This window comes from Carboxydocella sp. ULO1 (assembly GCF_002049255.1).
Lineage (GTDB): Bacteria > Bacillota.
Window position 1 is genome coordinate 1 of sequence record NZ_BDLQ01000008.1, and the last position, 41,027, is coordinate 41,027.

The window sequence follows — 41,027 nt, forward strand, 5'->3', positions numbered from 1 at the left end:
GCTCCCTCACGGCTCCGCTCGACTTGCATGTGTTAGGCACGCCGCCAGCGTTCATCCTGAGCCAGGATCAAACTCTCCGAATATATCTCGAAAAGTTTTCATCCGAAATTAATAGAAACTCGAAACTGACGAGTCCGTTTTACGGTGTAGAACATCCTGTTCAGTTTTCAAGGATCTGTTCTTTTCGGTTGATTATAGGCTTCGCATTACTGCGTCATCTGCTCCTTCGCCATCCTCGACGTACCTCCAGTACGCCTCCGGTGGCTCCGTCGCAGCTTCCTTGTACTACTAGCCTCTAATCAACCTCAGTATTGTCGCTTTCCTGTTCGAACTTCGTACCTCGAACTTCGAACTTCGCATCAGCGACGTTAGTTATAATATCACATCGGCAGCGTTTTTGTCAACAACCAGTTTTTATTTTTCTCGCGCCCTGCAGTGCTGTCTGCCGGGCGCTTGCTTATATTAACACATCTTAAATTCATCTGTCAACACCTTTTTATGATTTTTTTTAGCCTTGTTTCTCCCTCACCATTTAGCAGTATATCCAATAACTCGTGTTCCTTTATCCAGTAACAGCAGCTGTCTTCTTCATCAATTACACACACCAGATTGTATCCGCCTGCCCGCAATTTTTCCACCAGTTCTAGTACCGTTAACTGCGAACCTGCTACCAGCACCTGGCCTTCTGCCAGCATGAGATTTTGCTCGATTCGGTGTCTTTCCAGAAGCGTTCTCCAGATTAAATAGGGTGTAGAGGCTTTTTCCTTCCGAGCTGTATATAGAAGAAAAAAGGCCACCAAAAAGAAATCCAGACCGGTTATGCCCAGATAAAGGCCAACCAGGCCCAGTAGCATAAGGCTCAAAGCCAGTCCACTGCTGAGATATAACGTCAGTTCAGTTGCCCGTTTCAATCCTAATTTTGTGGCCAGTAGTGCCCGGTGGATTCTCCCCCCATCCAGGGGTAAAGCAGGCAAAAGATTAAATACCAGCAACAATACATTAATTCGCCAGAAGTATTGCAGGCCAGGCCAATCATAGTCCACCCCCTGGGGTAAACCCAGCTTTTGGCCTGCGAAGAACAGAATCAGCAAGTTAAAATTAAAGGCTGGCCCGGCAGCAGCTATTATAATATCAGTAAATGGCTTAAGCTCCAGAGGGCCTTCCAGGCGTGCCACTCCACCTACCGGCAACAGCTCTATCTCTCTGACTCGAATCCCCAGCAGCCTTGCTACGAGAGCATGGGCCAGCTCATGGCCTGTTACCAGCAAAAAAACCAGCAAAGCCTTGTACAACAGCCCGGTAAAAAAATAGAAGGCCAGGAGGGCCAGAAACCAGGGATTGATCCTGAAGCGCATCTGTATCCCTCCCGGCTAGATGTTGTCTTTCCCCAGTTTCTCCAGGGGGTCAATTACCTGCCCTTTCTCAGAAAGCTCAAAATGCAAATGGGGCGTATCGGCCACCCCGCTTTGACCCACTGTGCCGATGACCTGGCCTGCCTCTACCCTGTCTCCCATTTTTACCTTGATTTCATCCAGATGGGCATAATAACTGCTCCAGATCTCATCGTGTTTGATCATTACATATTTGCCATAAACCCTGTCCTCGCCGGTTTTAGTGACAGTACCGGCCAGAACAGACTTCACTTCCGTCCCTGTCGGAGCCAGAATATCTATCCCCTGGTGGAATCTGGGATAATCACTGTTGGGCTCCATCACCCAGCCAAATTTTTTGCTGATCTGACCGGAAAGGGGAAGCACAAAGGTTTGGTTGCTTACGGCCGGTTTAGTCTCCTCAGGTTTGGTAGTTAGGGCAGTTAATGCCGGCCATTCGTTAAATTCACCGCTTAGCACCACCTTGACGATGCGCCCCAGTACTGGTTCCAGTTCAGTATCAGTGTTAAGCAGATACCTGATAGCTGCACTAGCACTCTGACTGAGGGGATCCTGCCGGTCATTAACTCCGATGGCTACAGCAAAAATCAGGAGGGCCAGTATCGATTGAATTAAAAGCCTGTTGGCCAGCAAACGCTGGTACCAGGGACGCTGCGGACCAAAACCGCCGCTCCAGGTGAAAATACCAGAGCTTCTGCGCCCTGGCGGTTGCCGGTAATAGCGTTCCTCCGGGCGGGCCCAGTAGAACTTTTCCCTTTCCTCTATTTCTTCCTGCCAGCCCTGTTCATTGCGTTTATAGCGCATAAACAAGCACCCCCATCTTCATTTCACAATAATGAATATGGGGGCCAGTCCTGTTTTATTACAATTTTTGCAGGTCACGGGCAATTTGCAGTAAAGTCTGCCAGCCCAGGGTCGTTGTAGTCCCATCAGCCTGTGCCGCTTGTTCCGCCAAATAGCGAAGATCTATTGACTTGAGACCGGGGCGCTGGTTTACGGCAATGGCCCTGGCAGCCTGTCTGAGTTCTTCTCCGACTGCCCTGAGAATAACTTGCCCTTCCGGCCACAGGCCAATCCGTTGCAAAATGAGCAAATTATGATAGATGCTTTCCACGGTATCAAACCAGAGCTGCCAGTGGTCATCTCCCAGCAGTTTTTGTTCCATTTCCCGCCGATTTTCCTGCCAGAAACGCCAGGTGCTGCTGATTTTCTCCCCCAGCTGGCGCCATTGTTTCCACCCGGCTTCTTCTCCTTGCCCTGTTGTAGTTGCCAGCTGCTGCACAAGTTCTGCCATCTCCAGTAATACTTCACTCAACCGGGTGCGTACCACTTTCTCCAGGCGTGGTGGCCATAACAGGGCATTGACCAGCCAGGCTACAAAAATACCCATCATAGTATCGAGAAATCTTCCCCAGGCAAAAAGCCAGGGGTGAGTAGCCTGTTCCAGCACTACTGCTGTTAGAACTATCCCGGCTATGCTGATGGATTCCACCAGCCCCAGGAGATTACAGAGATAAATGGTCACCAGCAGCCCCAGGCCCAGGGCCCAGGGAGTGCTGCCCAGGCTGATGGCAGCCAGCGCCCCCGTAATGGCACCTACCACTGTTCCCAGCAGGCGGTTGATGCCCGCATCCAGGGAACTGCCCAGAGTTGATTGCATGACGACAATAACAGCGATTACCGCATAAAAAGGATAATCCAGATGAAAAATTCGGGCTACAACCATCGTCAGCGCTGCAGCTATTGCTGTTTTAATAATCCGTTTACCGATCACTGTTTCGCCTCCAGGTACTTGATCATTTCTGCCATTTCCTTTTCCGTTAACGGGATGACAGGCATCATCCCCTGAGACTGCCCGCTCCCGGAAAGTTTGGCTTTCAGCCCGGCAGCACCATTGCGCTGATAGGCTTCTCGCAAATCAGGGCCAATTTCCCCTCCTGTCCCGTCCAAACGATGGCAGAGTAAACATTGCTTATCGCGAAAAATAGCAGGTATTTGCTGGTTTTCCGTCTCAGCCGTCCTATCTTTGCCCTGCAGCAACCCTTGCTCCAGGAAGTACTCCATCAGCCTCTGGGCCTCTTCTTCCCCCAGGGGTACACTCACCATCAGCTGGTTGGCTGGCCTTTTCAACAATTGCTTGAGCCGCTGCGGTGTGTAATCCCGCAAAAGCTGGGAAAGATCGGGAGCTATCTCTCCCCCCTGACCCTGCCAGCGATGACAGTTCAGGCAAAAGTGTTCCAGCACCTCTCTGCCATCCTTGAAGGAAGGAGTTTGGGGCCGGACCATGGCTTTCAGTTCCAATCCCTGGTACAGCTGCCAGCCAATAGCCCCCAGGGGCAAGAGGGACAGAATCAGCATGGCCAGACCGAAGATCTGTTTTCTATCTTTCCCGAACAAAGCAAATCCAAGAAAAACCAGGCTGTTTAATAGTACAATGGCCAGGGAAAGCAGGGCCAGTTGCAGAAAAAGGGTATTACTCATGTTCCCACCTCCCGGCCAGGCGTATTACAGTCCCCTGTCCTGGTTCACTTTCAATGGTAAATTCCAGTCCGGCTTCTGCTGCCCGCTCTGCCATAATGGAAAGCCCGTAGGAGTTGGCTCCGGTCTGCTCCAGGTCAAAGCCCTGGCCATTATCAGCCAGCATCAACCACCAGCGCTGTTCCGCACAGCCCAGGCTGATATCCACCCGGCTGGCCCGGGCATGTTTGGCCACGTTATGCAGGGCTTCCTGCACAATCCGTACCACCTGTTGATAGGCTTTCGCCGGCAGCCGGGGTTCTTGGCCGGAATGATGGAGCTCCACTTGCAGGCCGTGACGGCGGCCAAATTCCTGCCCATAGGAACGGAGAAAGGTCAAAAGTCCCTGGGTTGCATTAGTTGCTTTTAAGCTCCAGATAAAACTGCGCACTTCCTGCCAGAGGTCTTCTACTACCCCTACCAGTTCCGCAATCTCTGCCGCCGCCTCCTGGTGCCCCTCTAGAGGCAGGCATCGTCCCAGCTGATTCAACCTGATTTTGATATAAGCCAGTCCCTGCGCAATGCCATCGTGCATCTCCCTGGCTATTCGCAATCTTTCCCCGGCCAGGGCATTTGCTTCCTCATCCTGCCGCAGGCGCAGGTTATCCAGCAACAGGGCCAGGTTTCCTGACAGGGCCTGGATCACATAGGAACTTTCCCGTCCCGGCATCTGCTGCCAGCGGGCCACCAGCACCCCCTGTACTTTACCCCGGCTGAACAGGGGAAACAGTTCATATGTTGCTTCCTCAGCCGGCCACTGCCGGACCTGATTGGTTTCCGCTGCCCGCCAGACCTGAGGCCAGAGGCTGTCCCAGCTCTGCCAGCTATCCTGTTCAGGCAGCACCAGCCAGTTCCAGTTATCATCTTCCATTTTACCAGCTACCGCCAGCCCGGAGCAACCGGCCAGGGCCGCAAAATCCGCCAGCAGGCCGGCCAGCTGCTGATTTAGCTGACTATAGGTCAAGAGCTGCTGGCTTAAGGAGGCCAGCTGTGCTGTCAGTCGGTTTTTTTCCTCCAGCCGCTTTAAAAACCAGGCAATCAAGGCCAGCACCATCAGAGAGGAAACTAATCCCAGAACAGCTAGAACCAGGAGGCGTTCCCGGCGGTTTTTACTTGCCTGGCTGGCATCCAGCTGGATTTTGAGAGCAGCAATGGGAAAATGCCCCACATGCAGAGGGGCAATCAGCTCCTGCTGTCTCCAGGTGCTGCTGCCAGATTTCAAATCCATCAGTTCCAAAGTTGATACCGGCCGGCCGATCTGAGTGCGGTCCGTCGCCGCCACCACAAAATATTTTCCGTGAATGGGTGCCAGGAGCTGGATCTCCCTCAGTTCCGGATTCAGCTCCTGCAGGGAACGGAACAGCTGGTTATAACGGACTGTTTCCCGTAAATCCGCTTCCGTATTAACCTCAGCATCAATGGCCCGTACCAGGCCCAGCAGCTGGCTTTCCCGCTGCTTGCTTTCCCCTTCACCCCAGAGAATATTGATGAGGGCAAGAATAGTCCCCTGTATAATCAGAATACCAGCAGCTGTCAATAGTAATATGCGTTTCTTAGTAGTCATAAAAAACCCCCCTCAGGCAGTAATTCCTGCCCAGGGGGAAAAATCCTTTTGCCAGATTGAGAATAGTCCAAAAATAGTCCAATCGGACCGGTTAGAAGGTCAGCAGATAAATGAGGCGCAGGGCATGTTCAATTTCATCATTCATAATCCGGAAGAAAATATCCCGCAAATAATAGTTATGAGTTGCGAGATACAGTTCCCGATAAAATTCCACTGCGTCCGTTTCCGCTTTCAGGCGCGGCCGCAGGGCTTCCGTATATTCCCCTACCTGGGGCGGCTGGGGTTCAGGGGGTGGATTCATTCCCGTCAGTTCTTTGTAAACCATTTCCAGAGTGTGAGCGTGACAGTGCTCATCCCTGGCCATGTTTTTAATAATCTGTCTGGCCTCATCGGTAGGAGCTTTTTCTGCCAGCTGGTCATAGTACATGCCATCGGTGTGTTCCATTTTTATGGCTTCATAAATTTTTGTTGCCAGTTCATGGTATTCATGACAACCCATTGCAGGATACATAGGATAAGCCTCCTCTCAAAATCTTCGGCTAATCCAGTGTATCCCTTTTGGTTTTCTTGCGTGTCACCCTTTTAAAAAATAGGCAAAAGCCCAGGTATCATGTTATAATTTCCTTACTGGTAGCTGCATTAAATCCTGGCGCCGCACATCCCAGGGCCTGACACTGCCCTGCTGGCGACTGGCCCGAATTTGAGCTAGAGGCAGTTCCGCGATCAGGATCTGTTCCAGGCCAGGCTGACCTTCAGCCTGGATGCCCCGGGGTGGAAAACCGAGATCACAGGGGGTAAGCAGAGCCGCCCGGCCATGATGCTGTTCCAAACCCGGCACTTCCGGTAAAAAACCAATGGTAGGGCTGGCCACCACCCCTAGCTGCAATTCCACTGCCCTGGCCTGCAGACAGTAGCGCACGCGCCAGAAACCGGCCTCATCTTCCGTACAGTAGGGGCAACAGAGCAAGTCGGCCCCAGCCTCAGCCAGCGCTGCTGCAACTGTGGGAAACTCACTGTCATAACAAATCATCACTCCCACGGTGGCGTCTGGCAGGCTGGCCAGTACCAGCTCCTCTCCCGCAGTCAATTGCCAGTATTCCTGCTCCCAGGGAGTCAGGTGCAGTTTGGCCTGGGTCAATAGCCCTTTACCGGGTACAGCCAAATGGCAGACATTATAAAAGGCCTGTCCCTGGCGTTCTATCTGGCTGCCGGAAATGATCGCAATCTGATAAGCCTCGGCCAGGGTTTGCACCAGCTGGCGAAAGGGTTGGCTGTATTCTGCCCAGTGAAAGGGCAGGTCCCGTTCCTGTTTCAGGTTATGCCGGGCCAGTAAGCCCCCGGTTACATATTCCGGAAACACCACCAGCCGGGCCCCGCTCTGGGCAGCAAAAGCTATCGTCTGACTATACTTTTTCTCAAACTCAGCCCAGGTTAATGGCTGCATCAACCACTGTACTGCTGCGATTTTCACCGTTCTTTCCCCTTTACTTTAAAACTAAGGAGGCAGGTAGCATGAAACTAACCCGTCTGGTCCCTACTGACCAGGGCTTTCGCCCGCTCGTGATTCGCAATTACACCCTGGCTGATATTCCCCAGCTGATCGACATCCAGCGGGAGTGTTTCCCGCCCCCTTTTCCCTCGGAACTGTGGTGGAATGAAGAGCAATTGACCAATCATGTCACTATCTTTCCCGCAGGCGCCCTCTGTGCGGAAATCGATGGCCAGCTGGTAGGGTCCATGACCGCCGTTCGCACCATGTTTGACCCCGACCAGCCGGAAAACTGGGCCACTGCTACTGACCAGGGCTATATCAAAGGCGCCTTTCATCCCCAGGGTAACGCCCTGTATGTAGTGGATATCAGTGTCCGCCCCGGCTGGCGCAAAGCGGGAATTGGCCGGGCCCTGATGGAAGCCATGTATGCCACCGTGGTTCACCTTGGGGTAGAGAGGCTGGTGGGAGGTGGCCGCCTGCCTGGTTATCATCACTACCAGGACCAGCTTAGTGCCCGGGAGTATATCGACCAGGTGCTGGCAGGAAAAATTGCCGACCCGGTCATCACTTTTCTCCTTAAATGTGGCCGTACTCCCCTGGCCCTGGTCCCCGACTATCTAGAAGATGATGAATCAGGCAATTACGGCCTGTTAATGGAATGGCGTAACCCCTTCCTCCAGACCTAAAACAGGATTTTTTGCCGGCGCATATAAATACTCTGCAAAATTCCTATACCCAGCATATTGGCCAGGAGATTGCTGCCCCCATAGCTGAAAAAGGGCAGCGGTATACCGGTGATGGGCATGATGGAAATAGTCATGCCCACATTTTCCAAAATATGAAAGAGGTACATGGATACGACCCCGGCTGCCATGGTCACTCCGTAAATATCCCGGGCCTGGGCAGCAATGCGCAGGCCCCGGAATACCAGTAAAAAGAGAAGGATCAACAACCCTGCTGCCCCGACAAAGCCCAGCTCTTCCCCCACCACAGAAAAAATGAAATCGGTGTGCTGTTCCGGCAGAAAATTGAGCTGGTTCTGGGTGCCCTGATAAAGCCCCTTGCCCCATAAACCGCCGGAGCCAATAGCGATCTGGCTCTGCCGTACATGGTAACCAGCTCCCACCGGATCCAGGTCAGGATTGATGAATATAATCAAACGCTTGAGCTGGTAGTCTTTCAGCGGCAGGTGGATATAACCCTGCAGATGGGCCCACACTCCCCCGATAGCCAGAGTCAGACCGGTGATGATGATAATAACCAGCAGCAGCGGTCTGGTGCCGGCTGCATACAACATGCCCAGGGTAATGGCAATAAACACCAGGGCTGTTCCCAGGTCAGGCTGGGCCAGGATCAGCAACATGGGAATCCCGACATGGATAGCCACCGGCAACAGGTCCCGGAAGCTGTTGAGCTGCCCCTGTTTGCGCGCCAGCAAATTGGACAGAGTTATAATAATAAAGATTTTGGCAAATTCAGAAGGCTGAACGGCCACTGAACCAAACCCCAGCCAGGACTGGGCCCCGCCTCCCACTTTCCCGGCTATCTCCACCAGTAAAAGGAGAAGCAGGTTAAGACCATAAAGGTACTTGCTCATCCGCAGCAAATCCTCATAATGAATGGTCATCATCACCAGCAGGGCTACTGTACTGATAATCGCCCAGATCGCCTGTCTTTCCACATACAGATAGGGGTTATTACCCCCGCCCTGGGTGACATGGGTGGCGCTGGAAATAATAACCAGACCATAAATGATAATAGCATAAACTACTGCCAGCAGCACAAAATCGACATTTTTCCACAACCGTCTATCCAAAGTTTTTTACCTCCAGCTTCACTACTATCCTGTATATTTATTCCCTGAATCCCAGTTTATCATTTTTTTTAGCCAAAAAAAAGAGAAAGAGCGCTTATTCAGCGCCCACTACAGCTCCCCGTTTCATTCTCTTGACCGGAATATTGGCCACCAGAGCCACTGTGTTGTCCGGAGTGTTTTCAAAAGCCACTTCCAGGGCCTGTTCATCGATATCCACATACTTGGTGATCACCTGAATCAGGTCGGTTTTGAGGGCTTCCAGCATCTGAGGGGAAATGCTGGCCCGGTCATGTACCAGCACCAGTTGCAGGCGCTGCTTGGCAACATCCTTGCTGGCAGCGGTTTCCCTTCCAAACAGTTTATTGATAAAGTCAAACACTCTCTTTCCCCCTCTCCGCCTGGCCTATTTCATCCCGATTAATTTCTTCAGTCTGCTCATCAAGCCTTCATTTTCTTCCAAATTCATCAATGGCACATCTTCACCCAGAATCCGCCTGACGATATTGCGATAGGCCTGTCCGGCCCTGGAATTGGGATCAGTTACGGCCGGTTCGCCCCGGTTGGTGGAAACAATGATGCTTTCATCATCAGGCACCACGCCCAGCAGCTTAATGGCCAGGATATCCAGCATATCTTCGATGGAAATCATGTCCCCGGCCTTGACCATTTTGGGCCGCATCCGGTTAATAATCAATTCCGGTTCCCGCAAATTATGAGCTTCCAGCATGCCAATAATGCGATCTGCATCCCGGACTGCCGAAACTTCAGGGTTTGTGACTACAATCGCTTTCTCAGCTCCGGCAATAGCGTTCTTGAAGCCTTGTTCAATTCCAGCCGGGCAGTCGATAATAACATAATCGAATTCCTCTTTCAGTTCTGCGGTCAGGGCCCGCATCTGCTGTTCATTAACAGCGGTCTTATCCTTGGTTTGAGCGGCAGGCAACAGATAGAGGTTCTCGAAGCGCTTGTCCTTGATCAGGGCCTGCTTTAACTTGCATTGGCCTGTTACCACATCGACAATATCATAAACGATGCGGTTTTCCAGGCCCATCACAACATCCAGGTTACGCAAACCGATATCGGTATCCACCAGTACCACCTTTTTGCCAACAGCTGCCAGTCCAGTACCGATGTTGGCCGTTGTCGTAGTTTTCCCTACTCCGCCCTTACCGGAGGTGATGACTATTACTTCGCCCATCCCTGTTCCTCCTCACTGGTATTTTAGCGTTTGAATTCCCGATTTGGCTGGTACTGTTCAATCACAACCCGCCCATCCCTGATATAGGCCATTTCCGGGACTGTCGGTTCCGGATAGTTTTCATCAGGAGCACGGGTAATCTGATCAGCAATGCGCAACTGGGTAGGCATCAGTCGAAAGGCAGTAACCACTGCCGATTGATCCCCCCGGGACCCGGCATGGACCACTCCCCGCAGGGTGCCCATGACCGCTATATCACCAGTAGCGATGATTTCTGCTCCCGGGTTGACATCGCCGATTACCACCACATTGCCATCATAATTGATTTTCTGACCGGAACGCAAGGTGCGATGAATCAACATTGTCGGCCTGCTGGCTTCCGAACCCAGATTAATATTGGAATCAAGCCTGTTGTTCCGGAAATTGAATTCCCGCATGTGAACCGTCCTTCCCCAAGATGTTCCCTCCTGGACATAACTTAAATTCTCCAAATAGCTAATAATTCCTGCCAGTGGAAGCCAAAAAAATTTCTTACTCTTCCGCACTGGTTCCGCCTTTTTTCAACATTTCCTGCGGGACCTTGAAATAGGCTGCCAGTACATCCCGGGCCACCACCCCGGCAGAAGTACCGCCATGGCCGCCATGTTCAATTATAGCGGCAACAGCGATTTCCGGCTTGTCGTAAGGGGCAAAGCCAACAAAGAGGCCATGATTGTCCTTGCCGAAAACCTGGGCGGTTCCGGTCTTACCAGCTACCTTCACCGGGAAACCGGCGAAGCGGCCAGCTGCCGTACCGCCAGGCTGGGTTACAGCCAGCATGCCCTGGCGCAACAGGGAAAGGGTTTTATCCGAGACATTGACTTTGCGAATCAGTTCCGGTTTAAATTCCTTGAGAGTGCGGCCGGAATGGTCAACTATTTTTTTGACCAGCTGCGGACGATAGAGATAACCGCCATTGGCAATGGCTGCTACATAATTGGCCAGCTGCAGGGGAGTATACTGGTTCGACCCCTGCCCGATAGCCATATTCAGAGTATCATAGGCATGCCAGGCGGTATTGTACTCCAACTCTGCCTGGTAAGAGCGATCCAGCCGCTTTTTATCCTTTTCCTTCTGTTTCAGGATTTTGTCCTTTTCTTCCTCGGTTTTAGCCTGAGCCAGTTTGTTTTTGTACTTTTCCTCCAGTTCGGCATAGAGAGCATCATAACGCCATTTCAGCAAGCGAGTATTCAGAGCCTTTTTCCATTCCTCAGTAGGTACAGTCCCGCTGGATTCCCCCGGCAGAGTAATGCCTGTTTTTTCTCCCAGTCCGAATTCTTTGGCATAGCGGGCGATCTGGTCATTGCCCGCCGCCAGCCCCGCCGTAAAAAAGAAGGTATTGCAGGAAACCTGGATGGCCTTTTTCAAATCCACCCGGCCATGGCCGGAAATTTGCCAGCATTTGAATTTGCGATTGCCCAGCTGGTAATAGCCGGGGTCATAAACAGAAAAGCCGGGACCAATGCTGCCGGTTTCCAGGGCTGCAGCTGCAGTCACCATTTTAAAGGTAGAACCAGGAGCAAAAGGGGAAATGGCCCGGTTAAGCAAAGGCGGAAAAGGCAGTTTGTCGGAAAAGGTTGTTTCCCATTCCTCTTTGGAAATCGGCCGGTTAAAGCGATTGGGGTCAAAGGAAGGTTTGCTGGCCATAGCCAGCACTTCCCCGGTGCGAACATTCAGCACCACTACCGCCCCGCCTTTGGCATCAGGAAATTCCCGCTGAACCTGGGCCATGGTGCGGATCAGGGATTCTTCCGCTACCTTCTGCAACTGGCTGTCAATGGTGAGGATAAGGTTATTCCCTGGCACCGGCTCCACTACGCCCAGATCGCGGACGGGCCGCATACGGGCATCCACTTCCACCTGGCGGGCGCCATCTTTGCCATGTAATTCCGTTTCAAACCAGCGTTCAATACCGGTAATACCCAGTTTATCATTTAATTTGTAGTCTTCTTCCGGATACTGTTCAATCATTTTTTGCAAAAATTCCTGACTGGGCTGGCGTACATAGCCCAGAACATGGGAAAGGAAATCCCCGTAAACATATTCCCGCTGGGGTTTGACCTCCACAATTACTCCCGGCAGCTCCATGCGCCTTTCTTCAATTTTGGTGACTACCTCCAGGGGCACATCTTCTGCAATCGGAACCGGAACATATTTTTTCGGTTGTTGCTTGACCAGATTTTCTATATCTTCTGCTTTCCTGCCCAGCAATGAAGCCAGCCGGCGAAAAACCTCTTCCTGGTCCTCTTTTTTCAAATCCACCAGGGCAACAGAAATATTAAAAGAAGGCCGGCTTCTGGCCAGAACTTTGCCATTACGGTCCATGATTTCCCCTCTGGCCGCCGTGACAGTGGCCAGCTGGATACGGTTGGACTGGGCCATCAAGGTGTATTTTTCCTGCTCGATCAATTGCATGTAGGCCAGCCGGGAAAGCAAAACCACAAAAATGATCCCGGCTATGGCCTGCATGACCCCCATCCGTTTCTCAATCCCTTTCATAGTCATGGCACCGTTCCTCCATCATCAATACTCCCTGGGCTTTAACCATCCCGTACGGGCTGAACGGGCAAAGGGCCGATAAAAAAGCCAGGCAAAAAAGGCCGTATAGCTGGCCCTTAATAAACTATCAATGAGTGTACCTGTTCCCCAGGCATCCGCTGGATAAAAAGGGGAAACTCCGATTAACAGAATCAGGTCATTGAAAAGGGCACCAAAAAAAACAAAAGCAGCCGGAATAAAGGAAATCTCTTTGTAAATTATCTGATCCAGTTCACCGACAAAATAGGCAGTCAGCCACTTGGCCAGAGCCGACAGACCGATAAAATAGCCAAAAAGCATATCCTGTAATAACCCGGCCAGCAGGCCAAACCAGGCCCCCCGCCGGCGGCCATGGTATAAGGCAACAAAAACCGTCAAAATCAGGACAAAATCAGGCCCGCTTCCATAAAAACCCAGAAAAGGCCAGAGGGATTTTTCCGCCAGCAATCCGGCCAGCAAGGACAAGAGCAGCACTAACCAGCCTGCCAACGCCATCAGCGCCGCCCCCTTACCACAAAGACCTCTTCCAGACGCAAAAAATCAGCATGGGGCTTGATCAGGGCATACTTGAAAAGCCCATCCCCGGCAGGTTTTACCTCGGTAATGGTACCAATAGGCAGCCCGGGGGGCAAATCACTGCCCAGGCCGGAAGTAATAACTTCCTGGCGGGGGAAAACAGGGGCATCTTTGGGCAGGTAAATCATGCGCAGCCAGTCAGAGCGTTCCCCTGCACCTTCTACGACACCAGGCACCCGGTTGCCCTGAATCAGGGCTCCGATAGCGCTGCGCCGGTCCAGCAGCAGCGTAACGGTAGCGGTATGTTCGGTAACCTCAGTGATTCTGCCTACCAGGCCATAGGTGCTGACTACGGCCATGCCCGGCTTGATACCATCTGCACTGCCCCGGTTGAGCATGGCCCAGCTGAACCAGCGATTGGGTTCGCGGGCAATGATATTGGCAGCCAGCAGGTCCAGGCTTTTTCCCTGCTGCCGGGCAAAACCCAGAGCTTCCCGCAAACGAACATTTTGATACTCCATTTCTCTCAGTTCCAGTACCTTTTTCTTCAATTCCGCATTTTCCTGTTTCAAACGGCGATTTTCCTCTACCAGCAGTTCCCAATCGGTAAACCGCTCACCAACAGAGACAGCCCCCCTGGTCAGGGAGGCAATGCCTGCTTGCAAAGGAGCCACCGCATCGCGCCACCAGCGTTCTAATGCCGTCAACTGGGTTCGATCGGTTGCCGTCCATTTATTCAGGAACAACAATGCCAGCACAAGCAACAGGGCCAGGAATCCCCATCCCCTGCGTCTATTCTGCCTCAAACTATTCACCTGCCTTGCCCAGCTTTAGCCACGATCCAGCACCCGGCGCCAGGTATCCAGATTTTCCAGGCACTTACCTGTACCCATGGCAATAGCAGCCAGGGGCTCTTCGGCAATATGCACCGGCATGCCGGTCTGTTCGCTGACCAGCCGATCCAGCCCTTTGAGCAGCGCCCCGCCACCTGCCATCATAATACCCCGGTCCATGATATCCGCTGCCAGTTCGGGGGGAGTTTTTTCCAGGGTAAATTTAATAGCTTCCAGGATAGCTGTTACCGGCTCCGCCAGGGCCCGGGCTATTTCTTCAGAAGTAACCAGGACATTTTTGGGCAAACCGGTAACCAGGTCCCGGCCTCGCACTTCATAGGTCTCCGTCTTGCCTGTGGGATAGCAATTGCCGATATTGATCTTGATTTCTTCCGCTGTGCGTTCACCAATAGCCAGATTATAGGTGCGTTTGATGTGAGCCATGATAGCCTCATCCATCTCATCACCGCCAATGCGGATGGAGCGGCTGGTGACAATCCCTCCTAAGGAGATCACCGCCACATCAGTTGTCCCACCCCCGATATCCACCACCATATTGCCGGTAGGTTCTTCCACCGGCAAACCGGCCCCAATGGCCGCTGCCATGGGTTCTTCAATCAGGTAGGCCTCCCTGGCCCCGGCCTGCAGAGCCGCTTCTTTGACCGCCCTTCTCTCCACCGGTGTCACCCCGGAAGGGATACTGACCACAACCCGGGGGCGCACCAGGCTGGCTTTGCGCTTCAGCGCCTTGTTCATAAAATGGCGCAGCATCTCCCGGGTAATGTCATAATCGGCAATGACTCCGTCTTTCATGGGGCGAATAGCAACAATATTCCCCGGCGTCCGGCCAATCATCTGCTTGGCCTCTAAGCCCACAGCCAGAACTTTGCCTGTCTCCTTCTGGATGGCTACCACCGAAGGTTCCCGCAGCACGATCCCTTTGCCGCGCACATGCACCAGTGAGTTGGCAGTCCCCAAATCTATACCCATATCTCTGGAAAATAAGCCGAATACCATTTTTCCGTCTCCTTTCTAACTGCCTAGCAACCCTTCTTCTTTCAGGCTACAGTATTTATTATCCCCGATGATGATATGATCTAATATGACTATGTCCAGAAGCCGTCCCGCCTGCATCAATTGCCTGGTTAAATGGATGTCCTCTGTACTGGGCCGTGGGTCACCACTGGGGTGATTATGGACCAGGATTAAGGCCACGGCATTTTTGCGCAAAGCCTGTTTGAACAAGGCTCGCGGGTCTGCCAGGGCCCTGGTCATGCCACCAATGGACAATTCATCAATCCCCAGCACCCGGTTTCTCACATCCAGCAGGATCACCCGAAAATGTTCCTTTTCCAGGGCTGCCATCTCAGCCATAACCAGATCAGCGGCATCCTCAGGTCCGCTGATTACAGGTAAACGGCTGGAGGGAGCAGTAGCTACCCGGCGTCCCAGCTCAAAAGCAGCGCAAATCAGCGCCCCTTTGGCCGGGCCAATACCAGGTAAATGCAGAATGTCCTCCACCGTTTTTTTGGCCAGATTTTTTATCCCTCCGGCCTCAGCCAGCAGCCGGTGGGCCAGCTGCAAGGCCGACTCCCCTTCAACTCCGGTGCGTAAGAGAATAGCCAGCAGTTCCGCATCACTGAGGACCCGCGGACCTTGCTGGAGCAAACGCTCCCGCGGCCTTTGCTCCGGGGGTAAATGACGCATGGAAAGATTTTTCATGGCGGTCACCTCTTTTGTTTTTGTCCCGGCAAACCGGGCGGTGCCCGCTCAGCTCAAAATCCGCCAGCCTGCCTGCCGCAATAACTGCATGGTTTTGACCAGCGGCAAGCCGACTACATTGTAATAGCAACCATTGATTCTATCCACCAGTAAGCTGCCCAGACCCTGGATACCATAAGCACCGGCCTTGTCCAGCGGCTCGCCAGTGGCCACATAGGCCCTGATTTCGGCAGCCGTCAGTGGTCGAAAAGCCACTTCTGTTACTGCATAATCGCTATAACAGCAATCTCCATCAGCCCGCAACAACACCACTCCCGTCATGACCTGATGAGTGCGCCCGGATAAAAACTGTAACATCACCTCAGCCTCCCTGGCGCTTGCGGGTTTGCCCAGAACCTGTCCCTCTAAAACTACCACTGTATCTGCCGCCAGTATGTACAGATCAGCAGGCCGCTCGGGCAATTGCTCTTGCACCGCCTGCGCCTTTCTCCTGGCCAGGTCCTGAATGGCACTGGCCAGAGGCTGAGTGGAATCCAGAGTTTCATCAATATCGGCAGTAAGGACCTGAAAATCCAGGCCCAATAGCTTTAGCAGCTGCTGTCTTCTGGGTGAAGCTGATGCCAGAACCAGTTTCACTGTATCCCTCCTACAGCTTGCGATAAGCCATATAGGCCAGAAGGGCTCCTAACAGGGTAGCGATGGAAATGCGCAATTGCAGGCCCAGGGTAATTCTGGCAAAGGATAAATCCAGGGTAGTGGTGGGAAAACCGATGGATTGACTGATATTCAGGAAAGAGAGATATTCCCCCAGAATGGCACCTAAAGCGGTGCCCAGCAGGGACCCGACGATTATCAATAAAAACAGCAGCCAGGGGCTGCCCGGGCCATTTCCCTTGTATCCCACTTGATCCCGCCTCCTCTGAACAAAAGTTTATCATTAAGTAAAAAAAAGAGCAAGGGACAGCCCCTTGCCTTTCTCACTTTTTATCCCAGCAGGTGTTTGGCCGGAATCCCGGGCCTGGTCATCTCATAGGGATTCAGAATTGCTTCCAGTTCTGCCTCCGTCAGCAATCCCTGTTCTAAAATCAGCTCCCTGACCGGCCGTCCGCTGTTAATGGCCTCCCGGGCCAGACGGCTGGCTACCTCATAGCCCAGGTGAGGATTGATAGCAGTAATAATGCCCACACTGTTTTCCACCAGCTGCCGGCAGCGCTCTTCATTGGCGGTAATGCCTGCTATACACTTGTCCCGGAACACCTGCATGCCATTGCGGAGAATATCCAGGCTTTGCAGAAGATTGAAAATCAGCACTGGCATCATTACATTCAGTTCCAGCTGACCCGCCTCCGCCGCCCGGGCAATGGTGACATCATTGCCATTGACCTGAAAAGCAATCTGGTTAATTACTTCGGCCATAACCGGATTGACTTTGCCTGGCATGATAGACGAACCCGGTTGCCGGGGAGGAAGATTGATTTCACCCAGACCCGCCCGGGGACCTGAGGCCATCAGCCGCAGGTCATTGGCAATCTTGGAAAGATTGCCGGCCAGAGTCTTTAAGTCCCCGGACAGCTCTACATAAGCATCGGTGTTCTGGGTAGCATCCACCAGGTCTTCGGCATTGCGCAAGGGCAGGCCGGTGATTTCAGCCAGGATCTCCACTGAGCGCCGAATGTACTCCGGATCAGCATTTAGCCCGGTGCCCACAGCAGTCGCACCCAGATTCACTTCCAGCAGGTTCTCCAGGGCCCGTTCGATCCGGATTTGGTCCCGGCGCAACATACGGGCCCAGGCCCCAAACTCCTGCCCCAGCCGGATGGGCACCGCATCCTGTAAATGGGTACGACCCATTTTCAGCACATGGTCAAACTCCCGGGCCTTGGCTGCGATGGCTTCTATCAGTTGCTCCAGGGCCTCCAGTGTCCCCTGGGCCAGCCGGTAGGCCGCAATGCGGAAGGCCGTAGGCACCACATCATTGGTGCTCTGGGCCATGTTAACATGGATATTGGGGTGAACCAGACTATACTGCCCCTTGTTACCGCCCAGGATTTCAATGGCCCGGTTGGCAATAACTTCATTGGCATTCATATTCAGAGATGTACCGGCTCCACCCTGAATCACATCCACCACGAACCATTCCTGCCACTGTCCGGCCCTGATTTCCCTGCAGGCCTGGCAGATGGCATCTGCTACCCTGCCAGGCAGGGCACCGATTTCGGCATTGGCTCTGGCGGCTGCCTCTTTTACCGCAGCCAGAGCCACGATCAGTTCCCGGTGAGGCCGATAGCCGGTAATAGGGAAGTTCTCCAGAGCCCGGGCTGTTTGCACTCCATAGTAAGCTTCAGCCGGGATTGCCATTTCTCCTAAAAAATCTTTTTCCATTCTGTATTGCATAATCACGCCTCCGCCCTGTCTATGTATTTTGTATACATATACAGGCATTCGACAAATTTAGGCTTTTTCCTGCTTACTGGTCTAATAATTTCCTTATTACTCAGTGATGGGTACCTTCCACAACCCTGACGCCCTGGCCCAGAATGCCTTCCTTGATAATCTGCTTGAAAGGGCATTTGGGATAATCGCCATCCATCAGCATACAGGAACTGAGGTGAACCACATCCAGGCCATAATCCTTGAGTTTCTTGACCAGACGATAAACCCGGCGGCCGGAACAACCGCCACAGGTAAAGACGCCAATCAATTCGGCCTCAGGCCCATATTGCTCAAAATGCACTTTCCGCTTATTCCAGGCATTCATGCAACCTACACCGGGACAGGTTTCGGAAACAATATCACAGCGTACGATCGCAACTTTAGTCGGTTTCGGCTCCCCGGGTTTGGGCTCTTCATCCACTCCCGCCAGGAACTTTTCCCGGGCCGCCTTAACTTCTGCTTCGGTAATAGTACCAATACCATGTTTCTTGCAATATTCCTCGACCGCCTTTCGGGCCATGGGGCGTACGAAAAAGGGCACTTTCTCCAGGGCTGCTTCTGCTTCTTTAGTCCAGTTCATTTTGTCATCTCCTCTCCATCTACCTTGTAAGCTACAATAATCAAGTCTTTTGCTTTCAGCTCCTGATATGGTTTGCCCTGATAATCTCCATACAGCTCAATCCGGGTAAAACCCTGAGAACGAAAAACCGGTAGCAGTTCCCGGGCCAACCAGCCCCGCAAGCGGGTAGTCTCTACCTGTTGCTGCCAGCTCCCCCCCTGTTGCCTTAAGACCACCAGATTAAAATCCAGGTAGTTTTCCGGCAGGAAATCATAGAAGCGCAAAAAAAGCCTCTCTCCCTCCTGGGTTTTGCGGCTGACTGGAGCCAGGAAGCGCTCAGCCTCACTGAATATCCGCTGGTAGTTGAGCAGCTGGACCACCGCTACTCCTCCGGATTTTAATACCAGAGCGAAATCCCCGATAGTCTGTTCCAGCTGGGGGCGCTCCAGCACATGCGGCAGGCTGTTTCCCAGGCATAAAAGAGCGTCAAACTTCTCTTCCCCGAACTGGCATGCCAGCTCACCAAGGCGCAGCTGATAAAACTTCAGGTTGGGCCAGCGTTCAGCCCTGGTACTGGCAATGGCCACCATTTCCGGACTGGCATCAGTACCAGTAACCTCCCAGCCCAGTTCCGCCAGGGCCAGACCATGGTTACCTGTGCCACAGGCAGCATCGATGACCTTTTTGCCAGCCTGTTTTTGTAAAACGCCAGTAAGAAAAGGCAATTCCCGGGACAGCCGGGAAGGCCAGTCCACCATCAGATCATATTCCTCACTCAGGTTACGGTAGAAATCCTGCCGCTCTTGCATGGGCTTTCACTCCTATCCGGTTACTAAGTTCATTATACCGCTGTAGCTGTCATTAGTATGTGACCGCTCTCACAGTAAAAAAAACCGGCTGAAGCCGGTTTCTATAACAAGCCATTTTCCCGCATACAGAGATTGAAGGTCAGAATCTCCAGGGTAACGGCCAGATCAATATTGCGAATTTCCACTGCATCCGGAACCATCAGCGCTTTCGGGGCGAAATTCATAATCGCCTTAATCCCTGCTTTTACCAGCAAGTCAGCCACATCCTGGGCGATGGTGGCCGGAACAGCAATAACACCAATGGCAGCATTTTTCTTAGCGATTGTCTCTGGCAATTCCTCCATGGACTGCACCACCATGTCGCCAATGGTTTTACCGATTTTGTTAGGGTCATTATCGAAGATACCGACAATTTTAAAGCCCCGTTCCCGAAAACCCCTGTAACTGACCAGAGCCGTCCCCAGATTACCTGCCCCTACTACCACTACTGGCCATTCCCGGGACAAACCCAGGATTTTCAGGGTATGATGCAGGAGATCCTTGACATTATAGCCTACACCCCTGGTACCAAATTCCCCGAAATAGGCCAGGTCTTTCCGGACCTGGGCCGGGCTCACTCCTACCCCTTCTGCTATCTCCCCGGAAGAAATGGTGACAATCCCCTTTTTGTCCGCCTGTTCCAGAAAACGAGAATAAACCGACAAACGAATAATAGTAGCCTCTGGTATCTTAAATACTTTCAACCCCGGCGCCCCCCTTTGACAATTTTTTTAACAAATAGGAGCGAGCATCAGCTATCATATACAGAGAACCAGTGATTAGTAAAGCCTGTTGTGCATCAGTGATGGCCAACCCTCGCTCTATCGCCTTTTCCACCTGTTCATATAATTCCACTCGCTTGTCCGGCAGATACTGTCTGGCCACAGCAGCCAGTGCCTGCCAGTCCCCGGCCCGGTAGCTATTGGGCCGGGTGATGATGAGATGCTGGATACAGGGTGCCAGTAAAGCCAGCACTTTTTCCCTTTCCTTGTCAGCCAGCATCCCCAGAACCAGATTAAGCCTCCGCCCGGCAGTAACCAGCGGCAAGGCTTCCGCCAGCGCCTGAGCCCCGGCCAGGTTGTGGGCTCCGTCCAGAATCACCAGCGGTTGCTGGCTGATGATTTCCAGGCGGCCCGGCCAGCGGGTTTCCGCCAGGCCCGAGCGCAAATGTTCCCCCCGCCATTCTGCCCCCCGCTCCCGCAGGTGCAAGAGGGCCGCTACCGCCAGGGCAGCATTAGCAGCCTGATGGGCGCCCAGTAAAGGTACCTGGATGAAATATTCCCCCCGGGGTGTCTGTACCCGACAGGCTGTGCCGGTAGCACTCAGGTCAATGTCCCTGACCTGGATTTCCTGTCCCAGAGACCAGAGCGGAGCTGATAACTCCCGGGCCCTGGTCTGGATGATCTCCAGAGCCGTACCGCTGGCCCCTGTTACTACCGGGCACCCGGGCTTGATGATACCCGCCTTGGCCCGGGCTATATCGGCAATGGTGGGCCCCAGATAATCCATGTGATCCATGCCCACATTGGTGATGACCACTACTTCCGGCCTCACCACATTGGTGGAGTCGATTTCTCCTCCCAGGCCTACTTCCAGTACCAGCCAGTCCACCTGCTGCCGGGCAAACCAGAGGAAGGCCAGCGCAGTGCTGACTTCAAACTCCGTGGGTGCTTCCATCCCATCTGCCACCATCTGCTCCAGCACAGGTCGTAGCCCGGTAATCAGCCGGGCTACCTCTTCTTCAGCAATAGCCTGGCCATTAATACGATAGCGCTCCGTATAGCTATGCAGGTGGGGACTGGTAAATAAGCCGGTTCTGTAACCTGCGGCCCGCAATACCGAGGCTATCATGGCTGCCGTTGAACCCTTCCCATTGGTACCACCGATATGGACTACCTTCAGGCCATCCTGGGGATTACCCAAACGGCGTAAAAGTTCCTGAATGCGCTCCAGCCCCAGATTGATGCCAAATTTTGTCTGTTGAGCCAGATAGTCCAAAGCCTCCTGATAGTTCATGCTTCTGCTCCTTGTATTTGAAATTCACATTCACTTACTTTAACATTAACTGAAAATTTTTAAAATGGCAAGAGGGGAAATATATGAATGTTATTTTTTTTCAAACTCAGCCGCTGCTGCCGCCGGGTAGCCAGTTCCAGGCGGTTATAAACATGGCGGGGTAAATCAATAAGCATCCTCTCTGTGGCCTGATTTGGACAACCAATTTCCACCCAGAGCAAATAGGTGGTACCCCGGGCCATCTCCTCCACAATGGTCCCTTCCACTATATTTTCCCCCAGATTGGCAGATAGCTGGCGTTCCGGCCGTACCAGCATCACATTTTCCGGCCTGATGCCGAATTTCACCATTTGACCTGCCGTCACCGGCCAATTTCCTGTCACCCGCAGTTGCCAGCCCTGCCAGTTAAGAACGGTCTCCGTTTCACTGTGGGCTTCAACCAGTGCCGGGAAGAGGTTGCTCATACCAACGAAGCGGGCAATCTCCTCTGTAACGGGATGCTGAAAGACTTCCTCCTTGCTGCCGACCTGAACCAGTTTGCCCTGGTTGATAATACCAATCCGCTCAGCCAGCACATAAGCCTCGGTGAAATCATGACAAACATGAATGACGGTCAGGTGCTGTTCCCGTTGCAACCTTTTCAGTAATAGCCAGAACTCGGCCCGGGTCTGGGGATCCAGTGCCGCCAGCGGTTCATCCAGCAGTAAAATCCGGCTACCCGCCGCCAGGGCACGGGCCAGGGCTACCCGCTGTCTTTCCCCTCCACTCAAGCGCAGGGGATAGCGGTCCAGCAAAGAGGTTATTCCCAGCCTTTCTGCCCAGTAATAGGCCTCCTCCCGGGATGCGGCAAAAGCGATATTTTCCCGACAGGTTAAATGGGGAAAAAGGGCATAATCCTGGGGTACATAGGCAATCTGTCGCTTCTCCGGTGGCAGGCCGCTGACATCCCGCTCCTGCAATAAAACGCGCCCTGTATCCGGCAACTGCAACCCGGCTATGGTTTCCAGCAAGACGGTTTTACCCTGTCCCGAGGGACCCAGCAAAACAAAATACTCACCCCTGTGAACATGAAGTCCAGGCACTTCCAGGCGGAATTTGCCCCGGGTTACCCGGATATTTTCCAGTCTAATCACTGTTTTCCCTCCCTATTCCGGCTGCCAGTCGCAATAACCAGAGGGCCAGAAGCGCCAGGAAGATTAGAATCAGGGCCAGTGCCACTGTTTGATCTATATCCACTGAAGAGAGACTGAGATAAATAGCGGTAGGCAAAACTTCCGTCTTAAACCGGGTAGCACCGGCAAAAGTAACAGTAGCCCCGAATTCCCCCAGAGCTCTGGCCCAGGTGATCACAGTGGTGGCCAGGATACCCGGCCGGGCCAGGGGCAGGGTTACCCGCCGGAAAACCTGCCCGCTATTACAGCCCAGGGTACGGGCCACCTGTTCCAGACGGGGATCGATAGTTTCAAATGTGGTTTTTAATAAGCGCAAGGCATAGGTTGCTACCACCGTAAACTGGGCCAGAATGACACCTCCAGCGGTAAAAACCGGGGAAAGGCCCATGCCCTCCAGCCATTGCCCCAGGGGGCTCCGGAAGAAGAGCAGCAGGGCAACACCTCCCACAATGGGAGGTAGTACCAGGGGCAGATCCAGAAATGTTTCCAGCAAGCTACGGCCGGGAAATTGCCGGCGAGCCAGAAAATAAGCTGCAGGCAAAGCCAGAACCAGGCTTATGACGGTGGTAGTTGTAGCTGTCAGCAAACTGAGGCGAACGGCGAACAGCACTTCAGGGGAAAGAAAAGCCTGAACCAGGGCTGCCGGCCGGATATTGAAGGCAATCGCCCCCAGCAAGGCAGCCACAAAAAAGAGGTAGAACAGCAGATTAATTCTGGCTACTCGCTCAAAGCTGTCTCTCAAAATTTCACTTCCTTCTCATCTACCGCATAACCATGTTTTCGGAAGATTTCCTTTCCCCGTTCTGAGGTGAGGAAATCAATAAATTTCTGCGCTGTTTCCGGCTGCTGGCTGAAGCGGCTGATGGCCACCGGAATATTGCCGATCTTGACCAGCTGTTCTTTTGGCAGGGGAATTACTTCCAGTTTCTCGGGATTCCAGTTATCAAATACCGTCCAGCCGATAACTGCATCTACCTGGTTTAAAGCAGCAACCGTTGCGGTATCCTCACAGCTTTTAGGAGTAACGACGATGTTTTTTTCGATCGCAGCCGTCAGCCCGTTTTTGGCGAAAATATCCTTAGCATACAGGCCTAAACAGACGGTTTTCGGTTCGGCAATGCCCACTTTCACACCCGGCCGCGCCAGGTCCGCCAGGGTCTTGATGCCTTTAGGGTTGCCTTTGGGCACTACAATGGCTGGAACCAGGTAGGCGACAATTTTTCTGCTTTCCGGTTTGACTGCCTGTTTGGTTTCTGCTATATCCATAAAATCATGGGAGCCCGGGATGTAAAGGTCACCCTTTTGGGCCAACAACATCTGGGAAAGCATGGTACCCGAACCTCCGTAGCTGGCCTGGACCGGAACGCCAGTTTTTTCAGTAAATTCCTTGATAACTTCTTCCAGGGGCGGTTTCACCGCTGAGCCGGCAAAAATGGTCAGGGGCTCTTTTGCCTTTTGAGCTGCGGTACAGCCAGTTAGGATGCCGGCCAGCAACATGAACACCAGGAGCAAAACGGTTTTTCTTGATTGCATGTTCTAACCTCCTTGCCTTTTGCGCTAAATAAAAAGACACTTTTCCCCCTGTTGAAAAGAAAAGTGTCCAAACGAAACTCCTTTCCAAACAGGGGAGGCAGTCAGGTTTCCCCGGCTACCCCGGACCGGCAAACGGTCGTCCCGGCGCCATAGCTTTCAGCCTTAGGCTTTCCGGGCTCGGAGTTATTTATTTATTTTCTTTGCCTGTGTATTTTCGACAGAAAAACAGATTTTCCTGCTTAAGCTGTGAAAGTGAAATTTATTTCTTGCAGCAGGATAACCTATTTTGTCTGAATAATTTCAGCTTTTTGTCAAATATTAAACAAGAGAGGAGGTAAAATTATGAGCCATAAATATAGCTCTCGTGGTGCCCCCTGGGATACCCGGCCCAGTATTAAGGAAATGTGTGCTGAAGCTGGTGTAGACTGGAACCGTTTTATTGCAGGAATCAAGCGAGGTCGCAGTGATGAGGAAATGGCTTCCGAATTTGGGGTTTCAGAAAGGACTATCACCAGTCTACGTCGACACTTCGAAAAATATGGTATCGCCTCCGTAGAAGGGCAAGATTAAAGCGGCAGTCAATGTGCTGCCGCTTCTTTATTACCGGTTCAAATCCTCTCTTTCCCCGGTTTCCAGGTAGATGACCCCTTCGCCGATATTGGTGGCATGGTCGCCAATCCGCTCCAGATAGCGGGCTACAAAGAGTAAATAGGTGGCCTGGGTAATGGTGGAAGGATCTTTTTGCATAATCTCCACCAGTTCATCAAAAACCAGTCGATAGAGGCGGTCAATCTCATCATCTTTGGCACAGGTAGCTTTGGCCAGCTCTACATCACCGCGGACATAGGCATCCAGTACTCCTCTAACTTCTTCCTGCGCCAGTTTGGCCATTTTGGGGATATCAATTAGTGGCTTGATTAAAGGCTGGTTAGCCAGGCGCAGGGTAACCTTGGCTATATCAGCAGCATGGTCAGCTATTCGCTCCAGGTCAACAATTATTTTCAACCCTGCCCCGATTTTCCGTAAATCCCCGGCTATGGGTTGCTGGGTAGCAATCAGTTTCATGCAGCGGTCATCGATTATTTTTTCGAGCTCATCAATTGCTTCATCTCCTTCAATTACCTCTTGAGCCAGCTTGACATCCTGCTTGGCCAAACTTTCCACGGCCTTTGCGATCGCAGTTTCTACCATTGATCCCATACGTAAAATTTCTTTTTGTAATTCTTCCAGCGCCTGGTCAAAATTATGCCGAACAGAACTGCTCATCTTACTACACTCCTTCAATATATATTAGCCAAAGCGGCCGGTGATATAGTCTTCTGTTCGTTTATCTTTTGGTTGGGTAAAAATATCATCCGTGCTACCGTATTCAATCAGTTCACCGTTAAGGAAAAAAGCGGTGTTGTCGGAAATACGGGCCGCCTGTTGCATATTGTGGGTTACTATAACTATAGTATATTTTTCCTTAAGTTCCTGAATTAATTCTTCAATCCGCATAGTGGAAATGGGATCTAGCGCGGAAGTTGGCTCATCCATTAATAACACTTCCGGTTCAATCGCCAGGGCTCTAGCAATACATAATCTCTGCTGCTGCCCACCGGAAAGCCCTAAAGCCGGTTTGTGTAACCGGTCTTTTACTTCGTCCCAAAGAGCTGCACCTTTCAAACTTTTTTCCACAATTTCATCCAATTTTCTTCTTTCTCTAATACCATGAATACGCGGTGCAAAAGCCACATTTTCATAAATAGATTTTGGAAAAGGATTAGGTTGCTGAAAAACCATACCTACTTTTTTACGTAATTCCACCACATCAGTACTATCATCATATATATTTTTCCCATCCAGCATGACCTGGCCTTCAATTTTGACGTTTCCTATTATGTCATTCATTCTATTTATCGTTCGCAAAAAAGTTGATTTTCCGCATCCCGATGGTCCAATTAAAGCCGTAACCTGATTGTTTTTAATATCAATGTTAATATTGTGCAAAGCCTGGTAAGTACCGTAAAACAGATTTAAATTACACACACTTATTTTTATGTTCGGTTGCATAATTAACCTCCATTCCAAACCGCTTGCTATTTTTTACTGATAAGTAAACGCGCAGATGCATTCAATACCAGTACTATCAAAATTAAAGTCAATGCTCCAGCCCAGGCCTGGGCTTTCCAGGTTGCATAAGGAGATATTGCATAGTTAAACACCAGAACAGGTAGAGAAGCTATTGGTTCAGATAAGGATCTGCTCCAGTGTAGATTTCCAAATGCGGTAAACAATAAAGGTGCTGTTTCTCCGGAAACCCTGGCGACAGCCAGCATGATTCCTGTTAAAATACCACGGAATGCACTGGGCAAAACAATTTGCAAAATTACCCGCCATTTCGGCACTCCCAGCGCCAGACCTGCTTCACGAATATTATTGGGTACTAATTTTAACATTTCTTCAGTGGTTCTGGTTACTGCTGGATACATAATAATAGCCAATGCTATGCCACCGGCATAAGCAGAAAAGCCACCCATGGCTAATACTACAAATGTATAAACCACTATACCTACAACTATAGAGGGAACACCTAATAAAATGTCAGTAAAAAAGGAAACTATTCTACCCAGTCGGTTATTACCATACTCACTGAGAAAAATACCGGTAAAAATACCAAAAGGCACACCTAATCCTGATGCCAGGCCAATTAAAGTAAAGGTACCGATAATACCATTGGCCATACCGCCCCCTGTTTCCCCAGGAGGCGCAGGTAAACTGGTAAAGAAATCCCAATTTAAAGCAAAAAACCCTTTTGTCAGCACGTAGCCAAAAATGCCAAATAAAGGCACTAACGCCACCACTGTGGCGATAAATGTTATAAATAGCATTAAATCACTGACTATCTTTCTTTGCTTCAAATTATTCTTCATCTTTTCACTCCTCGAACGCCGCCGGAAGCAGACCAGATTAACAACCTTGCAAATATATTAATCAATAAGGTAACTGCGAACAAGACCAGACCGATCTCAATCAAAGCCGAAAGATAGAGATTGGAAGATGCTTCTGTAAATTCGTTTGCAATAACGCTGGCCATGGTATACGCTGGGTCAAAAATTGTTTTGGCTATTTCCGGTCGATTACCAATAACCATTGTTACGGCCATTGTTTCCCCAATGGCACGACCAAGACCAATAATCATAGCCCCGAGAATACCGGAGCGCGCATAAACCAGAACTACTTTCTGTATCATTTCCCATTTTGTTGCCCCCAGGGCCAGGGCAGCTTCCCGCTGGTTTTGTGGTACTGCAAGAATTACTTCCCTCGATATTGCTGCAATAGTAGGAATAATCATGATGGCTAAAAGTATACCTGCTGTTAACAATCCCACCCCAAAGGAAGGACCGCGGAAAAACGGGAAAATCTTCCCTAGAGTGCTGATTATAACAGGTGCAATATAATTGCGTATTATGGGTGCCAGGACAAAAATCCCCCATAAACCATATACAATTGAGGGAATAGCTGCCAGCAATTCTACCAGAAAACCCACAGGCTCCCTGAACCATCTCGGAGCAACCTCAACTAGAAAAATAGCAATACCCACACTGATTGGGGCTGCTATTAACAATGCAATTAGTGAAGAAAGTACTGTACCATAGATAAAGGGCAAAGCTCCAAACTCTTCGGCGACAGGATCCCAGTTAGTGTCAAAAATAAATTTTAGACCAAATTTCTCAATTGCCAGCCCAGCTCCTACATACATTTCCCAAACCATTAAACCAAGTAAAGCTAGAATCGCAAAACCAAACGCATATGCAATTCCTTTAAAAATAGTATCTGCATACTTTTTCACGACTTCACCCCTTTTCTCTATCAGGAACATGACAAAAAACCCTCGAACTGGAGGGTTTTTTGTCAATACTATCTTATTTTAAAACTTGCTGTCCGTCAACCTTAACTTTTTTCAATTGTTCAACACATTTTTCCTGAATCTCTTTCGGCAAGGGAGCATATTGCAATTCAGAAGCGTACTGTTGACCATCAGTTACTACCCACTTCAGCAGGTTTAATACTTTTTCGGTCCTGGTCTTATCCTTGGAATTTTCATATACCAGCGCCCAGGTAGTCCCAACAATAGGATAACTATTCTTACCGGGCTGATTTACCAGATTCACTTTTAAATCCGGAGGCAAATTTGTAGTGGCACCGGCTGCAGCTGCAGAAACACTTTCCAGAGTGGGAGCAACAAATTCACCTTCTTTGTTTTTAATTTTAGCCGCAGTCATGTTATTCTGAATAACATAAGCCAGTTCCACATAACCGATTGAACCAGGAGTATTCTGAATTTGACCGGCTACCCCTTCATTCCCTTTGGCACCAGTACCGACATTAGCCCATTTAATGGATTTGCCAACCTGTTCCTTTGTCCATAATTGAGGCACAGCATTATTTAGATAGGTGGTAAAAATATGGGTTGTCCCTGAACCATCAGAACGGTGCACCGGGAAAATCGCCTGGTCCGGCAATTGCACACCAGGATTATTTGCAGCAATCTTGGGATCATTCCACTTTGTAATTTTGCCATTATATATATCAGCCAGATTTTCAGGAGTTAAACGCAATTCAGAAATACCCGGCAAGTTATAAGCTATAGCTACTCCACCCAGTGTAACAGGTATATGCAATACATTGTCCCCTGCAGCTTTAATTTCATCTTCTTTCATGGGAGCATCAGAAGCACCAAAATCCACAGTTTTTTCAATCAGCTGTTTGATACCGCCACCAGAGCCGATGGACTGATAATTAACTTTAATGTCCGGATTGATTTTGCTGTATTCACTGAACATTTTGCTAAAAAGCGGATTCACAAAAGTAGAACCGGCTCCGTTAATAAGAGTACTCTCCGCTGTCTGCTTAGGAGCTCCTTCCTCAGCTTTTTTCTCCGGAGTAAGATTTTTTTGCGCACAGCCGACAATCGAACCAGCCAGAATAAATGACATAAACAAAGAACCAAGTTTTTTAATGTTTAACATCAATGTGCCTCCTTTGCATTATTTTATTCTCAGCTTACATTAACATAATAACCTGATAATGTTAAAAAATTTTGTAGTACAATGTTAAGAAAATGTTAAATCTACTTGAGACCGATTCGAATCAAAATTTCTCTGGCTAATGGGGCAGCTGAATCGCCCCCGGATTTGCCACCATCAACCAGTACCGTGATTACATAGCGCGGATTCTTCCAGGGATAAAAACCAGTGAACCAGCAGTTAAGCTGTCCCTGAGGTCGCTGGGCCGTTCCCGTTTTACCGGCCACACCAGGTGCCAGTTCAGCCTTACGACCTGTTCCCCTTTCCACTGTTTGCCGCATTAAATTGGCTAAAATTTCTGCCGTAGCCTGCGAAAGTACTTGCTTTGGCTCAGCTGGCAAAAACCTTCCTTCCACCCTTCCCGTATCATCTCTAAGTTCGCTGACCAGTCTGGGTTGAATATCCCATCCACCCCGAGCCACTACCGCAGTCAAACGGGCAATCTGGACTGGAGTCAATTGCATTCTTCCCTGGCCTATGCTTAAATTAGTCAAATTGTCAGCCCATACTCGCTGCCAATCAATTTGCTGGTATTGCAAGGGATAACCAATCACTGTTGAATCTAGCAAACCAAGTTTTTTCTGATAAGCGAAAAGTTTATCTGCCCCCAGGCTGCGGCCCAGCCAAACAAAATATGAATTACAGGAAAAAGCAAAAGCTTCGTGCATGTTATGACCACCATGTGGATGTTCCACATTGCATTTTACCCCTGTTACCTGTTGACACGCGAGCCTTGTTTCGGGTTTCACCAACCCTTCTTCCAGAGTTGCGGCAGCAACCAGGATTTTAAATATTGAGCCAGGCTCTGTCGGCCACATTGTTCTGTCTATAAATTGCATTGGTTCAGGTTGCCTGGGCAGATGTTGCGGATGAAAAGAAGGACTGCTGGCCAGAGCCAGCAAGTCTCCACTTTTAACATCCATAACTACGGCTGCGCCCTTAATTTTTTTTTCAGCCAGCACCTGTTCCACGATGGTCTGAATCTTGCTATCCAAAGTCAGTATCAAATGCCGCCGTCGTCTTGCTGGTTGATAGCCACCGTTCTTTCCTGCCAAACCTTTTATGATCCGTCCCTGACCATCCTTGACTACTGCTGCCACCCCTTCCGGGCTCACATCCCGCAGTTCCCGGTCATATAAGGCCTCCAGCCCGGCCCGACCCAGCAACTCCCCGCGGCGGTAATCCCCGCGGGGCAGCTGGCTTAAGCGTTTCTGGTCCGGATAACCCAGATAGCCCAGCACATTGGCAGCCAGGGGGTGGGGTCCATAGCGAAAAGTTACGGGCTTTAACATTACACCTGGCCAGCGGTAGGCATGTACTGATTGCCATGCCTCCTGACTGACGGGATAAGGCAAAATTACTGCCTCACCATTAAACCGGGCCAGCATCTCCTCCAGAGGTTGGCCCAGAAGATTGGCCAGCCGCATAGCAGTATGTACTTTGTTTTTAACCAGGGCTGGAAAAACAATAATCCGCCAGTCGGTATAGGAATCAGTAAGGGGTTTGAGATTGCGGTCATAAATCTGTCCCCTGGGTATATCCTCCAGCCCAACCGCCCAGGTCTGCTGTTTCCAGGCCTGCCGGGCCAGTTCAGGCCCTCTTACCACCGTCAGCCAGCCCAGGCGCAGCAGTAGCGGAAGATAAAAAAAGAGGAAAAAGACCAGGCCGAGCTTAACCAGCCGGCGCCTGCGCTCCATGGCTGTCGCCTCCTGTCCTTTTTCCTCTCATTATTCCTCATTTTTCGGTAAGCTATCCAGTATTTCCACCGGAAAAGGGCAATGCCGTAAAAGCTCCAGAGCTTCTGCCCTTGTATCAGGGGTACAGTGAATAACCACCAGCCCCTGTTTGCCATCAGCGGTACTGACAATGCCTATACTGCCATGCCCTTCAAAAATCCGGTCCAGCAAAAGTATGTCAGCCGGGTTAAGGCGGGCATAAATCTTGCATTCCGGATGGTGGTCAGCTGCCAGCTGCACCCAGGTCGCCATTTTTTATCCCTCCAGACTGTCACTGTTTGGCACGTCTTAATAAACTACCAGCCGGAATTCCTGCTACGCCCGGGAGCAAAACCAGCTGCCGGGGATGAGGAGCCCGGTCGATTGCTTCGCCGGCTTCGTTGAACATCTTTTCTACACGCAATTGCCGGTTGGGCCCAAAGGAAGTAAGCACTTCCAGTTCCTCCCCTGTGGCAAAAGGGCCGCGCTGTTCCACCCACAGTCCCTGTGGGGTTTCCTCCCGTACTATGCCAACAAAATCGTATTCCCGAATATAGCCGGCAGAGAGATAATGCTGTCCGGCCTGTTGCGGGGGCCAGCCCAGGAAAAAACCGGTAGTATAAGGCCGATGGCTGACTTTGGCCAGTTCCTCCAGCCACTCCTCCCGGCACTGCCAGCCCTCAGGATCAGCCAGCCAGGCATCGATGGCCTGCCGGTAAACTTTTACCACCGTACCCACATAGTGAACACTTTTCATTCGACCTTCAATTTTGAGACTGTTCACTCCTGCTGCCATTAGCCGGGGCAAATATTCCAGCAGACAGAGGTCAGCAGAGTTAAATATATAGGTCCCCCGCTCATCTTCCAGAATGGGATAGTATTCTCCCGGCCGGATTTCCTCCACCAGGGCATAGCTCCAGCGGCAGGCCTGAGCGCAATCTCCCTGGTTGGCATCCCGCCCTGTCATATAGCTGGAAAGCAAACAGCGACCGGAATAGGAAATGCACATGGCTCCATGGACAAACACTTCCAGTTCTGTCTCAGGGCAGTAGCGTCTGATTTCGCCAATCTCCTGCTCAGTCAGTTCCCGGGCCAGTACCAGCCGCTCTGCCCCCTGGTCAGCCCAGAAACGAGCCGCTTCCTTATTGGTAATATTGGCCTGGGTGGAAATATGCAAAGGCAGGCGCGGGGCATAGCGCCGGGCCAGGCTGAATACCCCCGGGTCGGCGATAATCAGCCCATCCACTGCCAGTTCCTGCAATTCCTCCAGGTAGGCCGGCAAATCCTCCAGATCCCGGTTATGGGCAAAAATATTCACTGTTACATATACTTTCCGTCCCCGCTGACGGGCATAATTCAGCCCTTCTTCCAGCTGGAAGCGGGAAAAGTTGCCGGCCCGGGCCCTTAGCCCAAAGCGCTGTCCAGCCAGATAGACGGCATCAGCGCCAAAATCAATGGCAGTTTTCAGTTTTTCCAGATTGCCCGCCGGGGCAAGTAATTCTGGTTTCATTCCTATTTCTCCTCCAGAGGTGTATCCAGATTGGCCAGGTATTTGGCCTTGTTGCGCAAATGCTCAGCCCAGGTACGACTAAAAGCATGTTCCCCATTGCGGGAAACCACAAAATAGAGGTAATCCGCTGCTGCCGGGTTAACTGCCGCCTGCAAGGAAGCATGGCCAGGAGCAGCAATGGGTCCAGGCGGCAAACCTTTGATTTTGTAGGTGTTATAAGGAGAAGCCACTTCCAGATCTTTATAGTAGAGACGGGCCCTGGGTTTACCTAAAGCATACTGCACGGTAGCACAGGACTCCAGTTTCATCCCCTGGCGCAGGCGGTTGAGGAAGACCGCTGCCACTTTGGGCCGTTCCCGATCCACTTTAACTTCCCGTTCGATAATAGAGGCCAGAGTGATGGCCTGAGCGGGAGTCAGCCCCAGGGCCCGGGCTTTAGCCACAAACTCCGGGGTGATTTCCGCTGCCATGCGCTGGGCCATAATGCGGATAATATCCTCGGCCTTCGTATTTAAAGGAAAATCATAGGTGGCTGGGAATAGATAGCCTTCCAGGCGCTGTGGGCCCTGTAAGTTCCCCGGTTGCCAGTAGTCATAGGGCAACTCAGCCTGGCTGGCAGCCTGCAGAAACTCCTCCGCCTGCACCAGACCTTTCTTTTCCAGTAATTCGGCCATCTGCGCCAGGGTATAACCTTCCGGAATAGTCACTTTCACAGTCGCTACCTTACCTGAAGTCAGAGCTGACCAGATTTCCGGTACTGACAGATTTGCCGCCAGCAAGTAGGGTCCCGGTTTGACTTTGCGGTCCAGGCCCTGCCACTGCCCATACCAGCGAAAAGCCAGTGCTGATTTGATCAGCCCCTGCTGTTGCAAGCGTCGGGCCAGTTCCGTCACACTATCTGCCGGCTTGATTTCTACTACCTGACCCTGCCCGGAGGCTGCTGCCGGTGCCAGGGCCTGCTGCCACCAGCTGTTCAGGCCCAGCAAACCACCGCTCCCCAGCAAGCCGATAAACAGGAGCAGAATTAAGAGTTTCCGTCCTTTCTGAATTACAACTACAGGTGCTGTCATTTGCTTTCCCCGCTTTCTCTCCCTGTCTGCCTTCATTATACAGGTTTCGGCAGGCGGGGACAAGCTGTCGACAAAAAGAAACAGCCCTCCCCGGGCTGCCTTGCTATTTTTCCCGCTCCGGCGGTGCTGCCTCTTTGGCCAGGTCCAGCATGAGCTGAGCCTCATGCAGTCGTTTGGCCACTTCTTCCACTACCAGTTCCATGTGGACCCCTTCAGTGGCTACCACAGGGATAATGGGTTTGTGGCGATAGATGCGTTGCAGAAGTTTAATATTGGAGCTGCTGACACTGCGAGGAGTCTCGTCGATCTTGGTAACCACGATAATATCCGCCTCATCCAGCAGCACATTGGATGGCTCCATGATGATCTCCGCCTTGATACTGGCTGGTACTACCGTTACCAGGATATCGGCCAGCCGCCGGCTTTCCGCTGATTTATAGCCATCATTGATACCCACTGCTTCAATCAGGGCCACATTGGGTTCTGCCGCCACTTTCGGCAGGTCCCGCTGGGAAACGTGGCCTAACTCCAGCACCGACCGGACTTTATTGAGTTCATCCAGCGCCTTTCTGGCGTGTTGAATCAAGCGATTTTTCTCTCTGATCTGGTTGACGGTCTGCCGCACCACCCGTTCGATATCCTCAATCACATCCTGTCCCGGTGGCGGTACCGCAATGGTGAGATAGGTGGCATCAATACCTTTGAGCAGATAGGGTTTTTCATCCTGAATCCCAGACCCCACCGCCAGCGGCTGCCAGTTGCGCTGCTTCAATCCCCGGTACAGTTCCCCCAGTATGGTGGACTTCCCGGCATCATTGCGCCCGGCCACCACTATCTTTTTCATGTCCCCGACCTCCTTTGCCATCTTCCTTAAAAGATTATATGCCAGAGGTGGGACTGACTTGCCAAAAATTATAGTTCTGGAGCCGGTACCGCTGCTGGTGCAGCTGGTCCTGTACCGACGGCATAGACCCAGTTTTTCGGTTTATAATAACTTTTAGTCACTACTTCCCGTTTCAGCACCTTACCTTGCCGGTCCTTGATAATACGAACAGTATAATGCCGGTAACCCCGGTGGCCTTCTTCTTTAACCACCTTTTGCCCTTTCGGCAGGTTAGGGTCTTTCACGGTAATGACTTTCGGTTCAATTACCTGAGTAATCTGATCTATCAGTTCCACATTGACATTTTCCGCCGGATCGCCAAAAACCTTGAAAATCAGGCGATTGCCCGCTATCTGGGATTTGAGGTATAACCAGTGATTGCGGTTATTGCGAAACTTGAAATCCAGGCCACCATAGGTAACCGTAGCATCCCGGCCAACAGGTACATATTTGACAGGAATAGAGTGATTGGTGCGCTCGACGATTTCCAGTCCGGCCAGGAGAACGCTATTATAAAGAGTGGTTGAAACCTGACAGACACCACCACCAACCCCTGGAACCAGTTCATTATTTATAATTACTGGCGCGTCCCGGTAACCCGCTTCTTTGGAACGAGGTCCAACGATTTTGTTAAAGGAAAAGACCTGGCCCGGAGCCAGCAGGACACCATTGACAGCATTGGCTGCCACCATTACATTATAAGCTCTGTCCACATTTTTCGGATCAAAGGTGGTAGAAAACTGACTGATAATCGCCTTGATCCGCATATTATCCAGGGTTTCCCGGTTTACCGCCGGTTCTACCGGTACCCGTGCCAGCTGGATGGGTTTGGCCTGACGTTCCAGCAATGCCGGTTCCAGCTGACGCAGGGCTGCCTCCATGTCCAGCTTGCTGCCCTGTTTCCCCGGAATATATACCACCTGGTCAGCAGCATTGACGGTCAGTTCCCAGTCCACGGGCTTGACATATACCGCCTCTGCTACTGTTTCCAGCTGCTTGCGGGCCAGGGTTAAATCCACTTTTTCTTTGAGGGGTACTTCTGCCGGTTGCTCCTGCAAGCGCCGTCGAGCCTGCCATTCCTCCCAGGGCCAACCGCCGCGCCCCTGGGCCCAGGCCCAGTCCAGCATGGCCTGCAAGTCCCAGCCATAGCCCAGTTCCTTTTTGCTGAACTGCCAGCTGCGGTCTTCCAGGCGTAAAGTCACCAGCCGTTCCTGTTCCTTGTTCTCTTCGGTAGCCAGCAACCGGGCTGCTTCCTGCCGGCTTTTCCCTCCCAGGTTAATGGTACCAAAATAAACTCCCTCCACAATGGTATCATTCCCCAGCACTTTCTGTACTGCCAGCCAGGTTCCGGCCAGGGTGCTCGTTAGTACCAGCAGGACAATGACTGCCAGCTTTTTCATCCCTTTTCTCCCCCATCTTCTAAAAAATCAAGAAAAACACAAGGAATATACTTCAAAGAGTATAATTGTATTGTTATTAACAGCGGATTGAGAAATAATGTTCAAAAATATGCGTTATGGCATGAAATATTGCACATGATTTTCCCGGAAGCCCCAGAAGAAAAAATAGATGAATGGAGTTTTTATTTCACCCGCAAGTATGAAATAGATTTATACCAAATCCCTATCATTAACGCTGAAAAATTAAGTATAACGACGGAGACCCGCTCCTAAAAAGCGGGTTTCTTTTTTTATAGGTGTGAAGACCACCGTACACCGAGTGATACATACGGTGGGCCGAAAGGTCGAAAGCTGATATAAAGAAATATTTTCTGATAGAACAAAGAAGTTTCTGCGGTGATAACCCACCTTGTTTTCTACAGATCCTTTTTCATGCCCGCTATTGGGGTTACAGAAATTACATTCAAAACCATAATGAAGAGCAAATCTTTTGAACATCTCCGTTAGATCACGATCCCCATGCTTTTTAATAGTTACTACAGCTGCCGATAGATTGTCCAACCATATACGATCAGGAACGCAGCCAATATGTTCAAAATTTTTTTTTAAACCAGTTAGAAAGCTTTCCTGGTTTTCGCTCTTGAACACCTGTGTGTATCCACAATTACTGTAAGGAAAAGAGACATTTAAGTAATGACCTGTAATTTTAACGCCATTTTCTATAAATTCCGCCTGTCCAAAATCCACCTGGGCTTCTCCGGGCGGGTGTTCTAGTGGTAAATACCCTTCTTTCTGCCCGAAAAGTTCCGATTTCTTTTGAGCAACGTAGGACCTAACAGTGCGGCTCGAGATTTCAAACTCTTCACCGAATTTTTCTTTAAGCCTATCATATACCCGTTGGGCAGTTCGGGTAGTTTTTACCCTACAATAGATGTTTGTTCTTGATTACCTTCCTTGTATATTACATTTTTTATAATCTCGGCAATCTTGTTTCTTTGGTCTTCTATTTCTTTTTCTATTTTTTCCTGCATATTCAACTCTTCCTTGACTTGATCAACAATTCTTTGCTGAACATCTAAAGGCACGTCAATAATTGGAAACTCTTGCACCTGACTCGGAAATATATTGGTATTGTTTCCTAAACCTTTTTTGTTTATTTCTATAAGGTACTGAAAGTAGTTCGTTCTAAAGTAATAATATGCAAACAAGGGATTATAATTTTTGAATCTTATTCGCATTACAAAATCACAAAAAATACCATCCAGTTTTTCATCTTCAATTATTGCAACTTTTCCAATCGTGCCTTCCCCTGAACGTGCCAGTAAAATATCATTTTTAGCAACCGTTCTGCTCTGATTTTGTTCCGCATATCCGTCCGATACCAGTTTTGCATTTTCGCTTTCAAATTGCCAATTCTTAATACTTGCCATAGAAATATAAAAATAGCGTCCGCTTTCATCATAATCTTTAGGAGAAATACTTGCCCCTAAAACAATAGGTTCTGAAATGAAATCTTTTATTTTTTTGTTTGTCACACGGTTTAATTGATTGAGTACAAAATAGCCTGCTTCTTTATGAAATTTCACGCTCTGTCTCAAGTCTTTATTATTTCCAAAACAACTCAAGTCTAAATAAAAGTTCTTAATTTTTTTCAGTTCCTCAAATTTTTCCATATCAAATCCGAACTCTCTTGCAAAAACTCCATTTATTATTCTGTTTGGAAGTTTTATGCTTTTTTTTAACTCTCTAATTCTTGCCTCTATCATTTGGATTTGATCATTTAAATAATCTTGTTTTTGCGATAATTTGTTAATTAGTTCTTTGTCAAACTTCAGACATACGATATCGTCTTCTTTAAGTGTAGGATACCCTTTCCCCTGTCTGGATAAAGCAATAAGATTATCATAAAAAATGCTTCTGAGAGAATAATAAAGTATCTTGTTCATTTTTTTGGGTCTTAAATGAATAAAAGCAGACGTGTAAAAATAACTTTCATTGTCTTCGTCAATAAATACGTACTTTTTCAGATTTGGTCTTACTTTAGCTATTAAAATATCGCCTTTCTGAACCCGTATAATATCTCCTTTTTTAATTTTTTTATAATAATCCTCGTCTTCCTTTTCCCTTTCATTAAAGTTCAATCTTACTGGTTCAACATCGCCATTTTTCGTAACATTGCCTATTTCAACATAATAAAAATCATTCTCTAAACTTTCTATGTTCACTCCGTTATCCTTGACCAGTTGGAAAAGCTGGTCGAAAGAATAATATTTTTCAACCAGAACGTTATTCTGAAAATGAATAAAATCAACATCGCTTCTAATCGTCTTTTCTTCTGTAAAACTCCTAAAATCTGTTAAAAACACTTTTAATCCCATTTTACATCCCTCATATAATCTAATACTGTTTCTTTAATACCATCATCCACCAATATTCCCCATTTCTTTGTGCCGTCAGGATAAACTACTTCGCCCTCGCGGTAAAGTTCATTAGGCATGAGTTTTTCCCCTCTTTTGGTTCTTTTATAGCCTACATTCTCTACTTCCACCATAAAAACTTTGTAATTCAATTCTTTGGCAACTTCTCCAAAAACCCACCACGTATTAACAGGTCCAAAAACCTTTTCAGTATCATTATCGTATCTGCAAAGCTCTGTCAATTCATTCTGATATTTACCTATCAATTCTCTGCTCGAAAGATCGATATCTTCCTCTTCTATATAGTCCTTTAGCATTCTCAACAAAATTTCTTTTTCTTGATGTTCTGTTAGATCATTAATAGATTTCAGCATTCTCCTATCCTTCCCTTTTAAATAAACATCCATTAGATTTTTACATCTTGTTTTAAGTTTGCTCCATTCATTGGAATATGTGTCCCATAATTCATTCCACTTCTGTATTTCTTCACGTGTCTTTTTCTGGGCAAACAACAAACTAGTTTTTGTACTTGTGAAAGGTTCAAAAGTAAGTTGGGGCAACGACACTATCGCTTTTACTTTGAAGTACTTGTAAATAAACAATCGAATGTATTTGTTCTCTCCTGTATCAAAAACACTTTCAGGCAAAACAGCACACAACCTGCCATTAGGTCTCAAAAGCTGATAATACCTTTCAATAAACAAATTCTCAGAATTCTTTTTCCAGCTAAACAAGAATGTCTTATCCATAAATTTTTTTGTATCGTTATCGAAATTTACACTGAAGGGAGGATTGGTAATCACAACATCAAATTCCTGGTTAACCTGTTTCGAAAAATACAGCGGATCTTCTTCGTATTTTTTCAGGATATTGGGGCTGGTTTCCTTATCGTAATAATTAAAAGGTAACAATCCGTCTTTTACGAAAATATTTGTTGAACCGTCCCCATGAAGTATCATGTTAACCTTTGTGGCTATTCCAAGATTAAAATTATGTTCTATGCCATATATATACCTTTCAGCCCATTTATTTTCGCGGTGATCTGGATAAAACCATTGCAAAAGCTTATCCTCTATATCCCTTGTCTTTTTTAATTTGTTACTGAACCTCCTTTTAACAATTTCGGTTACAAATTTCATATACTCAATCAAAAATGTTCCGCTACCCGCAGACGGATCTATTAGATACGGCAGTTCGCAGTCATTATTGATTTTATTTATAACAAACTCATCCAACTTTAGTCCCCACAAAATAAACCTCACAATATTTATCGGCGTAAAAAACTGCCCTTTAGTTTGCTTAAAACCTTCACGTATAATACCTTCAAAAAAATCGCCTAAAATATCTTTCCCATCAAAGCTGTTTTTACCGTCAACAAAACTTAAACTTTCTAATTCACTAACCACATACTTCAGCTTATTGAGTGGAAACTTGTTTTCATCAACTATGTACGATTTTTTCAACTTGTCCTCGTTTAATATATTCAGCCTTTGCTTTAATGCCCTGCGGTACAACTCGTTCAACCTGTTAAAAATATCACGTTCCGATTCTATAGCTGTGCCGTCTTCCGTTATAAATATTTGGAAATCATACTTTTCGCCGACATCCTTTTCGCTTTCGTCCTGAATTTTGGCGAGTATTATGTTAACAAGCGAAGAAAATATTTCATTATCATCAATACTGCCTCCGCCCCACAATACATTATGAAGCCTTTTGCGCAAAGAATCCAATTGGCTGTGTGTAAAATCCTTCTTTAAATCATTACTGCTCCCTTTAATATAGGGCTTTTTCAGTGCTTTTCCGTAAAATCCAGGAAGTTCGTCCGTATGTATTCTTTCGTTGTTCCATTGATCGAATGTTTTGTATTTTTCATAGTCGATTACGACGCATTTATCCTTAATTGCACTTTCGCAATCAATGCTATACAAAACCAGGTACTTAACTTTTTTCCCCTGCCCGATTTCCTGGGAAGCAAGATTATATAATTGCTTTTCTATTGTTTCGTCATCGTCGGGGTTGTATTCGCTTGGACTTTTAGCCTCTATATACAAAAATATGTCCTCACTGCCTGGATATTTGACTATTACATCAATTCTCGGTTTGTTTGTCTTTGGACGCCCAACGTCATATTCCCTTTCAAGTTCTATATCCTCAGGTTTGTACCCAAGTTCATTTGTCAGCTTTGCTAAAAGATAGGCCCTAACAAACTCCTCATCCCCTTTAAATTCGTTAATTCTCCAGCCTTTAATCTTCTCAGAATACTTTACTTTTCTGTTTGCAAAGTCATAAATCTCTACCGCTTTTACTTTTTGGCTGTCCAAATACTGCCTGACAAGATTATAGTTCATCTTTAAAACCACCCTCACTCATCCTTTCTCTGTTATTCCATTTTACCATAAAATTCAAGACAAAAATTTAAGACAAAAAACGCAAGCACCCGCTTCATCAACAAGTCCTCGTCGTCAGTAGAGTATTGACGACAGAACCTATTACATACTTCTCTAGTCATCTGTCCATAAACATCATCACCATGCCTATATCAGCACTGCACAATAACACTAGTCCCAATTCGAATCCTTTAAAGCATTCAACCTCCCTAACAACACTACCAACAGCACCAACTACCGCCTCTTGGACAGCTCCCTCGATGTCCTCAATCCGTACCAATGTATTTAGCTGCCCCTTTCGCGCTTTTCATCCGCCTCTCTGCATATACGTAGAACCCTTTCTGATATTGTTTGTATAATCTATTTATCTGTTCTTTTATTCTAGTGCT

General features: G+C 49.3%; 42 protein-coding genes, 1 rRNA gene, 1 pseudogene and 1 riboswitch. Of the genes and pseudogenes, 3 read left to right on the forward strand and 41 right to left on the reverse strand.

The window, feature by feature from the left end; all coding sequences use genetic code 11:
* From ULO1_RS01755 to ULO1_RS01790, 8 genes are all read right to left on the reverse strand, one after another.
* A 16S ribosomal RNA gene (locus tag ULO1_RS01755) occupies nt 1-83 on the reverse strand; the annotation flags it as partial.
* Nucleotides 84-485: 402 nt separating this feature from the next.
* Entirely contained in the window at nt 486-1,355 is an 870-nt protein-coding gene (locus ULO1_RS01760) for a M50 family metallopeptidase (protein WP_079906127.1), read from the reverse strand.
* Between the two features lie 15 nt (nt 1,356-1,370).
* Nucleotides 1,371-2,195, reverse strand: coding sequence for a M23 family metallopeptidase (locus ULO1_RS01765; RefSeq protein WP_079932865.1), 825 nt, complete (start codon nt 2,193-2,195; stop codon nt 1,371-1,373).
* Between the two features lie 58 nt (nt 2,196-2,253).
* On the reverse strand, nt 2,254-3,165 hold the full coding sequence (locus ULO1_RS01770) for an aromatic acid exporter family protein (RefSeq protein ID WP_079906125.1): 912 nt from the start codon (nt 3,163-3,165) through the stop codon (nt 2,254-2,256).
* Nucleotides 3,162-3,872: a cytochrome c gene (locus ULO1_RS01775; protein WP_079906124.1), complete on the reverse strand. Its 711-nt coding sequence runs from the start codon at nt 3,870-3,872 to the stop codon at nt 3,162-3,164. Before ULO1_RS01775 ends, ULO1_RS01770 begins: the two co-directional genes overlap by 4 nt.
* Nucleotides 3,865-5,472 (reverse strand): sensor histidine kinase, encoded by a 1,608-nt coding sequence (locus ULO1_RS01780; RefSeq protein ID WP_078666362.1) that lies wholly within the window; start codon nt 5,470-5,472, stop codon nt 3,865-3,867. The genes ULO1_RS01775 and ULO1_RS01780 overlap by 8 nt, the downstream gene beginning before the upstream one ends.
* Nucleotides 5,473-5,563: 91 nt before the next feature.
* Nucleotides 5,564-5,983 (reverse strand): ferritin family protein, encoded by a 420-nt coding sequence (locus tag ULO1_RS01785; RefSeq protein ID WP_079932866.1) that lies wholly within the window; start codon nt 5,981-5,983, stop codon nt 5,564-5,566.
* A gap of 102 nt (nt 5,984-6,085) precedes the next feature.
* Nucleotides 6,086-6,943 (reverse strand): nitrilase-related carbon-nitrogen hydrolase, encoded by an 858-nt coding sequence (locus ULO1_RS01790; RefSeq protein WP_079932867.1) that lies wholly within the window; start codon nt 6,941-6,943, stop codon nt 6,086-6,088.
* A gap of 41 nt (nt 6,944-6,984) precedes the next feature.
* Between ULO1_RS01790 and ULO1_RS01795 the strand changes: the two genes are divergently transcribed.
* Nucleotides 6,985-7,650: a GNAT family N-acetyltransferase gene (locus tag ULO1_RS01795; RefSeq protein ID WP_078666365.1), complete on the forward strand. Its 666-nt coding sequence runs from the start codon at nt 6,985-6,987 to the stop codon at nt 7,648-7,650.
* Here ULO1_RS01795 and rodA read toward each other — a convergent pair.
* The 19 genes from rodA to modA form a co-directional block, all read right to left on the reverse strand.
* Nucleotides 7,647-8,780, reverse strand: coding sequence for a rod shape-determining protein RodA (gene rodA, locus ULO1_RS01800; RefSeq protein WP_079906121.1), 1,134 nt, complete (start codon nt 8,778-8,780; stop codon nt 7,647-7,649). The two genes, ULO1_RS01795 and rodA, sit on opposite strands and share 4 nt — an antisense overlap.
* 94 nt (nt 8,781-8,874) lie before the next feature.
* Nucleotides 8,875-9,159: a cell division topological specificity factor MinE gene (minE, locus tag ULO1_RS01805; RefSeq protein WP_078666367.1), complete on the reverse strand. Its 285-nt coding sequence runs from the start codon at nt 9,157-9,159 to the stop codon at nt 8,875-8,877.
* A 24-nt stretch (nt 9,160-9,183) separates the two neighbouring features.
* On the reverse strand, nt 9,184-9,978 hold the full coding sequence (minD, locus tag ULO1_RS01810; protein ID WP_078666368.1) for a septum site-determining protein MinD: 795 nt from the start codon (nt 9,976-9,978) through the stop codon (nt 9,184-9,186).
* Nucleotides 9,979-10,001: 23 nt separating this feature from the next.
* The gene (gene minC / locus ULO1_RS01815) at nt 10,002-10,415 is read right to left on the reverse strand and encodes a septum site-determining protein MinC (protein WP_078666369.1); all 414 of its coding nucleotides are present in this window, start codon (nt 10,413-10,415) and stop codon (nt 10,002-10,004) included.
* A gap of 94 nt (nt 10,416-10,509) precedes the next feature.
* Nucleotides 10,510-12,522 (reverse strand): penicillin-binding protein 2, encoded by a 2,013-nt coding sequence (mrdA, locus tag ULO1_RS01820; protein WP_078666370.1) that lies wholly within the window; start codon nt 12,520-12,522, stop codon nt 10,510-10,512.
* Between the two features lie 18 nt (nt 12,523-12,540).
* The gene (mreD, locus tag ULO1_RS01825; RefSeq protein WP_079906119.1) at nt 12,541-13,050 is read right to left on the reverse strand and encodes a rod shape-determining protein MreD; all 510 of its coding nucleotides are present in this window, start codon (nt 13,048-13,050) and stop codon (nt 12,541-12,543) included.
* Entirely contained in the window at nt 13,050-13,877 is an 828-nt protein-coding gene (gene mreC / locus ULO1_RS01830; RefSeq protein ID WP_159071920.1) for a rod shape-determining protein MreC, read from the reverse strand. The genes mreD and mreC overlap by 1 nt, the downstream gene beginning before the upstream one ends.
* Nucleotides 13,878-13,901: 24 nt before the next feature.
* Entirely contained in the window at nt 13,902-14,921 is a 1,020-nt protein-coding gene (locus ULO1_RS01835; protein ID WP_078666373.1) for a rod shape-determining protein, read from the reverse strand.
* A gap of 15 nt (nt 14,922-14,936) precedes the next feature.
* Nucleotides 14,937-15,626, reverse strand: coding sequence for a DNA repair protein RadC (gene radC, locus ULO1_RS01840; RefSeq protein WP_078666374.1), 690 nt, complete (start codon nt 15,624-15,626; stop codon nt 14,937-14,939).
* Nucleotides 15,627-15,674: 48 nt separating this feature from the next.
* Nucleotides 15,675-16,262, reverse strand: coding sequence for a nucleoside triphosphate pyrophosphatase (locus ULO1_RS01845; RefSeq protein ID WP_079906117.1), 588 nt, complete (start codon nt 16,260-16,262; stop codon nt 15,675-15,677).
* A gap of 10 nt (nt 16,263-16,272) precedes the next feature.
* Nucleotides 16,273-16,530, reverse strand: a complete 258-nt coding sequence (locus ULO1_RS01850; RefSeq protein ID WP_078666376.1) for a DUF4321 domain-containing protein — start codon at nt 16,528-16,530, stop codon at nt 16,273-16,275.
* Between the two features lie 80 nt (nt 16,531-16,610).
* Nucleotides 16,611-18,020 (reverse strand): aspartate ammonia-lyase, encoded by a 1,410-nt coding sequence (gene aspA, locus ULO1_RS01855; RefSeq protein WP_079906116.1) that lies wholly within the window; start codon nt 18,018-18,020, stop codon nt 16,611-16,613.
* A gap of 100 nt (nt 18,021-18,120) precedes the next feature.
* Nucleotides 18,121-18,639: a CGGC domain-containing protein gene (locus ULO1_RS01860; RefSeq protein WP_078666378.1), complete on the reverse strand. Its 519-nt coding sequence runs from the start codon at nt 18,637-18,639 to the stop codon at nt 18,121-18,123.
* Nucleotides 18,636-19,427: a bifunctional 2-polyprenyl-6-hydroxyphenol methylase/3-demethylubiquinol 3-O-methyltransferase UbiG gene (locus ULO1_RS01865; protein WP_079932868.1), complete on the reverse strand. Its 792-nt coding sequence runs from the start codon at nt 19,425-19,427 to the stop codon at nt 18,636-18,638. Before ULO1_RS01865 ends, ULO1_RS01860 begins: the two co-directional genes overlap by 4 nt.
* Before the next feature lie 101 nt (nt 19,428-19,528).
* Entirely contained in the window at nt 19,529-20,170 is a 642-nt protein-coding gene (locus ULO1_RS01870; protein ID WP_078666380.1) for a redox-sensing transcriptional repressor Rex, read from the reverse strand.
* Nucleotides 20,157-21,482, reverse strand: coding sequence for a folylpolyglutamate synthase/dihydrofolate synthase family protein (locus ULO1_RS01875; RefSeq protein WP_079932869.1), 1,326 nt, complete (start codon nt 21,480-21,482; stop codon nt 20,157-20,159). The genes ULO1_RS01870 and ULO1_RS01875 overlap by 14 nt, the downstream gene beginning before the upstream one ends.
* Nucleotides 21,483-21,541: 59 nt before the next feature.
* Nucleotides 21,542-22,615 (reverse strand): ABC transporter ATP-binding protein, encoded by a 1,074-nt coding sequence (locus ULO1_RS01880; protein WP_079906113.1) that lies wholly within the window; start codon nt 22,613-22,615, stop codon nt 21,542-21,544.
* Nucleotides 22,608-23,396, reverse strand: a complete 789-nt coding sequence (locus tag ULO1_RS01885) for an ABC transporter permease (RefSeq protein WP_159446812.1) — start codon at nt 23,394-23,396, stop codon at nt 22,608-22,610. The genes ULO1_RS01880 and ULO1_RS01885 overlap by 8 nt, the downstream gene beginning before the upstream one ends.
* The gene (gene modA / locus ULO1_RS01890; RefSeq protein WP_079932871.1) at nt 23,393-24,187 is read right to left on the reverse strand and encodes a molybdate ABC transporter substrate-binding protein; all 795 of its coding nucleotides are present in this window, start codon (nt 24,185-24,187) and stop codon (nt 23,393-23,395) included. Before modA ends, ULO1_RS01885 begins: the two co-directional genes overlap by 4 nt.
* 61 nt (nt 24,188-24,248) lie before the next feature.
* Nucleotides 24,249-24,382: riboswitch (molybdenum cofactor riboswitch) on the reverse strand.
* A gap of 147 nt (nt 24,383-24,529) precedes the next feature.
* Between modA and ULO1_RS01895 the strand changes: the two genes are divergently transcribed.
* Entirely contained in the window at nt 24,530-24,757 is a 228-nt protein-coding gene (locus tag ULO1_RS01895) for a helix-turn-helix domain-containing protein (protein WP_079932872.1), read from the forward strand.
* Between the two features lie 30 nt (nt 24,758-24,787).
* Here the strand turns inward: ULO1_RS01895 and phoU are convergent, their stop codons facing one another.
* The 11 genes from phoU to ULO1_RS01950 form a co-directional block, all read right to left on the reverse strand.
* Nucleotides 24,788-25,453, reverse strand: coding sequence for a phosphate signaling complex protein PhoU (phoU, locus tag ULO1_RS01900; RefSeq protein WP_079932873.1), 666 nt, complete (start codon nt 25,451-25,453; stop codon nt 24,788-24,790).
* A gap of 24 nt (nt 25,454-25,477) precedes the next feature.
* Nucleotides 25,478-26,239: a phosphate ABC transporter ATP-binding protein PstB gene (gene pstB / locus ULO1_RS01905; protein WP_079932874.1), complete on the reverse strand. Its 762-nt coding sequence runs from the start codon at nt 26,237-26,239 to the stop codon at nt 25,478-25,480.
* Nucleotides 26,240-26,265: 26 nt separating this feature from the next.
* A complete protein-coding gene (pstA, locus tag ULO1_RS01910) occupies nt 26,266-27,099 on the reverse strand; it encodes a phosphate ABC transporter permease PstA (protein WP_079932875.1) in 834 nt (277 codons plus the stop codon).
* A complete protein-coding gene (gene pstC, locus ULO1_RS01915; RefSeq protein ID WP_242947890.1) occupies nt 27,096-28,019 on the reverse strand; it encodes a phosphate ABC transporter permease subunit PstC in 924 nt (307 codons plus the stop codon). The genes pstA and pstC overlap by 4 nt, the downstream gene beginning before the upstream one ends.
* A 73-nt stretch (nt 28,020-28,092) precedes the next feature.
* The gene (pstS, locus tag ULO1_RS01920) at nt 28,093-29,199 is read right to left on the reverse strand and encodes a phosphate ABC transporter substrate-binding protein PstS (protein ID WP_079932877.1); all 1,107 of its coding nucleotides are present in this window, start codon (nt 29,197-29,199) and stop codon (nt 28,093-28,095) included.
* A 101-nt stretch (nt 29,200-29,300) separates the two neighbouring features.
* Entirely contained in the window at nt 29,301-30,953 is a 1,653-nt protein-coding gene (locus ULO1_RS01925; RefSeq protein WP_079932878.1) for a penicillin-binding protein 2, read from the reverse strand.
* A gap of 30 nt (nt 30,954-30,983) precedes the next feature.
* A complete protein-coding gene (locus ULO1_RS01930; protein WP_079906108.1) occupies nt 30,984-31,244 on the reverse strand; it encodes a DUF4911 domain-containing protein in 261 nt (86 codons plus the stop codon).
* Between the two features lie 19 nt (nt 31,245-31,263).
* The gene (locus ULO1_RS01935) at nt 31,264-32,481 is read right to left on the reverse strand and encodes a U32 family peptidase (protein ID WP_079932879.1); all 1,218 of its coding nucleotides are present in this window, start codon (nt 32,479-32,481) and stop codon (nt 31,264-31,266) included.
* Nucleotides 32,482-32,483: 2 nt separating this feature from the next.
* Entirely contained in the window at nt 32,484-33,551 is a 1,068-nt protein-coding gene (gene mltG, locus ULO1_RS01940) for an endolytic transglycosylase MltG (protein WP_159071923.1), read from the reverse strand.
* Between the two features lie 103 nt (nt 33,552-33,654).
* On the reverse strand, nt 33,655-34,395 hold the full coding sequence (locus ULO1_RS01945) for a hypothetical protein (protein WP_078665600.1): 741 nt from the start codon (nt 34,393-34,395) through the stop codon (nt 33,655-33,657).
* Between the two features lie 68 nt (nt 34,396-34,463).
* Nucleotides 34,464-35,834, reverse strand: coding sequence for a VanW family protein (locus ULO1_RS01950; protein ID WP_079932880.1), 1,371 nt, complete (start codon nt 35,832-35,834; stop codon nt 34,464-34,466).
* Between the two features lie 45 nt (nt 35,835-35,879).
* On the opposite strand from ULO1_RS01950, the gene ULO1_RS15345 reads away from it, so the two are divergent.
* Complete coding sequence (locus ULO1_RS15345) at nt 35,880-36,107, forward strand: ImmA/IrrE family metallo-endopeptidase (protein ID WP_143325396.1); 228 nt, start codon at nt 35,880-35,882, stop codon at nt 36,105-36,107.
* Here ULO1_RS15345 and istA read toward each other — a convergent pair.
* The 3 genes and pseudogenes from istA to ULO1_RS01965 form a co-directional block, all read right to left on the reverse strand.
* Nucleotides 36,078-36,758 (reverse strand): annotated as a pseudogene (istA, locus tag ULO1_RS01955) (IS21 family transposase); the annotation flags it as partial. The gene ULO1_RS15345 and the pseudogene istA overlap by 30 nt on opposite strands.
* Nucleotides 36,752-38,212 carry a restriction endonuclease subunit S gene (locus ULO1_RS14910; protein ID WP_200806918.1) on the reverse strand — a complete coding sequence of 487 codons (1,461 nt, stop codon included), beginning with the start codon at nt 38,210-38,212 and terminating at the stop codon, nt 36,752-36,754. The gene ULO1_RS14910 and the pseudogene istA, both read right to left, overlap by 7 nt.
* Nucleotides 38,203-40,599: an N-6 DNA methylase gene (locus ULO1_RS01965; RefSeq protein WP_079932882.1), complete on the reverse strand. Its 2,397-nt coding sequence runs from the start codon at nt 40,597-40,599 to the stop codon at nt 38,203-38,205. The genes ULO1_RS14910 and ULO1_RS01965 overlap by 10 nt, the downstream gene beginning before the upstream one ends.
* Nucleotides 40,600-41,027: the final 428 nt, after the last annotated feature.

What these genes read in the sequence shown, in the direction of transcription:
- ULO1_RS01760 (WP_079906127.1), bottom strand. Translation starts at nt 1,355, where the DNA reads ATGCGCTTCAGGATCAATCCCTGGTTTCTGGCCCTCCTGGCCTTCTAT.
- ULO1_RS01765 (WP_079932865.1), bottom strand. Translation starts at nt 2,195, where the DNA reads ATGCGCTATAAACGCAATGAACAGGGCTGGCAGGAAGAAATAGAGGAA.
- ULO1_RS01775 (WP_079906124.1), bottom strand. Translation starts at nt 3,872, where the DNA reads ATGAGTAATACCCTTTTTCTGCAACTGGCCCTGCTTTCCCTGGCCATT.
- ULO1_RS01780 (WP_078666362.1), bottom strand. Translation starts at nt 5,472, where the DNA reads ATGACTACTAAGAAACGCATATTACTATTGACAGCTGCTGGTATTCTG.
- ULO1_RS01785 (WP_079932866.1), bottom strand. Translation starts at nt 5,983, where the DNA reads ATGTATCCTGCAATGGGTTGTCATGAATACCATGAACTGGCAACAAAA.
- ULO1_RS01795 (WP_078666365.1), top strand. Translation starts at nt 6,985, where the DNA reads ATGAAACTAACCCGTCTGGTCCCTACTGACCAGGGCTTTCGCCCGCTC.
- minD (WP_078666368.1), bottom strand. Translation starts at nt 9,978, where the DNA reads ATGGGCGAAGTAATAGTCATCACCTCCGGTAAGGGCGGAGTAGGGAAA.
- minC (WP_078666369.1), bottom strand. Translation starts at nt 10,415, where the DNA reads ATGCGGGAATTCAATTTCCGGAACAACAGGCTTGATTCCAATATTAAT.
- mrdA (WP_078666370.1), bottom strand. Translation starts at nt 12,522, where the DNA reads ATGACTATGAAAGGGATTGAGAAACGGATGGGGGTCATGCAGGCCATA.
- mreD (WP_079906119.1), bottom strand. Translation starts at nt 13,050, where the DNA reads ATGGCGTTGGCAGGCTGGTTAGTGCTGCTCTTGTCCTTGCTGGCCGGA.
- ULO1_RS01835 (WP_078666373.1), bottom strand. Translation starts at nt 14,921, where the DNA reads ATGGTATTCGGCTTATTTTCCAGAGATATGGGTATAGATTTGGGGACT.
- radC (WP_078666374.1), bottom strand. Translation starts at nt 15,626, where the DNA reads ATGAAAAATCTTTCCATGCGTCATTTACCCCCGGAGCAAAGGCCGCGG.
- aspA (WP_079906116.1), bottom strand. Translation starts at nt 18,020, where the DNA reads ATGCAATACAGAATGGAAAAAGATTTTTTAGGAGAAATGGCAATCCCG.
- ULO1_RS01860 (WP_078666378.1), bottom strand. Translation starts at nt 18,639, where the DNA reads ATGAACTGGACTAAAGAAGCAGAAGCAGCCCTGGAGAAAGTGCCCTTT.
- ULO1_RS01865 (WP_079932868.1), bottom strand. Translation starts at nt 19,427, where the DNA reads ATGCAAGAGCGGCAGGATTTCTACCGTAACCTGAGTGAGGAATATGAT.
- ULO1_RS01875 (WP_079932869.1), bottom strand. Translation starts at nt 21,482, where the DNA reads ATGAACTATCAGGAGGCTTTGGACTATCTGGCTCAACAGACAAAATTT.
- modA (WP_079932871.1), bottom strand. Translation starts at nt 24,187, where the DNA reads ATGCAATCAAGAAAAACCGTTTTGCTCCTGGTGTTCATGTTGCTGGCC.
- ULO1_RS01895 (WP_079932872.1), top strand. Translation starts at nt 24,530, where the DNA reads ATGAGCCATAAATATAGCTCTCGTGGTGCCCCCTGGGATACCCGGCCC.
- phoU (WP_079932873.1), bottom strand. Translation starts at nt 25,453, where the DNA reads ATGAGCAGTTCTGTTCGGCATAATTTTGACCAGGCGCTGGAAGAATTA.
- pstB (WP_079932874.1), bottom strand. Translation starts at nt 26,239, where the DNA reads ATGCAACCGAACATAAAAATAAGTGTGTGTAATTTAAATCTGTTTTAC.
- pstA (WP_079932875.1), bottom strand. Translation starts at nt 27,099, where the DNA reads ATGAAGAATAATTTGAAGCAAAGAAAGATAGTCAGTGATTTAATGCTA.
- pstS (WP_079932877.1), bottom strand. Translation starts at nt 29,199, where the DNA reads ATGTTAAACATTAAAAAACTTGGTTCTTTGTTTATGTCATTTATTCTG.
- ULO1_RS01925 (WP_079932878.1), bottom strand. Translation starts at nt 30,953, where the DNA reads ATGGAGCGCAGGCGCCGGCTGGTTAAGCTCGGCCTGGTCTTTTTCCTC.
- ULO1_RS01930 (WP_079906108.1), bottom strand. Translation starts at nt 31,244, where the DNA reads ATGGCGACCTGGGTGCAGCTGGCAGCTGACCACCATCCGGAATGCAAG.
- ULO1_RS01935 (WP_079932879.1), bottom strand. Translation starts at nt 32,481, where the DNA reads ATGAAACCAGAATTACTTGCCCCGGCGGGCAATCTGGAAAAACTGAAA.
- mltG (WP_159071923.1), bottom strand. Translation starts at nt 33,551, where the DNA reads ATGACAGCACCTGTAGTTGTAATTCAGAAAGGACGGAAACTCTTAATT.
- ULO1_RS01945 (WP_078665600.1), bottom strand. Translation starts at nt 34,395, where the DNA reads ATGAAAAAGATAGTGGTGGCCGGGCGCAATGATGCCGGGAAGTCCACC.
- ULO1_RS01950 (WP_079932880.1), bottom strand. Translation starts at nt 35,834, where the DNA reads ATGAAAAAGCTGGCAGTCATTGTCCTGCTGGTACTAACGAGCACCCTG.
- ULO1_RS14910 (WP_200806918.1), bottom strand. Translation starts at nt 38,212, where the DNA reads ATGGGATTAAAAGTGTTTTTAACAGATTTTAGGAGTTTTACAGAAGAA.
- ULO1_RS01965 (WP_079932882.1), bottom strand. Translation starts at nt 40,599, where the DNA reads ATGAACTATAATCTTGTCAGGCAGTATTTGGACAGCCAAAAAGTAAAA.